At 60.0% G+C, this 56,015-nt stretch carries 58 protein-coding genes and 6 pseudogenes; 34 read left to right on the plus strand and 30 right to left on the minus strand.

Annotated elements, in window-relative coordinates; translation table 11 throughout:
• A partial coding sequence (locus tag RCH10_RS23090) for a hypothetical protein (protein ID WP_409054243.1) occupies positions 1-209 on the plus strand: 209 nt, incomplete at its 5' end.
• A 129-nt stretch (positions 210-338) separates the two neighbouring features.
• Here RCH10_RS23090 and RCH10_RS23095 read toward each other — a convergent pair.
• The 6 genes from RCH10_RS23095 to RCH10_RS23120 form a co-directional block, all read right to left on the minus strand.
• Complete coding sequence (locus RCH10_RS23095) at positions 339-803, minus strand: hypothetical protein (RefSeq protein ID WP_409054244.1); 465 nt, start codon at positions 801-803, stop codon at positions 339-341.
• 303 nt (positions 804-1,106) lie between these two features.
• Complete coding sequence (locus RCH10_RS23100; protein ID WP_409054245.1) at positions 1,107-1,328, minus strand: hypothetical protein; 222 nt, start codon at positions 1,326-1,328, stop codon at positions 1,107-1,109.
• 289 nt (positions 1,329-1,617) lie between these two features.
• Complete coding sequence (locus tag RCH10_RS23105) at positions 1,618-2,304, minus strand: hypothetical protein (protein WP_409054246.1); 687 nt, start codon at positions 2,302-2,304, stop codon at positions 1,618-1,620.
• On the minus strand, positions 2,301-2,570 hold the full coding sequence (locus RCH10_RS23110) for a hypothetical protein (RefSeq protein WP_409054247.1): 270 nt from the start codon (positions 2,568-2,570) through the stop codon (positions 2,301-2,303). The genes RCH10_RS23105 and RCH10_RS23110 overlap by 4 nt, the downstream gene beginning before the upstream one ends.
• A 227-nt stretch (positions 2,571-2,797) precedes the next feature.
• Entirely contained in the window at positions 2,798-3,106 is a 309-nt protein-coding gene (locus tag RCH10_RS23115; RefSeq protein ID WP_409054248.1) for a hypothetical protein, read from the minus strand.
• Between the two features lie 151 nt (positions 3,107-3,257).
• Complete coding sequence (locus RCH10_RS23120) at positions 3,258-3,878, minus strand: tyrosine-type recombinase/integrase (protein WP_409054249.1); 621 nt, start codon at positions 3,876-3,878, stop codon at positions 3,258-3,260.
• 388 nt (positions 3,879-4,266) lie between these two features.
• Here RCH10_RS23120 and RCH10_RS23125 point away from each other — a divergent pair, with 388 nt between their 5' ends.
• From RCH10_RS23125 to RCH10_RS23175, 11 genes and pseudogenes are all read left to right on the plus strand, one after another.
• The gene (locus RCH10_RS23125; RefSeq protein WP_409054250.1) at positions 4,267-4,698 is read left to right on the plus strand and encodes an Hsp20/alpha crystallin family protein; all 432 of its coding nucleotides are present in this window, start codon (positions 4,267-4,269) and stop codon (positions 4,696-4,698) included.
• A gap of 12 nt (positions 4,699-4,710) precedes the next feature.
• Complete coding sequence (locus RCH10_RS23130; protein ID WP_409054251.1) at positions 4,711-5,118, plus strand: Hsp20/alpha crystallin family protein; 408 nt, start codon at positions 4,711-4,713, stop codon at positions 5,116-5,118.
• A gap of 177 nt (positions 5,119-5,295) precedes the next feature.
• Positions 5,296-5,607 carry a hypothetical protein gene (locus RCH10_RS23135; protein WP_409054252.1) on the plus strand — a complete coding sequence of 104 codons (312 nt, stop codon included), beginning with the start codon at positions 5,296-5,298 and terminating at the stop codon, positions 5,605-5,607.
• A gap of 9 nt (positions 5,608-5,616) precedes the next feature.
• The gene (locus RCH10_RS23140) at positions 5,617-5,907 is read left to right on the plus strand and encodes a hypothetical protein (protein ID WP_409054253.1); all 291 of its coding nucleotides are present in this window, start codon (positions 5,617-5,619) and stop codon (positions 5,905-5,907) included.
• Positions 5,908-6,127: 220 nt separating this feature from the next.
• The gene (locus RCH10_RS23145) at positions 6,128-6,220 is read left to right on the plus strand and encodes a DUF3606 domain-containing protein (protein ID WP_409054293.1); all 93 of its coding nucleotides are present in this window, start codon (positions 6,128-6,130) and stop codon (positions 6,218-6,220) included.
• A gap of 349 nt (positions 6,221-6,569) precedes the next feature.
• Positions 6,570-7,532: a hypothetical protein gene (locus RCH10_RS23150; protein ID WP_409054254.1), complete on the plus strand. Its 963-nt coding sequence runs from the start codon at positions 6,570-6,572 to the stop codon at positions 7,530-7,532.
• A gap of 111 nt (positions 7,533-7,643) precedes the next feature.
• Entirely contained in the window at positions 7,644-8,228 is a 585-nt protein-coding gene (locus RCH10_RS23155) for a DUF1810 domain-containing protein (protein WP_409054255.1), read from the plus strand.
• Positions 8,229-8,335: 107 nt separating this feature from the next.
• Positions 8,336-9,036: pseudogene (locus RCH10_RS23160) on the plus strand (glycosyltransferase).
• 419 nt (positions 9,037-9,455) lie between these two features.
• A complete protein-coding gene (locus tag RCH10_RS23165) occupies positions 9,456-9,707 on the plus strand; it encodes a hypothetical protein (protein ID WP_409054256.1) in 252 nt (83 codons plus the stop codon).
• A gap of 220 nt (positions 9,708-9,927) precedes the next feature.
• Complete coding sequence (locus tag RCH10_RS23170; protein ID WP_409054257.1) at positions 9,928-10,989, plus strand: sensor histidine kinase; 1,062 nt, start codon at positions 9,928-9,930, stop codon at positions 10,987-10,989.
• A gap of 123 nt (positions 10,990-11,112) precedes the next feature.
• Positions 11,113-13,713 (plus strand): PAS domain-containing protein, encoded by a 2,601-nt coding sequence (locus tag RCH10_RS23175; RefSeq protein WP_409054258.1) that lies wholly within the window; start codon positions 11,113-11,115, stop codon positions 13,711-13,713.
• Positions 13,714-14,215: 502 nt separating this feature from the next.
• Here the strand turns inward: RCH10_RS23175 and RCH10_RS23180 are convergent.
• The gene (locus RCH10_RS23180) at positions 14,216-14,491 is read right to left on the minus strand and encodes a hypothetical protein (protein ID WP_409054259.1); all 276 of its coding nucleotides are present in this window, start codon (positions 14,489-14,491) and stop codon (positions 14,216-14,218) included.
• 184 nt (positions 14,492-14,675) lie between these two features.
• On the opposite strand from RCH10_RS23180, the pseudogene RCH10_RS23185 reads away from it, so the two are divergent.
• The 4 genes and pseudogenes from RCH10_RS23185 to RCH10_RS23200 form a co-directional block, all read left to right on the plus strand.
• Positions 14,676-15,366 (plus strand): annotated as a pseudogene (locus RCH10_RS23185) (ParB-like protein).
• A gap of 724 nt (positions 15,367-16,090) precedes the next feature.
• Entirely contained in the window at positions 16,091-16,630 is a 540-nt protein-coding gene (locus RCH10_RS23190) for a hypothetical protein (RefSeq protein WP_409054260.1), read from the plus strand.
• 81 nt (positions 16,631-16,711) lie between these two features.
• Positions 16,712-16,990, plus strand: a complete 279-nt coding sequence (locus RCH10_RS23195) for a hypothetical protein (RefSeq protein WP_409054261.1) — start codon at positions 16,712-16,714, stop codon at positions 16,988-16,990.
• Between the two features lie 112 nt (positions 16,991-17,102).
• A pseudogene (locus tag RCH10_RS23200) lies at positions 17,103-17,690 on the plus strand (FAD-dependent monooxygenase); the annotation flags it as partial.
• A 357-nt stretch (positions 17,691-18,047) separates the two neighbouring features.
• On the opposite strand, the gene RCH10_RS23205 reads toward RCH10_RS23200, so the two are convergent.
• Positions 18,048-18,353 carry an SWIB/MDM2 domain-containing protein gene (locus RCH10_RS23205; protein WP_409054262.1) on the minus strand — a complete coding sequence of 102 codons (306 nt, stop codon included), beginning with the start codon at positions 18,351-18,353 and terminating at the stop codon, positions 18,048-18,050.
• A 757-nt stretch (positions 18,354-19,110) separates the two neighbouring features.
• Positions 19,111-19,416: a hypothetical protein gene (locus tag RCH10_RS23210; RefSeq protein ID WP_409054263.1), complete on the minus strand. Its 306-nt coding sequence runs from the start codon at positions 19,414-19,416 to the stop codon at positions 19,111-19,113.
• Positions 19,417-20,185: 769 nt separating this feature from the next.
• Here RCH10_RS23210 and RCH10_RS23215 point away from each other — a divergent pair.
• Positions 20,186-21,820 (plus strand): alkaline phosphatase family protein, encoded by a 1,635-nt coding sequence (locus RCH10_RS23215; protein WP_409054264.1) that lies wholly within the window; start codon positions 20,186-20,188, stop codon positions 21,818-21,820.
• Positions 21,821-22,644: 824 nt separating this feature from the next.
• Here RCH10_RS23215 and RCH10_RS23220 read toward each other — a convergent pair.
• Both RCH10_RS23220 and RCH10_RS23225 read right to left on the minus strand, forming a co-directional pair.
• Positions 22,645-23,007 (minus strand): hypothetical protein, encoded by a 363-nt coding sequence (locus tag RCH10_RS23220; protein WP_409054265.1) that lies wholly within the window; start codon positions 23,005-23,007, stop codon positions 22,645-22,647.
• A 519-nt stretch (positions 23,008-23,526) separates the two neighbouring features.
• On the minus strand, positions 23,527-24,798 hold the full coding sequence (locus RCH10_RS23225) for an RNA-guided endonuclease InsQ/TnpB family protein (protein WP_409054266.1): 1,272 nt from the start codon (positions 24,796-24,798) through the stop codon (positions 23,527-23,529).
• Positions 24,799-24,820: 22 nt separating this feature from the next.
• Between RCH10_RS23225 and tnpA the strand changes: the two genes are divergently transcribed.
• A complete protein-coding gene (gene tnpA / locus RCH10_RS23230; RefSeq protein WP_323501920.1) occupies positions 24,821-25,237 on the plus strand; it encodes an IS200/IS605 family transposase in 417 nt (138 codons plus the stop codon).
• Between the two features lie 81 nt (positions 25,238-25,318).
• Here the strand turns inward: tnpA and RCH10_RS23235 are convergent, their stop codons facing one another.
• Positions 25,319-26,281 carry a GlxA family transcriptional regulator gene (locus RCH10_RS23235; protein ID WP_409054267.1) on the minus strand — a complete coding sequence of 321 codons (963 nt, stop codon included), beginning with the start codon at positions 26,279-26,281 and terminating at the stop codon, positions 25,319-25,321.
• Positions 26,282-26,390: 109 nt separating this feature from the next.
• Here RCH10_RS23235 and RCH10_RS23240 point away from each other — a divergent pair, with 109 nt between their 5' ends.
• Positions 26,391-26,693: an antibiotic biosynthesis monooxygenase gene (locus RCH10_RS23240; RefSeq protein ID WP_409054268.1), complete on the plus strand. Its 303-nt coding sequence runs from the start codon at positions 26,391-26,393 to the stop codon at positions 26,691-26,693.
• Positions 26,694-26,935: 242 nt separating this feature from the next.
• Here the strand turns inward: RCH10_RS23240 and RCH10_RS23245 are convergent, their stop codons facing one another.
• From RCH10_RS23245 to RCH10_RS23260, 4 genes are all read right to left on the minus strand, one after another.
• Positions 26,936-28,807, minus strand: coding sequence for a phage integrase family protein (locus RCH10_RS23245; protein WP_409054269.1), 1,872 nt, complete (start codon positions 28,805-28,807; stop codon positions 26,936-26,938).
• 50 nt (positions 28,808-28,857) lie between these two features.
• The gene (locus tag RCH10_RS23250; protein WP_409054270.1) at positions 28,858-29,112 is read right to left on the minus strand and encodes a hypothetical protein; all 255 of its coding nucleotides are present in this window, start codon (positions 29,110-29,112) and stop codon (positions 28,858-28,860) included.
• A gap of 388 nt (positions 29,113-29,500) precedes the next feature.
• A complete protein-coding gene (locus tag RCH10_RS23255; protein ID WP_409054271.1) occupies positions 29,501-30,577 on the minus strand; it encodes a ParB/RepB/Spo0J family partition protein in 1,077 nt (358 codons plus the stop codon).
• Positions 30,578-30,811: 234 nt separating this feature from the next.
• Positions 30,812-32,047 carry an AAA family ATPase gene (locus RCH10_RS23260; RefSeq protein ID WP_409054272.1) on the minus strand — a complete coding sequence of 412 codons (1,236 nt, stop codon included), beginning with the start codon at positions 32,045-32,047 and terminating at the stop codon, positions 30,812-30,814.
• Between the two features lie 592 nt (positions 32,048-32,639).
• Between RCH10_RS23260 and RCH10_RS23265 the strand changes: the two genes are divergently transcribed.
• Positions 32,640-33,938 (plus strand): replication initiation protein, encoded by a 1,299-nt coding sequence (locus RCH10_RS23265; protein ID WP_323498597.1) that lies wholly within the window; start codon positions 32,640-32,642, stop codon positions 33,936-33,938.
• 360 nt (positions 33,939-34,298) lie between these two features.
• On the opposite strand, the gene RCH10_RS23270 is transcribed toward RCH10_RS23265, so the two are convergent.
• Complete coding sequence (locus tag RCH10_RS23270; RefSeq protein ID WP_409054273.1) at positions 34,299-34,619, minus strand: S24 family peptidase; 321 nt, start codon at positions 34,617-34,619, stop codon at positions 34,299-34,301.
• Positions 34,620-34,836: 217 nt separating this feature from the next.
• On the opposite strand from RCH10_RS23270, the gene RCH10_RS23275 reads away from it, so the two are divergent.
• Complete coding sequence (locus RCH10_RS23275; RefSeq protein ID WP_409054274.1) at positions 34,837-35,112, plus strand: DUF2164 domain-containing protein; 276 nt, start codon at positions 34,837-34,839, stop codon at positions 35,110-35,112.
• Between the two features lie 97 nt (positions 35,113-35,209).
• Complete coding sequence (locus RCH10_RS23280; RefSeq protein ID WP_409054275.1) at positions 35,210-35,563, plus strand: hypothetical protein; 354 nt, start codon at positions 35,210-35,212, stop codon at positions 35,561-35,563.
• 240 nt (positions 35,564-35,803) lie between these two features.
• Here the strand turns inward: RCH10_RS23280 and RCH10_RS23285 are convergent, their stop codons facing one another.
• Entirely contained in the window at positions 35,804-36,325 is a 522-nt protein-coding gene (locus RCH10_RS23285; protein ID WP_409054294.1) for a phospholipase D family protein, read from the minus strand.
• 238 nt (positions 36,326-36,563) lie between these two features.
• On the opposite strand from RCH10_RS23285, the gene RCH10_RS23290 reads away from it, so the two are divergent.
• Positions 36,564-36,821, plus strand: coding sequence for an ATP-binding protein (locus RCH10_RS23290; protein WP_409054295.1), 258 nt, complete (start codon positions 36,564-36,566; stop codon positions 36,819-36,821).
• A gap of 270 nt (positions 36,822-37,091) precedes the next feature.
• On the opposite strand, the gene RCH10_RS23295 is transcribed toward RCH10_RS23290, so the two are convergent.
• The 3 genes from RCH10_RS23295 to RCH10_RS23305 all read right to left on the minus strand — a co-directional run bounded on the left by RCH10_RS23295 (position 37,092) and on the right by RCH10_RS23305 (position 42,586).
• Positions 37,092-38,249, minus strand: coding sequence for a sensor histidine kinase (locus tag RCH10_RS23295; RefSeq protein ID WP_409054276.1), 1,158 nt, complete (start codon positions 38,247-38,249; stop codon positions 37,092-37,094).
• 87 nt (positions 38,250-38,336) lie between these two features.
• Entirely contained in the window at positions 38,337-38,744 is a 408-nt protein-coding gene (locus tag RCH10_RS23300) for a BLUF domain-containing protein (protein ID WP_409054277.1), read from the minus strand.
• Positions 38,745-39,388: 644 nt separating this feature from the next.
• Complete coding sequence (locus RCH10_RS23305) at positions 39,389-42,586, minus strand: error-prone DNA polymerase (protein ID WP_409054278.1); 3,198 nt, start codon at positions 42,584-42,586, stop codon at positions 39,389-39,391.
• Positions 42,587-42,653: 67 nt separating this feature from the next.
• On the opposite strand from RCH10_RS23305, the gene RCH10_RS23310 reads away from it, so the two are divergent.
• The 3 genes from RCH10_RS23310 (at position 42,654) to RCH10_RS23320 (ending at position 43,965) form a co-directional block, all read left to right on the plus strand.
• Positions 42,654-42,878 carry a hypothetical protein gene (locus RCH10_RS23310; protein ID WP_409054279.1) on the plus strand — a complete coding sequence of 75 codons (225 nt, stop codon included), beginning with the start codon at positions 42,654-42,656 and terminating at the stop codon, positions 42,876-42,878.
• Between the two features lie 337 nt (positions 42,879-43,215).
• Positions 43,216-43,635 carry an SOS response-associated peptidase family protein gene (locus RCH10_RS23315; RefSeq protein ID WP_409054280.1) on the plus strand — a complete coding sequence of 140 codons (420 nt, stop codon included), beginning with the start codon at positions 43,216-43,218 and terminating at the stop codon, positions 43,633-43,635.
• A gap of 72 nt (positions 43,636-43,707) precedes the next feature.
• Positions 43,708-43,965, plus strand: coding sequence for a hypothetical protein (locus tag RCH10_RS23320; RefSeq protein WP_409054281.1), 258 nt, complete (start codon positions 43,708-43,710; stop codon positions 43,963-43,965).
• A 23-nt stretch (positions 43,966-43,988) separates the two neighbouring features.
• On the opposite strand, the pseudogene RCH10_RS23325 reads toward RCH10_RS23320, so the two are convergent.
• Positions 43,989-44,141 (minus strand): annotated as a pseudogene (locus RCH10_RS23325) (DUF3606 domain-containing protein); the annotation flags it as partial.
• Between the two features lie 968 nt (positions 44,142-45,109).
• Here RCH10_RS23325 and RCH10_RS23330 point away from each other — a divergent pair.
• A pseudogene (locus tag RCH10_RS23330) lies at positions 45,110-45,319 on the plus strand (endonuclease/exonuclease/phosphatase family protein); the annotation flags it as partial.
• A gap of 29 nt (positions 45,320-45,348) precedes the next feature.
• Here the strand turns inward: RCH10_RS23330 and RCH10_RS23335 are convergent.
• From RCH10_RS23335 to RCH10_RS23345, 3 genes are all read right to left on the minus strand, one after another.
• Positions 45,349-46,005, minus strand: coding sequence for a hypothetical protein (locus tag RCH10_RS23335; protein ID WP_409054298.1), 657 nt, complete (start codon positions 46,003-46,005; stop codon positions 45,349-45,351).
• 146 nt (positions 46,006-46,151) lie between these two features.
• Positions 46,152-46,526, minus strand: coding sequence for a helix-turn-helix domain-containing protein (locus tag RCH10_RS23340; RefSeq protein WP_409054282.1), 375 nt, complete (start codon positions 46,524-46,526; stop codon positions 46,152-46,154).
• Between the two features lie 724 nt (positions 46,527-47,250).
• Positions 47,251-47,400, minus strand: a complete 150-nt coding sequence (locus tag RCH10_RS23345) for a hypothetical protein (protein WP_409054283.1) — start codon at positions 47,398-47,400, stop codon at positions 47,251-47,253.
• Here RCH10_RS23345 and RCH10_RS23350 point away from each other — a divergent pair, their 5' ends adjacent.
• Together RCH10_RS23350 and RCH10_RS23355 are read left to right on the plus strand one after the other, a co-directional pair.
• Positions 47,401-47,652 (plus strand): hypothetical protein, encoded by a 252-nt coding sequence (locus RCH10_RS23350; protein ID WP_409054284.1) that lies wholly within the window; start codon positions 47,401-47,403, stop codon positions 47,650-47,652. It begins immediately after the preceding gene.
• Between the two features lie 51 nt (positions 47,653-47,703).
• Positions 47,704-48,033, plus strand: a complete 330-nt coding sequence (locus tag RCH10_RS23355) for a hypothetical protein (RefSeq protein ID WP_409054285.1) — start codon at positions 47,704-47,706, stop codon at positions 48,031-48,033.
• A 559-nt stretch (positions 48,034-48,592) separates the two neighbouring features.
• Here RCH10_RS23355 and RCH10_RS23360 read toward each other — a convergent pair.
• From RCH10_RS23360 to RCH10_RS23370, 3 genes are all read right to left on the minus strand, one after another.
• Positions 48,593-48,967 (minus strand): GIY-YIG nuclease family protein, encoded by a 375-nt coding sequence (locus RCH10_RS23360; protein ID WP_409054286.1) that lies wholly within the window; start codon positions 48,965-48,967, stop codon positions 48,593-48,595.
• A gap of 86 nt (positions 48,968-49,053) precedes the next feature.
• Positions 49,054-50,097, minus strand: coding sequence for an SIR2 family NAD-dependent protein deacylase (locus RCH10_RS23365; RefSeq protein ID WP_409054296.1), 1,044 nt, complete (start codon positions 50,095-50,097; stop codon positions 49,054-49,056).
• Positions 50,082-50,273: a hypothetical protein gene (locus tag RCH10_RS23370; protein WP_409054287.1), complete on the minus strand. Its 192-nt coding sequence runs from the start codon at positions 50,271-50,273 to the stop codon at positions 50,082-50,084. The genes RCH10_RS23365 and RCH10_RS23370 overlap by 16 nt, the downstream gene beginning before the upstream one ends.
• On the opposite strand from RCH10_RS23370, the gene RCH10_RS23375 reads away from it, so the two are divergent.
• From RCH10_RS23375 to RCH10_RS23390, 4 genes are read left to right on the plus strand one after another with little or no spacing between them, the layout of a single operon-like run.
• Positions 50,181-51,788 (plus strand): DNA methyltransferase, encoded by a 1,608-nt coding sequence (locus RCH10_RS23375; protein WP_409054297.1) that lies wholly within the window; start codon positions 50,181-50,183, stop codon positions 51,786-51,788. The genes RCH10_RS23370 and RCH10_RS23375 overlap by 93 nt on opposite strands.
• Before the next feature lie 54 nt (positions 51,789-51,842).
• Positions 51,843-52,088 (plus strand): hypothetical protein, encoded by a 246-nt coding sequence (locus tag RCH10_RS23380; RefSeq protein ID WP_409054288.1) that lies wholly within the window; start codon positions 51,843-51,845, stop codon positions 52,086-52,088.
• Between the two features lie 2 nt (positions 52,089-52,090).
• Positions 52,091-52,645, plus strand: a complete 555-nt coding sequence (locus RCH10_RS23385) for a hypothetical protein (RefSeq protein ID WP_409054289.1) — start codon at positions 52,091-52,093, stop codon at positions 52,643-52,645.
• Complete coding sequence (locus RCH10_RS23390; protein WP_409054290.1) at positions 52,642-53,628, plus strand: hypothetical protein; 987 nt, start codon at positions 52,642-52,644, stop codon at positions 53,626-53,628. The genes RCH10_RS23385 and RCH10_RS23390 overlap by 4 nt, the downstream gene beginning before the upstream one ends.
• Here the strand turns inward: RCH10_RS23390 and RCH10_RS23395 are convergent.
• Entirely contained in the window at positions 53,610-53,909 is a 300-nt protein-coding gene (locus tag RCH10_RS23395) for a hypothetical protein (protein WP_409054291.1), read from the minus strand. The two genes, RCH10_RS23390 and RCH10_RS23395, sit on opposite strands and share 19 nt — an antisense overlap.
• A 530-nt stretch (positions 53,910-54,439) precedes the next feature.
• Positions 54,440-54,922 (minus strand): tyrosine-type recombinase/integrase, encoded by a 483-nt coding sequence (locus RCH10_RS23400; RefSeq protein WP_409054292.1) that lies wholly within the window; start codon positions 54,920-54,922, stop codon positions 54,440-54,442.
• A gap of 95 nt (positions 54,923-55,017) precedes the next feature.
• Between RCH10_RS23400 and RCH10_RS23405 the strand changes: the two are divergent.
• A pseudogene (locus tag RCH10_RS23405) lies at positions 55,018-55,934 on the plus strand (IS3 family transposase); the annotation flags it as partial.
• Between the last annotated feature and the right edge of the window lie 81 nt (positions 55,935-56,015).

Raw genomic sequence — 56,015 nt, forward strand, 5'->3', positions numbered from 1 at the left:
GCAGGAGGTTGATCCATGAAGACATGGCTCAACCAAGGCGCCTCCGGCGGCCTGGCAGGGGCCTGAAAACAGATGAGAAATCAGGCGAGACAGAGCTCAATCAACCCGCCTCGAAACACAAAAATTCAGACGCTCCCCGGCTTCTCGCCGCGCACTTCGACAAGTGCACCACCGATCAGAAGATTCAACGCTTCAAGGCTGCGCGATAGGACCGCACCCGTAGCGCCTCTGACTGTCATGTTGCCCAGGTCAAGCGCCCGAAGCGCGAGGGCCGCTGTTCCCAGTGCATTGCGAAGCTCCTGAACCAAAAAGCCGAGCCGCCGTTTCTCGCCAGCAATTTAGCGCATAGAAATTTGCATCTCGCGCTGAAAGCTGAATTCGGTGACTGCATCTGCGATGGCGTTGTCCAGGCATCGATTCAGGGTACGAAACTGATCAACCGAGAAGGGCGCGTCCCGCTCGAACGCAAGGTCAGTGATTGCCTGACACACATCACCGTAGTGGTTGACTACCTGATTTACCGTGTAGCCGAGGTTCAAAAGCGCTCTGCCATGCGCCGTGGCACTAACGCCGATCTCCGACAAGGCAAGAGCATCCCCGCCGGGCGGCCCCGAGATTTTGACACTCGCATCACCATCGTTGTGTGTTTCGGCGGCAAGTGTTCGGATCAGTTGATCCAAGAACATCGGAACGCCTTTTGCAAAGTGCGCTTCGGACGCCACCCGATGATGCGGACGCTGCGCCAGTTTGAGTTTACAACGGGCAATTAACTCGTCACGGTTGTCAGCAAGAAAACGATGCATAGCCACTTTCATGCCAGAGGTGAATTATTCAACACGCTTTTAGTTGTTCTCATTTAAGAGTTTTAAGCACTTGCACTAATTCGAAATTTCGTCCTAACTGCAAAACTTTCATATTCTTTGATTTTCTGCAATCCTCAGTTCGTAGTGAATAACTTAGTAAAGTTTTTGAAGGAAAGCTTTCAGGCTGTCAACCCAATGCAAGGACGGTATTTGGCAATACCAAGCGAAGCGCACGGTAAAAGAAGCCAGTCAACATCAACGCCCACGCCTAGCTTTCGGACGGTGCAAACTAGCAGGGCGCAGTCAGGCTGAAGCAGGCGTCGATGGCCCGGGGTTAGGTGCTGAAGCCGAAGGTTCAGGTTGCACGATTGGGGCGTACAGCATCCTGATCTTGGTCAGCCTCAACCGGACCAATTCGGCATCGAGTGGCGCGCCTTGCGCTGCTGCTTTCATAATTTGATCGTGCTCATCGATCAAGGCTCTGAATGCAACATAGCCGATGTGTGCTGGGTCGAGGGTGTCCATTGCATTCTTTTCGCAGGAACCGGAAATCAGAGGAGCACTGTAGGACGGTTCTGACAAAAGTTCAGTACGTTACCGAACATATAGATGGCGAAATACCTTTTGGGCATGTTGCTCGCGATCGGGCCTTGGTGGCGTCTGGCGCAGATCTGTATGCCGGTGGTGAGAGCTTCTCCATCACTACTGGCTCAGCACGTCCCGCTGCTCCCGCATGGCCTGATTCAGCAATCTAATCGCAGATCGAAGCTTCATCGCCTCGCTCCCGGCGCAAGCGTTTCTCGCTGTTACCGCCTTACCCTCGGGGCTCTTGGGGCCGGTGGACTTTGACCACGGCCTCCATCGCTGGATTGCCTCCCGCTGCCGTTGCCGCCGGTCCTCTGTCCACCCAGCCGCCGGGTTGCCCATGGTCTGCCTCCAATAGTTTGTTTTGCACGGATTTGTTTTCCTCCCCGTGCGCATGCGCGCCCTCGCGCGCACTGTTCGGTACACCGCTGTTGTTCACCTGCTGATTGCCGGCGGCAATGTTGGCCTGCTTCACGAACGTGGCCTGCTGCCTCGGGAATTTCAGATCCACCAGCGCCGTGATGGTGGCCCGGCTTTGCGCCTGCGCCTTCAACGCCAGCCCCAGAAACGCCTCCAGGTTGCGCTGCGATTGCTGCAACTGCGCCCGCCTCGCCAGACTGACGAAGATCGTTTGCAGTGCCGTCGCCTGTCCGACCAGCATCGCCTCCACGGTAGACAGGTCGCCGCCCTTGGTGCGGTCCATGGAATCACGCAAGGCCTCGATCAGCCCCTCAATGCTTGTGTCCTTGCCCAATAGATTGCCGTCGAAGGCTTCGATCACCATCGCCGCGTTGATAGACGGGCGCACCATCGCGCGAGCCTTCGCGCGTGCGTCCGATTCGCCGGGAAAAGTCTCCAGCGGAAGCGGGTTGTTTAGAGCCGGGCCTACTGCGAGTTTGCGCTTTGCATTGCTCATGGTGTTGTCTTCTTGAATTGGTTGCAGCGTTGCAGGATCGGCAGCACATCGATTAGCCGACCACCGGGAACATCGGCGACGGTGCGCACGCCACACCGTCCTTCCGGTCGCAGGTGATCGCACTCCAGGCACAGCCGGTGGTCGTCGCCGTCACGATCCCGAATCACCAGCTTGTCCGCCAGCGCCGTCGCATCGATCAGGTTCAAGCCCCGCGCCACGAACCGTTCGACACGCGAGACCATGCGGTCGATCTCCGCGCCGGTCATCGCATCGGAATGCGGCCAGCACCAGCGGTCGGGATCACGGTCGGGGTCCAGGGCGGAATCGTTCGCGGCTTTGCTGTCGGGAGACTCTGCGACTGCGACAGTTGCGACTTCTGCGACAGTTGCCGCGTATCCCGTCTCATGTGTCGCAACTGTCGCAGGTGTCGCAGTCGCACATGCCGTTGTGGCAAGCGCCCGCAGACTCCCTTTGCGCATCAGGTCCGCCAGGCTCATGACGACACCCCCACCCGCGACACCAGCAACACGGGGTTGATCTGCACCAGCTTCTTGCGCCCGTCCTGCACCGTGCGCGCCCGGCCCAGTTCCTCCAGCTCTTTCACGGCGGCGGTGAATGCGGCTTTGTCGCGCAGCCCACCGGGTCCACAACGCTGCACTTCCCGCGTCGGCACTTGGTCCGTGCGCTCACGCCGGCAATAGTCCAGCATCCACGATATGCGCGGGGGCTTGGGCTGCGCCTTGTCGAGGTCGCGCAGTTCGCGTTCCTCCATGGTGCTGCCCTTGCCGCTCTTGGCCTGCACCTTGATCTTTTCTTTGACACCGGCGCGCTGCGATTCCCAGATCTCATGGTCTGACTTGTAGGTCGTCAGGACGGGTTTGGCAGCCTATTGCTGGGCCGCCTCATAGTCACGAATGCTTCGGGTAAAAAAGCCGTCACAGGTCGATTTGCGCTCACCCGAATCGCCCGGCAGCGTCCAGGTACGCATGCAGGTACTCGTCCAGGTTGTGATGACAAGGCATCTCATGCTCCTTGCCGCCCTTCTCATGCAGCCGCACCCAGGAGCGCCGACCCTGCACATAGACATCCTCCACCCGCATGTCGATCGCCGCACCCACACGGGCAAAGGTGTAGGCCATCAACCCGATCAGCGCCCGATCGCGCAAGCCGACTGGCGTCGTGATGTCGATCGCATCCAGCATCGCCCTCGCCTCGCCGGCTGCGAGTACGGGTGTTTTTCCCTTGCGCACCGAATGCCGTGGCCCCCGCACCGAGCTGGCTGGATTCGATGTCATCACCTGGCCCACCACCAGCCAGTCAAAGGGCACCCGCAGCGCGGCCAGATGCTGCTTCACCGAGGGGTCAGACAAGCGCGCCTGCAGCTGCTCGATGTAAGCCGCTTCATGCACCGGCCCGATCCCCGCCAGATCGTGCAACCCGTGCCGGCTGCAGCAAGCCGAAAAGTCCGGATATTTGGCCGTGAAGAACTCCAGCGTGCGCTGCCCCGCGGCCGGCGTGCGCCGAAACAGCGCCGGCAGCCCGGCAATCGAGGCCAGTGCGACCGAAAACCGCACTGAACTGACTCTGATCCTCAAGTGCGTCCATTCATGACTGATAACGTCCTTTATCAGTCTTTGAAAAACGCCACCTTCAAAACAGATCAGAAGTTGCCATCCTCGGTTTCATACGACGCACGCTGATAAAGCGCGCCGCAAGGTCAGGCGCTCCGAACGCATCAATTTCCCAATTCCCCATCCGGACCCACAGCGCCATGGTGGCATTGCTGGCCAGCCTGACTGTGTCTTGCAACGATAGATACCTCCTGCAAACGAAGAACGATTCAGCCGCTGGCTGTCCTTGAATTCGAGGGGCTTGAAAACTTTCTTGGCGTTCCTATGTCGTCGACTGGAAGCGCTGGAGACGCCTCCGGTGCTCTATTCAACCTGAATGGAGGTACTCGCTATGTATCGATCACTTTCCGCCCGTGATCTGTTCGCAGAGATAGATCGTCTGCAGCGCGACATGCAGCAGGCTTTCGATCCCTCGCCGAGCATCCGCGGCCTGGGCCGCGGCTTTCCCGCTTTGAATATCGGGGCCACACCAAAGTCCATCGAGATCTATGCGTTCGCGCCGGGCATAGACCCCAGCGCGCTGGACGTCTCCCTTGACCGAGGCGTGCTCACGATTGCCGGCAAGCGCAGTCCGCTTCCCAAGCAGGAGCAAAGCGCTGCGGTGCACATCAACGAACGCTTCGAAGGTCCTTTCCGCAGGGTGATGGCTCTGTCCGAGGACGCAGACCCCGACGCGCTCAGCGCCACTTACCGCGATGGCGTTCTGCGCATCACCATTCAACGACGCGTGTCGACTCAGCCGCGTCGCATCGCCATTCAGTAAAGGAGCCAAACCGTGAACGATATCGAAACTCAAAACAAGACCCGGGTCACCCAGAGTGATGACACGGCAAGGAACAACACTGCATACAGTGCGCCGGCGTTGACGCCAGCGGTGGATGTGGTGGAGGACGGCACCGGCATCACTCTGTATGCGGACTTGCCAGGCGTGTCGAAAGAAAAACTGCACCTGCAAGCCGAGGCCGATACCCTCACCATCGAGGCCGAGCTTGACCTGGCGATGCCTGAAGGCCTCCAGTCCACCCACACAGAAGTGGCATTGGGGCGCTTTCGCCGAACGTTCAAGTTGAGCAAGGAGCTGGAGGCTTCCAAGGTAACGGCCAAGCTCGTGCAAGGCGTGCTGATGCTGCGCATACCCAAAGCAGAGCACGCACAGCCAAGGCGGATTCACGTCGAAGGATGAGCGCAAAGCCCGGGTCTGCTGGCAGCACTCTTGTTGCTCGCTGAGTCGGGCTTTGTCTGTTTGCGACGGCCGGACATCACGCCCCAGCCGGTCTCTGACAACCACCTTGAAATGCTCTGTCCGTACCGTTAAATTCGCCTTGTTTTTGTTTTTGATCAAACAGAAAGGAGCTTTGAAATGGCCATGGATTTGCTCAGGCTGCTTGCAGCGTCCCCGCTGCCGGCCATTTGTCGCACCCCCGAAGAGATCGACGCGGTTCGTCTGCTTCGCGCAGCCGGCCTGGTGATCGCGCTGACGCCCCCGGTCGAGGCAAGCTCGTCGTCCCCTGAAACCGATCACGCCGTGGTCCTCGCGATCACCTCCAGGGGGCGCGAGGAACTCCAGGCTTTCACCTTTCCCGCCATGACGCCGACCCCACCAGCATCGCCAAGTGGACCGTCCGCGTCATGGCGGGTAACGCCCGGTCACAGCCCAAGGCTGCGGCGTTAGGAGATGAGCATGCAGCAACAACTGATCGAGACAATCGAATACCGGGGCATGCAGATCGCCATCAAAGTGGACGCGCATGCGGAGCGCGTATTCGGACAGGCCGACGTCTGCGCCGGCGACGAGTTCAAGGCCAGACTGGTGCTCGGCGCCATGCAGCAACGCCAGGATGCGGTTCTTAAAAGGGTGCGTTGCCTTGCCAAGGCCAAGGTCGACGCCTGGAGCGTCGCAAACACCGCCTTGAAGGCGGTACGGCAGTCTTCGCACGGAGCTGCTGCGCGGGATTCGCCGGACGGTGCGTAAGGCGCGGCTGTCAACAAAATGCGGTGAAGGGAATGTCACATCCGATGGCACCGCAGCAACGATCACCGGCGCTCGCCGCTCGCAAGCCGACCCTGGAATTGGCATCTCAAACTCATTTTCACTGGAGATCATGATGGCAAACGATCCTAAAGAGACAGCGCTCGACCGCAAGCTCATTTCCTTGAAAGAGCCGCACGAAGTCCGGTCCTAGACGCAGGCGCTGGGCTGCACCAAAGCCGAGCTTGAAGACGCGGTGAAAGCGGTTGGAAATTCGGCGGACAAGGTTCGTCAACACCTGGCCAAAACCAAGTGAACAAGCGCAAGAAACTTGTGAGACAGATCGGCACAGCTGTGGTTTTAGGAGCGGGCGTCTTTGTCGCCGTGATGTTCACCCGGGTCGCGCCTTGACGTATTGCCGAAGCTCGAAGACCAGCGAAAGCTTGTGACGACGTGCGGCAGCTCAACCATTGACGGACTCTGCTAGTCACGCCTGCAACCGAAGTGCGCCTACTTAAATAGATAGACTTTTCTCACCCTGCTGGTGCATCGAACAAAAGCATCTTGCTGCCTCACACAACTCGGAGGCAGTGATGGCACCAGTAGAGACAATCGCGATCGACAGAGGCTTGAACTATGGAGGGGAGCAGCAAGCGGATATAGCCGTGTCCTGGGGCGCCATCTTCGCCGGTGCGGCTGCGGCCGCAGCGCTGTCTTTGATTCTTCTGATGCTTGGCGCTGGCCTCGGCCTGTCGTCCGTTTCACCGTGGCGCAACGACGGTGCGAGCGCCTCTGCCATCGGGATCTCGACGGTGGTCTGGCTGGCGTTCACGCAACTTGCTGCGTCTGGCATGGGCGGCTATTTGGCCGGGCGTTTGCGAAGCAAGTGGACCGGCATCCACGCCCACGAGGCCTACTTCCGTGACACAGCGCATGGCTTTCTCGCGTGGGCTGTGGCCACCCTGGTGACCGCAGCCCTTTTGACCTCAGCGATCGGGGGCATCCTCGGCGCCGGGGCCAAGGCCGGTGTCGCGATGACCGGCATTTCAGGTGGTGCAGCTGCTATGGCGGCTGGCGGCGGATCGGTTCCAGGCGGTGCCAGCGCAATGGTTGGCGCAGGTACCAGCGGTTCCCCAGGCACCGGTTATTTCGTGGACTCGCTTTTCCGCAAGGACGCCGATGCGGCGCCGAATTCGGCGCCTGCTGCGCCCTCCACCGATTCGTCCAATGCGGCGGGCTCAACCGCTGCGGGTTCGGGCAACCCACCCTCTGGCAAGACGCCGCCCACCGCCGAGGTGACGCGCATCTTCATGAACAGCATCGGTTCCAACGCCGGTAGCGGCGCGCTGCCGCCGGACGATCAGCGCTATGTGGCCCAGCTCGTCGCGCAACGCACAGGTCTCAGCCGGCAAGACGCCGAGAAACGGGTGGCTGACACGTACACCAAGCTGCAAGCCAAGATGCGCGATGCCGAAACCGCGGCGCGTGATGCGGCGGACAAAGCGCGCAAAGCGTCCGCCTACGCCACGCTGTGGATGTTCATCACGCTGCTCATCGGTGCCTTTGTCGCAAGCCTCGCCGCAACGTTTGGCGGGCGCCGTCGTGACCTTCCCATCCACACACTCTGAAGGAGAAATTCCATGCGTTCACTGCTCTTGCTTTTCCTGGGTGTGCCGATTCCCATCATCATCCTGATCGCCCTGTTCATGCACTGAGCGAAACCGCGGATACGGCCCCGAATGACCAACATGGTCAACCTTGGCAGTAGCGGGTTGGCGCCACCGGCGGACGGCTGCGTCGACAACATCGGCGCCGGCGAAGAACGCCCTGGAGAGAAGCTGATGGCGGGTGAAAATTTCACGCAGGTCTTCGGTGCCGCCGGCGCTTCCCGGAGGCCCTGGGACCGGGCGTGCATCGGGCTCGAGCGGTTCCTCCTGGCACAAGCACCGGTGTATGCGGACGTGTGCGCCGAGCTGGCAAACGGGCGTAAGGAATCGCATTGGATGTGGTTCATCTTTCCGCAGCTGCAGGGTCTAGGCAAAAGCGCTGCAGCGCGCTTCTACGGCATCGTTGACCGAGACGAGGCGGATGCGTACTGGAGCCACCCCGTGCTGCGTCAGCGTCTCCTGCGATGCACCCGACTCGTGCTGTCGATCAGGGGCAGCACGGCACGTCAGATCTTCGGCTCACCTGACGATTTGAAGCTGCAGTCGTGCATGACGCTGTTCTTGGTTGTCGCGCAGTCAGAGCCTATGTTCGGAGATGTGCTTAGGCGCCATTACGCCGGCGCAAACGACCCGGTCACCTATTCGCTGGTGAACTGACAGCGGCATGGCGGCAGTGACTTACATCTTGCTTCGAACAAAACCGACCTGGCCGGCATGCTAGAAAACCCACCGTACAGACCCTGCAATTCACGGCGCGCTCCATCATGATCGGCATCGTCATTCCGGCCCATAACGAGGAGCTGGCCATCGGTCGATGTTTGCAAGCAGTCAACGCCTACAAGGTGCATGCGGCTTTGCATAGTGAGTTTGTCGAAGTTTTGGTGGTGCTGGACAGTTGCACGGATTCCCCAGCGACGAAAGCCGAGTGCGCACGGGTACCGACGGTGAGTGTCAATGCCCGCAGCGTCCGACTGGCGCGCGCCATCGGCGCAGACGCCTTGCTGAAGTGAGGGGCGCGATGGTTGGGGTTCACCGATGCCGATACATTGGTATCGCCGAGCTGGCTGGTCGATCAACTCTCACTCGATGCGGATGCGGTGTGCGGAACTGTCGGAGTGGACGATTGGTCACCCCATGGCGCGCATGCCAAACTTTTGCATTGGCATTTTTTGCAGACCTACATGGACCGGGATGGTCACAAACACGTTCACGGTGCCAACATGGGCGTGTCTGCCGAAGCTTATCGTCGCGCGGGTGGCTTCAAGAGCCTTGCATGCAGTGAGGACCATGCGCTGATTCACGCATTGGAAGCCGCAGGGCTCGAATCGCCTGGAGCGCAAAACCGCGCGTATCGACAAGCGTCCGCCGTGATGGCCGCGCTCAAGGGGGTTTTGCGGATGCGCTAATCAATGCAGTGGTACAGCGGTCGGCCCAGGGTTCAGTGCTGGCAAAAGGTGCTTCATGACGACTGACTATTCCTTCGCATACCGCGGCTGGAGCTTCATTTGCAGTGTGGAACGGCCTAGCGACGCTCTGTACCAACCCATGTTTTTGTATCGCTATGGCTTTTCGGGAATGGAGCAGCAGGCCCTGCATATGCACAGCCCGAGCCCTATAAGACCGCTGCCGATGCACTCAGGCACGCCCAACAACAGGCGGTGTGCTGAGTTCGTGATAAGACTGGACAAGGTCGGGGTCGGGTTAACGGGAAGACAGAATCCTTGTGCCATTTGAGACGCAGGGGCAGGGGCGCCAGCATATAAGCGAGCGCGTACCCATGACACCCTGAAGGTACCCATGTCAACCCTGAGAGCGTCCGCAACGAATTGATACTAAAGTGGTAGTCACAGCTCACCGTGCGCCTTCCCGACAGGACCCGACCTCATGGACTTCGAAGTTAACCCGCTGCATCACTTGCTGCGAGCGCTGGCCGCGCACGACGCACGCATCATGCGACTGCACGCCCAACTCTCGGCAGCTCAGGTTCTGCAGCACTGCGGGGTCGGCTCCGGTCCGGCAGCTGCCAATGTCCGGGCGTTAGCAGACGAGGAAGCCCGGCGCAGTGGAGCGCGGGCGCTCCTTCAGCAGCATCTTGGCGAACTCATCGAGCAGGTGCTCGAGCGGATGCGGGTTTGATGACAGAGCGTGCTGTGTTCTCGATAAGGCAGCAGGCCTCCCGAACTCCGGCGCAAACGCGATCGCTTACCTGACCAAAGCCTGATGGATTCCTGTTTGTTAACGAGAGACAAACCAATCTTCAGACGACTGGTAACAAAGAATGACGTCTGCACGAAAACGTTAGTCGAAGTGTCCGCAGTAGTTGGTAGGCTCGCGCGGTGCCACCGGCTAAAAAGCAATGACAGCCTCGAATACATCAGCTTTGCGCTTGGTCGCCCCGTTTCGAAACAAACCCTGGCGCGGGTACGCCTTCGCCGTGGGCTCTTTCACCGCTGCGTTAGGGGCCCGTTTTGGCCTCGACGACGTATTGGCCAACGGCTTCCCTTTTCTTACCTTCTTCCCGGCGATCGTTCTGTCCACGCTCCTAGGTGGCAGGGGTCCCGGCGCCGCATGTGCGTGTGTTTCGGTATTCGCAGCCTGGTATTGGTTTATCGAACCCCGCAACAGCCTAGACTTGAATGCGAACGGGGTGTTCGCGATGGGATTTTTTGCCGTTGTTGCGGCGGTGGATGTCTGGGTAATCGACCTGTTGACGAGATCCCTGCAAAGCCTCGATGCGCTGCAAAGGCGCACTGACGAACTCGTCGTCCAGCGGACCACTCTTTTCCACGAACTTCAGCACCGCGTAGCAAACAACCTCATGGTCGTCGCGACGTCGCTTGCCGTGCAGAAGCGACGTCTGAAACACAATCCGGAAGCAGTGGAGGCGTTGGAGACAGCACGACATAGCTTTGAAGTGCTCTCCAGAATTCATCGTCGCCTCTATGACCCAGCCAACGCTAACGTCGCGTTCGGCCCTTATCTGCAAGCGCTCTGCAATGACTTTTTAGGCGCTGCGGACGCGACCCACATTCGCTGCACTGTGGAATGCCCGCAACTTACGTTCGACGCGGATCGGGCCATCACGCTCTCCTTGTTTGTTTTGGAAGCGGTGACAAACGCAGTGAAACACGCGTTCGATGCCGGCCAAGCCGGCCAGATCGCAGTCCGGCTCAATCCAGAGACGATGCGCCCCGTGGAGTACGTGCTGACGGTCGAAGACAACGGCCGCGGCGTACCTCGCACTTTCGATGTGAATCAGAGCGAGCGATTGGGCATGGGAATAATGAAAGGCTTTGCGCGCGCACTCGGCGGCCAAATCGCCATAGCGGCCAGCGAGACTGGCGGCACCATCGTACGGGTGCGTTTTCCTGAGACACAGCTCGCCTCCCCCTACAGGTTTCGACCACAGAGCCAATGAAATTGTGAATTTGCTTTGGAGTAACGCGGACGATCCCTCTCGTCTTCTCTTGAATTCCTTCGTCACGCTGCTGCCCTGTGCTTCAGAACCACCGGAGTGGGCCACCCTCCTCTCGAATTCACAATGAAACCTAACGGCATCCGGACTCCGGTAGACCTGTCAAGCGATCAGGCAGTCCTGCTCGAACTCTCGCGCGGCCAACGGGAGACATCCGATCCTCACGTGATGCTTCATGTTGCCTGTGCGGCACTGGGCAAACAAATTAGTGTGGACAGCGTCGGATTCTTCGAGACGGACGTGCAGACCCTCAGCTTTATCACCGGCTGGTCTGACGGCGTTTTACTGCCGTTGACGGGGCAGTCAGCAGCGGCTCTCATCGGTACAGCGTACCTCGCGGAGGTGGTCGCAGGTCGGACGTTAAGCATCGCGGACACGCGACTGGATCCTCGCACCACCGGCTCCATTTTCGTCGTCCGAGGGGGCGCGTCGATGGTCAGCATGCCGATCATGCGGGCGGGCAGCTGGCGTGCGGGCCTCTACATCAATCATGGGGTTACCCGCAAATGGACAGTTGGCGAATTACGCCTAGTTCGTGCGGTGGCGGATCAAACGTGGGACGCTGTTGAACGCGCACGGGCGGTGGGCGCACTGGCTGAAAGTCAGGCGCGCCTGCTGGCCATTACAAATTCAATTGATCAGATGCTCTGGGCTGCTCTCCCGAGTGGCGATCACGATTTTTTCAATCAACGCTGGTATGACTTCACCGGGACACCTGTCGGGTCCACTGACGGAGAGGGCTGGAGCAACATGTTCCATGCCGACGACCAGCAGCGCGCCTGGACCACTTGGCGGGCTTCTCTTACAACCGGCGAGCCGTACCACATTGAATACAGGCTCCGGCATCACTCAGGGAACTACCACTGGGTATTGGGGAGGGCGCAACCTGCGCGTGACAGTTCGGGCCGCATCACTCGATGGTATGGATCCTGCACGGACATTGATGAAATCGTCCAAGCCAGGGAGGTGCTGGCACGGTCGCGAGACGAACTCGCGCGCATCGTTGAAGAGCGCACTCTTGAGCGAGACCGGGCGTGGAAATTTGCACAAGACCTTCAGGCGGTGGTGGATGCCAACGGGACTTTCAAGGCGGCCAACGATGCGTGGCACAACATTCTCGGCTGGCAGCCTGAGGAGCTGATCGGTCGTCACCACCTCGACTTCAACCACCCGGAGCACCGCGACGCCAGTCAGCAGGCCTTAGATGAGGCAGCTGCGCCTCGACCGCGTGTTTACGAGACGCGATGCCGGCACAAGGATGGAACTTATCGATGGATCGCCTGGGTTACGGCCGTGGAAGGGGGGTTGATCTATGCCAGCGGCCGAGACGTCACGGCCGAAAAGGCGACTGCGCAAGCGCTGGAGACGACACGTGAGGCTTTGCGCCAAAGCCAGAAGATGGAGACCATGGGGCAGATCACAGGCGGGATTGCCCACGACTTCAATAATCTGCTTCAGGCGGCCTCCGGCAGTCTGGAACTCATTCGACGCAAGCCCGACGATGCGAACAAGGTTCGTGCGTGGGCTGCCCAGGGTGCGGAGGCCATCGGACGCGGTGCCAAACTCACAGGGCAACTGCTGGCGTTCTCACGGCTGCAGGAACTCGAGTTCAAGCCGCTGAACCTTGCGGTACTCATCATGGACCTGAAAGATCTGCTGATGCGAAGCGCAGGGCCCACGGTGCGCGTGCATCTGGACCTGCAAGCGCAAGAGCTCAATGTCCTCGGGGACGAAACGCAGATAGAAATGGCTTTACTCAATTTGGCGGTCAACGCCCGCGATGCGATGCCCACTGGCGGGGAACTGACGATCTCGGCGTCGCGTCGCTTCACGGTCGCGTGCGACGAAATTCCTGCAGGCGACTTCGTTATATTGAACGTCATCGATACCGGTGTTGGCATGCCTCCCGAAACTGCTGCACGTGCCTTCGATCCTTTCTTCACCACCAAAGAAGTGGGGCGAGGCACTGGCCTAGGACTAAGTCAGGTGTACGGAATGATAAGGCAGACTGGCGGCACGGTTCGGCTGGAGAGCCGTGTCAACGTAGGAACCCTCGTGTCGATGCAGTTCCCATGTGTGGGTGCAGTGACCGCTGCTAACCGGGACATCATTGAGCAGACGCAAGACCCGCAGATTGGCTTGAAGGTCCTGATCGTGGACGACGATCCCGGCGTACGTCGCTTTTTGGCCGACGCGTTGGAGGCCTTGGGCTACACGAGCGTAGAAGCGGAAGATGGCTTTGCAGGCATCGCCGCGTTGGCCACGGTCAAACCGGATGTGATGATTGTTGATTTCGCCATGCCCAGCATGACAGGCGCCGACGTTGCGCGTGAAGTCCGTGCGCGTTGCCCCGCGCTGCCGATTATTTTTGCAAGTGGCTTTGCCGATACGCAAGCCATCCAAAGCGTCCCGGGCCTGGCTGCGCCGATGCTCCGGAAACCCTTCCGCATCGCAGAGCTCGAGGGCGTATTGGAAACCGTTCTACGGGAGACCATAGCCGACACACGCAAGGACGTAGAAAGTCCACCGAGGTTTCACCAAGACCAACTACCGCAGGTACGCCAGATCGCGGACATCGGAACGAATGGCATCGCGGCTTCCGCCATGAACGAAAAGACTGACGAAAAGCTCCAGACGGCGACGCAGCGCGTGCAGGATCTGGACTGATGCACTGACCGATGCTTCCATATCATCAAGTGCTGCAACGTCCGGGAAGCTCCAGAGCGCTGAATCAGGCTGACCAGGCCAGCGAGGCTGAGACAGGACCGTCGAACTGTCCAGCGTCACAACGAATGCCGAACGGGAAAGATCAGGCAGTGCAAGGTCGGCCCAACTGCGTAGCGGCTCGTTCGGCAGAGGAACGCCAGCGATGCGAAGTGCCTCCATAGCAGCTGGATGTATCGTTCGAGAAATCTGTCCCGGCTGACCGCATGAAAGCGATGCGAACTGGTTCCTGGCGATGTGAGATAGGCTCGCCTGCGCGAGTTTGCTACGCAATGAGTTGCGGCGGGAAACGAAAATGACAGTGGGGTAGGTACTCATCGTTCACGGCCTGTCCACGGACGAAGGCACATCATTGCTCGCGGCCATCCACAGGCTGTCATTCCAGTTGGGGGATTAATGTTGACGTTCTGTCCTGGTCCGTCGACAGGGGGTTCACCAATGATGGTCAACTTTCCATCTCTTTCCAAAACGGCGCGCTGAACATCCGCAATCGCCTTGTCACCGGGGATTGCCGGACGGCCTCCTGAAGATTTCTGTCGGTGACCAGCGCGTGGCGCATGGCCACCCGATCTATCTGTCCGTGATGGACCAAGTCGATTTCCCGCCCCGTCACCAAATCCTCAAACCATCGCCAGCGGATACTGAGCAACGCCACCGCACGATGTAAGAACACGATAACCGCGGCTGCCGCAACAGTCGAGACGAAGGGGAAGGCACCCACGACTGCTCGGCTCAACACGGCGCCCAGCAAGACGGTGACACACGCGTCGCTCGGGCTGTGCTGTCCGAGGGACCGCCGGCCTGAGGCGCGAATAAGCCCGAGGGCGATACCAACCGACTACGCCTCGCGTCGCCATCTGCCAACTTTGAAGGTCGGTGCCTTCGCCAAAGATCAGCTTCATCAAGTGAGTCACGTCCGTCACCTACGCTCTGGAACAAATAGGCAGTGCGAGCATGTTGCGCTTTCACCTCAAAGGAATTGCAGATGTGTTGAATCGGTTCCAAGCTTTTGGAAGTCGAGCTGGAAACAACTCCGACCTACTCAGATGACTGTTGGTTTCGAAGAAGTCCATAAGAAGCGTAAGAGTTGGTTGGCGATGACGTCCAAGGAGCAGCGTCAAGAGATGCGCGAGGAACTTTTCCCGTATTCAAAGGCCCCGCCGATGGTTTTTATATCCTTGACCACCATCACACGGCGGCTGTGCTAGTCAAGAAACAAAGTGACTTTGTGCAGGTTGGCATCGTCAAGGATCTTTCGGCGCTGGAGCCCGAAAGCTTTTGGATATTCCTGGATACTACACGTGGGCCCATCCCTACCACGAGACAGGGGTCAGATGCGATCTCAAAGACATCCCCGACAGCTTCGAAAAGCTCAGAGATGACCCATGCCGCAGTCTCGCCGCGGAAGTTCGGGATGCGGGAGGCTTTTCGAAATCCGACGCGCCGTTTCTGGAGTTTCTGTGGGCCAACTACTTTCGCGCGGCAGTAGATTCAAAGGTTCTTGCGGGGAACAAAAAGAAAGTCGTGAAGCTCGCGCTCAAATTGGCGAAGTCCGACACAAGCGCACAGTTGCCCGGTTGGGCGGGTCCGTCCTGAAGGAACCGATCATGCAGGTCCGGGACGCAACTCGCAACCCGCAACCCGCAACCCGCAAAGGTAACTGCCTTGACTGCCTCGTGGCCTACATAAGAATTAGTCTCTTTGACAGTCCCGGTCTGTCTGGGATTGCTAATCTGCGTTCGGGAAATTTCCCTTCACACCGGAGTTAATGATGAAAGCAACGAGAGTTGGAGTGGCGGTGGTTTTGGCCATGGCCTTTGCGAGCGGAGCGGCAAGTGCCAAGGGCTGCGTTGCAGGCGCGGCAGTTGGCGGCGTCGGAGGGCATTTGGCTGGACACCATGGTTTGCTCGGGGCCGCTGCAGGTTGCGCCGTCGGACGTCACGAGGCAAATAAGAAGGACCGAGCGGACGCGGCACAAAACGCCGCGCGTGCGCCAGCTGCGTCCAACATGAACCAGGTTCCGGCCCGTAAGGAATAAGGCGAATTTCGTTACGCGGGCGGCGAGGATAAAGGGAGTGTCACGAGTCTCCTTTTCTCTTCGCCCTCTGCGTTCTTCTTTTGTATTGAATCGCGTAGCGCGCTACAGACAGTCGGCGTCAGTACGAAAAATCCGACGCAAATCCTTGGATTTGCGCCTACTGAGAGACAAGGTGGGAATTTACGAAGTGCATCCATTCGTTTTTTAGACACTTTCCCTGCACTCGAAGAGTGCCTTTCGCAATCCGTCACTGTCGCCCAACTACTAAAAGAGGCTTTTCTTATGAACGCAAACCCAGTCACTGAAAACGGCAGGCTTGTCACGGGAATCTTCCCTGACCGTGCCAGCGCAGAAACCGCGTACACCGCCGCCGAGGCGCGCGGTTATACCAAGGATGACTTGAATCTCGTGATGTCAGATGAAACGCGCACCCGACATTTTTCTGGCGAAACCGGCGTAAAAACCGAACTAGGAAATAAGGCAGCCGAAGGCGCTGGTGTGGGCGGTGCCATTGGCGGCGCCGTCGGTGCGACGATCGCAGCCATTGCCGCGTTGGGAACCAACCTGGTTCTTCCAGGCCTCGGACTGGTCATTGCGGGCCCACTGGCTGCAGCAGTGGCGGGCGCCGGTGCCGGCGCTGCAAGCGGTGGCTTGGTGGGCGCTATCGTGGGTTGGAACATGCCTGAGGAGCGCATCAAGCACTACGAAGACGGTATCAAGAAGGGCGGCATTCTTATGGGTCTACGCGCGAAGAATGACGCTGATGCAGCGCATCTTCAAGACCAATGGAAGCAGTCGCGCGGCGAGCATATCTATCGTTAACGGTTCAGGGGCGAGCGGCAGCAACCCCCTGCCCGCCCCCACCGCTTACCAGCTTTGACGAAAATCGATAAGGACACTCTTATGAAACTGCTAACCACAACACTCATATGTAGCGCCATGGCAATCGCCAGCGCAGGCGTCTCAGCCCAAGATGCGGTGAAAAAAGACGGGATAGCCAAGGACAGCGGCTCAACGATGGTGATGACTGCTCAACAGTGCAAAGAGCACATGGCCATGGCCCAGAATTCGGTGAAAAAAGATAGCTCGGTGATGAAGAAGGACGCAATGTGCAACGAGTTGCTTAACAAGGATTCGACGGTGCGCAAAGACAACAAGACCGGTGAAGTCGTGAAACCCTGATGGGCAGCGATCCCATTGCCTTGGCGGGGTCTAAGTCAAAGACTGAACGTTTTTAACTGCATTCTGGCGTTTTCCGGTCTTGCATTAATTTGCGGATAGGGGCGCGAGTTGCCAGGGCATGAACGTCTCGATGCAGGACGCGTTCAACCTCGGCTGGAAGCTCGCCTCGGTTCTCGATAGCCGCGTCGCGCCTGAGCTGCTGCGCACCTACTCTGTCGAGCGCCAGGCAATCGCGCAGGGCCTTATCGACTTCGACAGGGAGTGGTCGAAGATCATGGGATCGGCACCGCAAGACCCAGACCATCCCGAACTTGGCGGTGTCGACCCGCAGGAACTCCAGGCTTACTTCGTGAAGTCGGGTCGGTACACCGTCGGCGTCCCGACGCACTACGCACCGACGACCGTACTGACAGCCGACGCGACCCACCAGGCTCTGGCCAAAGGCTTCACGATCGGTATGCGGTTTCACTCGGCACCCGTCGTGCGGCTTGCCGACGCCAAGCCGATGCAGCTTGGCCATGCAGCGCGTGCCGACGGCGCTTGGCGTATCTACGCGTTCGCCGATGAAAGCGGCGCGCGGCTGCGCGACCTTGCCGCTTTCCTGGCGGAATCTCCTGATTCGCCAGTCGGCCGCTTCACGCCAGCAGGATCGGACATCGACAGTGTCATTGACTTTCGCGCCATCTTCCAGCAGAGGCACCTCGACTGTTGGCGTAGGCACGTTTTTGAGCAAGAGGGGATGCGGATGAAATCTTCGACTGGCTATATGTCGGAATTCCTAGACTCTAGTTTTGCAGCCAGCGCCCTGCAAGAGGTATGGTGGGCATTGCACCGCGTCATTAAGCGGAACTCGCTGACGGCACGCCAGTCGCACAATCGCCAGCCCCGAGGCGGGGTCTCCGCGGCGGCGCGCAAAAGTTCCGTGGCGAAGTTGAGAAAATTTGATCCGGAAGTGGTGAGCCTGTGCCCGTCGCTTATCGGCAGAAAGCTCCTGAACAACTAGCGGACTCGCGTGCAGAGGCAGGCAGTGTTACGAGGCTACCGGCGCTTCGATTGCTTAAGAAACATGCTTGCCAATCAGGCCGGCCATTTCAAACATCGTGACTTGAGGCTTGCCGAAGACCTCGAGCAGCTTTGCGTCGGCGTTGATGTTGCGTTTGTTGGCCTTGTCCTGGAGGTCGTGCTCCTTGATGTAAACCCAGAGCAGCTTCACGATCTCAGTGCGCGGCACCGGCGTGGGCCCAATCACCGCAGCCAGCGCCGGACTCAGTGTGAGTGCTTTCATGAACGAAGGGCTAACCTTCTTTTTCGCTGGCGCCGCAGGCGCGATTAATTTTGCAGTAGCTTTTTTTTCAGTTGCCATTAGGTTTGATTTTGTGGTGCTGTTGACAGACGGTAATGGTACAAAAAAAAACGCTTTTCCCTGTGAAGCTTCGACTACGTGGTTATTCGTGAGCATCGAGGTTGAGAACGCGTGCCACTCGATTTGGCTGGAAGTCTCGCCGTGCAAGTAAACGTCGTGGCTTGTTTCGACGGTAGATGTGGGTTGCCGCATGCGTCCGCGCGATGCCGGCGAGTCTTGTACTATGCGCAGAAAATATCGAGTTTACACAGACCACGGTGCATCAACTAATTGAGACTATTGACTACCAAGCTTTTGTCCCGGGGTTTCAGTGCATCGGGGACTTACATGCGCGCCACACCAACGGAACCTGAAATCAAATCGGTCTGAATCGGGCATCGCTGCGGGTTACGCACACCGCCGCGGAGATTCGGGCCTTTCGAACGGCACGGTGCAGTCCCACAGGCCGAGACCTGTCCCTCCACGGCAACCAACTGCGGCGCCGGGTAATGCGACGCAGGCGCTGCACTATGGAACGCGCATGGATCGACACACCTGGGATGAACGCAAGCGAAGCGCTACGCGTCGCATCGGTAGGTCATCGCCGTACTAGAAGGAGGAGGAAAGCGTCGAGCTCTGGTGCGACTCTCCTTTATTTGGCGTGCAAATTGGTCGTTTGCGATGCAACTTCGAGTCGCACAAGATGTCCGAGTGGGACGGTGGTTCCGAAGAAGCCGGCGCCACGACAGCCCGACTGAAAATGCGCCGAAGACAATCTCTATTCGTAATGCCCACGCATGCGGTGGCCTTCGCCATCGCGGCGGGCCGGCATCCAACTCCGCGCGTGGCGACGCTGGTGCATGTCGCCATGTTCCATTTCACGACGGTCCATTTCGCTTCCGCCACGGTCCCGCTGGTCTATCGCGCGCTGCATCATGTCGCGGTGCTCCATTTCGCGCTGCTCCATGCTGCGCCGGTCGCCGAAATGGCGGTCCATCTCCCTGCCATCCCGCTGATCCATCGGTTGGCTGATCGCCGCGGCAGATATTGCACAGGCGGCAAAAGCAAGCAGTAATTTCTTCATCGATGTCTCCTTTGACGCACCGGGGTGGCGCGTGACCGCGACCGTAGCGTCACGGCAAGGAACGGAACGTAGGTGTGCGCCTATTTGAGTGAGAGAGTTGCGCGCGCGAATCAAACACTGTTGTGGCTGCCGCCCTCGTCTCGCACAAGAGCGTGAGCGCCACCGGCAGAGACATTGCACGAGTGCCTAAAGTTTATTCGCAAACCTAGTATTACCACGACCGATTGAATATGCCCTCACTGGCCTGGTTGGTGTGCAAGAACTTAGGCGTGCCGTGTTGCGCTATCGCCTCCTTCACACCATTTGTAAACATCTTGGTGTCTATCGAGATCGACACGCGCTAGACCGGCACCTGGCAGCAATACCAGTCGATCACCACATCCAAATAAACCACGCCCTGGGTCATCGGGATTGAGCTGATGTCCATCGCGCGGCCCTAGGAGCATGGAGTAACACCGGGTGACAGGCATCGCGCGCAGCAGATATCGATGATCGTGCGCCCGGGCATCTTCTTGCTAATGTTGGGCTTCCTGTATTGCCGTGCTGGCCATGCGAACTCACTACCTTATCCAACGGGTGAGCGTGCTGCACAAGGCCCGCAATCTCAGCGGTGCGGCATCCAATCCCTGCCAGGGCAGCCATATATGCATCGGCACGGAGCTAACTCCAATCCGCTTGCTAAAGCCGAATTCACTCCAGTCAACGTCACAAGCTTGTCATGTTCCCCAGATAGCTTTGGTATCTGGTCAATCCACTTATTTCCTATCTTATGAAGCGATACCTTCTGCCCCTGACCATCGTTGCTACCGGTGTGCTCTCTGCATGTGGCGGTGGCTCTGGCGACAGCAGTGTTCTGCTTTCTTCCGCTCCTGCGGTTGCGCATGTACTTCTGATCAGTGTGGATGGTCTGCATGAGCAGGACGTGGCCCACTGCATCGCGGCAAAAACCTGTCCGTCGATTGCCGCACTGGCGCAAACGGGTGTTAACTACACCAACGCGTCCACCCCTGGGCTGTCGGATTCGTTCCCGGGGCTGGCCGCGCTGGTTACCGGCGGTTCTCCGAAGACTACTGGGCTGTTCTACGACGTCTCCTATGACCGCACGCTTTACGCACCGAGTGACACCGCATGCGCTGGCGTGCAAGGCTGGAACGTCGTGTTCGACGAAACCGTTGGCATCGATAGCGTCAATGGCGGTGCCCGCATCCATCTCGATGGCGGCGGCACTTTCAACCCGCAAGCTATTCCGCACGTCAAAGTGAATGGCAACTGCATGCCCGTTTTTCCACACGACTACATTCAGACCAATACGGTCTTTGAGGTGGTGAAAGCAAACCTTGCTGGTGCGCGCACTGCTTGGGCCGACAAGCATGCTTGGGGTTACGACTGGTTGAATGGTCCGTCAGGCAAGGGCGTTGACGACTTGGCGCGCACCGAAATCAATTCAGTCGATGCCGCCACGGGAACCGAATACACAGACAAATTCGCTCACACCGAGAAATTCGATGACATGCACGTGCAGGCCATCCTCAATCAGATCGATGGAAAGAACTCGACAGGCACATCTGCCGCGGCGGTTCCTACGGTTTTCGGCACCAACTTTCAGACGCTGAGCGTGGCGCAAAAGGCAACCAATGCCAGCGGCGGCGGCTATACAGACGCGACGTTCACGCCAGGCGTTCAGGTCTCCGCCTCCATAGCCTACGTAGACACTGCAATCGGGAAAGTGATAGCAGAGCTGAGTGCAAAGAATCTGCTGACTTCGACATTGCTTGTCTTAACAGCCAAACATGGACAATCACCAGCCGACCACAGCACACTGGTGAAGAATGGCGACACGCTGACAGCGCTGGTGCAATCCAGCGGCTATTTGGACGCTGCCGGCAACTGGGGGCAAAACGCCACCGCCACTGGCAACCTGAACGACGGAACCGGGCTGTCGGGCACCGGCATCATTCAGACGGATGATTTAGGCCTCATTTGGCTGAAAGACCAGCGGCAGGTTGCAGCAGCGGTTGCCACACTCAATGCGAATTTAGGTTGCACCGTCCCGGGAATTTGCGCCAATGGAGCAGGCGCCAGCATTTTATCCGGGGCAGCGCTCACGGCAAAGTTCGGTGACCCAGCTTCAGGGCGCACACCCGACATCATCGTGCAGCCCAATCCGGGCGTGATTTACACGAGCAGCAAGAGTAAAGACGCCGAGCACGGCGGCAACGCACCTGACGATAGTCATGTCGCGCTCATCGTATCGAAGCCGTCAATCATTGCGCAGACCAACACTGCAATGGTTATGACTACGCAGGTGGCACCAACGATACTGACGTCACTCAAGCTGGATCCGAACCTGCTGAATTCAGTGAAACTGGAAGGCACTTCGGTACTCCCCGGTCTGAGCTTCTAAATGCCTTGGGTTGTTGGGGCCGCGGGTCCGGCTTGCGGTTGGCCGCCTGCGAGCTCCACGACCAGATATACCCTGTGCGCACGCGCGCTCCCCCGATACGTGCCCGGTGTCTGGATGCCCCGTGGACTTACGATCCGGCCAACCTTGCCAGCGCCCACGCAAATGTGAGAACCAAGGCAATGACCACTGCCGAGCAGAACCAGACTGTGCCGCCCTCCCGTACCGCCAGCTCGCGAGGGCCCGCACTTCTGCACGCCCGTATTGGGCGCTCCGGCTTGTCCGTCCACCATCCAAAATTTGTTTCGGTTCCGTTTTCCATGTAACTAATTTTAGTTACATCTGGCCCGGTGTGATGGATCAGCTTCGAAGCTCCGCAGCCAAATGCGCAAAACCTAACGAAAGCGCACTTAGTCATGGTGCGTCGCAGAAAGCAAGTCGCGTGTTCGCAATACCTGTTCTGGCAACGCCTCAATATCCGCGCAATTGTCCGCACAGGCGCATTGCTCCCTCTGAGGCGGACACTTGGCTGACCCTAACCGTCACGGCCCCGCCCAAGTGCCAGCACTGATTTCTACCACCTACTCATGGGTGAATGAGATTTCGGCATCTGGGTCCGTTCGCGAGCGGCGCAATACTCACGCATTCGGGATGCACTCCGGGCGTGCGCGATAGGCTCGGCTTGGCTCTATTTGATCGCGACACTCCCATGGGTCAGTTAAGTCCTGGTGTCGGGTTCAAGTCTCGACCTGCAGTACAACATAGGCGTCGAGCCCCTTATGCAACGATCGCTGCCACTGCCTTCGTATCCAGCAAACGCATCGAACTCAGTCGCGATCATCCCATTCGCGGTGATGGTGATGGTCGTGGTCCCCGTGCTCGTGTTCGTGTTCACGGCGCCAGTGGTCGCCACGCTCGTATTGATATTGCGCTGAGGGTCCGTAGTACACCGGCGGCGGGGAGTAGTACGCCTGAGGAGCTTGGCGGTAGTACACCGGCGGAGACGGTTGATAGTAGATCGGCGCCGGACGCGAGAAAACCGGTGCAGGCTCGTAGTAAACCGGGCCCGGTGCATTGATCCCAATGGACCAGTTGACCTGGGCGCTGGCCGACGCAGCGGCCAAGAGGGCTGATATACAGGCCGCACCGACTGCTAGGTGTCGGAACAAATTTGAGCGATTGAGGTTCATGGGAGGTCTCCTACCGGGAGCGAGCGCCGCTCCTATGTCACCATCCAACGCATGCCAGCCGTGCAACGTCGACCGACTGGCGTGTGAAGACTGTTTCTAAAGGTGTCCGTCACTCAGGAATACGTGATCGATAAAGAAGTAATTCAAGCTCTGCGCCAGACCGAGAACTGCGGTAGGTGCAGTCCTGAAAAGCAAGTTTGACGTAAAGCTCGACTGCTCAGATTCGATCTTCGTAGGAATACGTGAACTACTTCCAGGTAGTCCAAGGTTTTGTACGCGTCGCCGTTCTCGGCGAATAGTCTTCGAGTCGGGTTTGTGACGGCTGCGGCGCAAGCTGGAGCATCGACATGGTCTAACCAAAGGCAGACGGGGCATAGGTCGGAGAGCACGGTGCACCGCTATATCCAGGGCATCTCTCCTTTCAAGATGAACGCATCACGGACGGCGCTGCGATTCTGATCACGTTAACCACCGATCTTGACATCCTCCCCGCCCTGAAGGGCGGGGATTCCTACGGTGCTACGCATGAGTGAGCTCACGCGCAGTCGCTTCGGCGGGTTCCTGCTTCACAGAGGCTGGTTTCGCGGTGGTCTTGCGACCACGGCCAGAGCCGTCCTCTCCACAGGCTATGACGCGGTGTCCCCGCGCCAGTATGTTCATTGCGCCGACAACGTCGGCGTTGTTCTCGTAGCCGCAGTCCAGACAGGCGAACAGCGCCTGCGTCTTACGGTTGCCAGCGGCCACGTGTCCGCAGGCCGGACAGGTCTGGCTGGTGTAGTGCGCAGGCACTGCAACCAGCATGCCGCCGCTCCAGTTCAGCTTGTAGTCCAGCTGACGCCTGAATTCGAACCAGCCTTGATCGAGGATGGCTTTGTTCAGCCCTGCCTTCTGCCGCACTTGCTTGCCGGGCGTTTGGACATCGCCTTTGGCCGACCGGCTCATGTTGCGCACCTGCAGATCCTCGACAACGACCATCGCGTGGTTTTTGCTGATGGCAGTCGTGTTCTTGTGCAGGAAGTCTTTGCGGGCGTTGGCGATACGGCCGTGGATGTTCTGAACCTTGGTCCTGGCCTTCTTCCAGTTGTTGCTGAACTTCTTCTTGCGACTCATCGACCGTTGGTAACGGCGAAGACGCACTTCGTGTCTCTTGAAGCTGGACAGTGGGGCCACGAAGCTGCCGTCGCTGAAGGTCGCGAACCGCGCAATGCCGACATCGATGCCGATGGCCGTGATCGCCTCCACCGAGCGCAGCATCGGTGGCTCGACCTCGCGTTCTGTCTGGACAGAGAAGAACCACTTGCCGCCCGACGAGCTGACCGTGATGTTCTTGGGCCTCCCCAGCACGTCCCGGCTCGCGCGGTAGCGCATCCACCCCAGCTTGGGCAGCTTCACCCGACCATTGGCCTGGTCGACCTCGAACTGCTTGGCGTCGGGGTAGCGCAAGCGCGCCGCAGAGTCCTTGCGCTTGAAGCGAGGAAAGCCGGGTTGGCGCCCGGCTTTGACGTTGGAGAAGAAGTTCTTGTAGGCCCGCTCCAGGTCTTTGAGGGCGTGCTGCAAAGGATGCACTGGAGCGTCTTTGAGCCACGGCGTCTCAATGCTGTTTCGCCAGACGGTGAGCAACTTCGCCATGGCCACATAGCCGATGAACTTGCCGCCGGCCTCGTAGTTGGCCTTTTGCAAGGCCAGGGCCTTGTTGAAGACGAACCGGCACGAGCCCGCGAAGCGGCGCATATCGCGCTCCTGCTCGCCGTTGGGCATGAGTTCGAACTTGAAAGCCTGGAGCCGCAGCATGGCTTTAACTATACTTGGTCTGATGAACACCGACGAAGATATTCGCAAGGGAAGACACTGCGTTTTCCTGATGCATGTGCATTTGGTCTTCGTCACCAAATACCGACGTGGCGTTTTCACCAAAAAGATCCTCGACGACCTGCGAATTGTCTTTGCTGGCGTCTGTGCGGACTTCGAGGCGCAGCTGGTGGAGTTCGACGGGGAGGACGACCATGTGCATCTGCTGGTGAACTACCCGCCCAAAGTTGCGGTGTCGAATCTGGTGAACAGCCTGAAGGGCGTATCCAGTCGGATGATTCGGCTCAAACAGTACCCGACCATTCACAAAAAGCTCTGGGATGGCGCCCTCTGGTCGCCAAGCTACTTCGCCGGGAGCTGCGGGGGCGCCTCGATTGCCGCCATCCGGCAGTACATCGAACAGCAGCAGACACCTCACTGACCGCCGCCGGATACAGGGCCAGCTTCGCTGTTCGCGCTTTCCTTCCCCGCCCTGAAGGGCGAGGTTTGACGCGCACTCCGATCAGATACGCGCGCGCAACTCCCTCACACCGCGACCAAGCTTGCGTCGCAGAAGGACGCGCAAAGTGACTCCGTCGGAGTAGCCGATCTGCGTGGCGATTTGATCGATGCTTTCACTGCTGGTGCGCAGTAGCTGTACCGCACGCTCGACTCGCAGATCCTGAAAGTACGACAGCGGTGTCTTGCCCAACACGCTGTGCAGGCGCCGAGCCAGCGTGCGTTTGCTGGCGCCGACTGCGACAGCCGCTTCTTCGAGCGAGAAGCCTCGCGCGAGTTGCTGGCGGGCCCAGCCCTCGAAGCGCTCGACCACGGGGTCGGCGTGAGAGAGGTGATCGGGGATCACGAACTCGGCTTGCGAGCCGCGCGCTTCGACCAGCAGATAGCGCGCCGCCAGCGCCGCCAGCGCCGGGCTGCGGCTGCGGACGATGCTCAGCGCAAGGTCGATATGAGCGAGGGCCGCGCCAGCCGTGATGAAGCGCGCCGAGTTCACGAGCATGCGGGACTCGTCGAGCATCACCTTCGCATAGCGCTGCCGAAACATCGGAGCCAGCCACCACGACGTCGTGGCGCGCTGACCGTCGAGCAACCCGCTCTCGGCCAGCACGAATGTGCCGGTGCACGCGGCGCCAGCGACCGCACCAGCGTTTGACCACTGCTGCAATACGACGGCCGCGTCGGCCATGTCGGCGTGTGCAAGTCGAGCCGCGAGCGTGTCCGGCATCTTGGCGCCGAGCGCGGGCACGAGCACGACGTCGGGCTTCACCGCACCGTGCAGGGGTACCACCGGCACGGTCAGCCCCTGCGCGGTGCGCACCCGCCGTCGCACCCCTACCAACGCCACTTCGACTGGCGACGGCGGGTGTGCGAGCAACCCAGCCACTTGGTTCGCCGTGTCCAGCGTGTCGGTAAGGGCCGCAAGGCCCAAGTCGAACACGCCGTCGAGAACCAGAATGTGAATACGCATGGCAGTAATGGTATCAATGTTGGCTTTCTTGCCACTCGCTGATTGTCCGTGCGGCGCAGAGACTTACCACTCGCCAATCCATTTACCTGTTCAACGAGAGAAGCACTCCATGTCCAAATTCGCCCTGTTCGTCCGTCTGGAAGCCAAGCCCGGCCAGGAGGCTGCGGTTGCCGCCTTTTTGGCTGGCGCGTTGGCGCTCGCCAATGCCGAGTCGGGCACCACCACCTGGTTCGCGCTGCAATTCGGCCCGTCGACGTTCGGTGTCTTCGACACCTTTGCTGACGAGGAAGGCCGTGAGGCCCATCTGCATGGCCCGATCGCCGCGGCGTTGACGGCCAACGCCGCGGCGTTGCTCAGCACGCCGCCGAACATCGAGAAAATCGATCTGCTCGCGGCGAAGTTGCCTGGATGACCAAACCCTAGCGACGCAGTTCCTCGATAAGGTACTCGAGCAGAGCGCATGCCGAGGGCTTCGGTCGTCGGCCCGGCATGAACGTGCTGTGGGCCTCGACCTCGCCCCTCTTCCAATCGGGTAGCCCGTACATGTCGTGGTTACATGCTTTCGTGCCCACTCAATGAATATGTCCTACCGCCACAGTCATCGCCGATGATGGCCACACTGCATGCTCCTTCGCTGGCGCCAGCTTTTGCCAGCTAAATTTTGGTTTTCCAAAACGCTTGCATTGCCTTCGTCCGCTCATCACGCTCAGTGGTCAGGTACATCGAAGTCGTCCCGATCGACACGTGCCCGAGGTTGTTCTGCACCACCTGCAGCGGCACCGGCCTTTGCACTCCCCTACCCTGCAGCGCATGCGACGCGTGCGAATGCCTCAACCAGTGCGTGCTGAACTTCATCAGTTGCTCCGCATCGGATTCAGGCAGGCTTTTGCTTGCCTCCGCCATAAATGCTTTGAGTGCCTGATAAAGCGCGGAGGCCGACCATGAGGCCGGTTGCTTCACTCCGCTGTCAAAGCGCGCCAGCACGTGGGTGCCGCGGTTGCTCATCGCGCCCACCTGCCGCTCGAACCCGTGCCGTGCCAGTTCGTCGCCCAATTCCTCGACAAGCTCTCCTGGCACAGGCACCTGCCGGTTCCGCCCGCCTTTACCGGTTACCAACAGCAGCCAGCCGGTCGCCATCGCGCCATCATCGGTCCGGTAGTCGACCCGTTCCAGATCTTCACACCTTGCGGCCGTGATCTCGGCCAAGCGCAGGCCCGTCTCATAAAGCCAGTGCATGCTGCGCCGGAGTCGCCGGTCCATCTGTGAGTCGCAATGCCCCTGCAACAACGCGTCGATGTGATCCCACTGCGCAAACGTCAGCGTCCTGCTCGATCCCAGTGGCCGCTGTGGTCCGGGTGGCAGCGCCACCGCAGCGAACGGATTGCCGACGACATACCCTTGGCTCACCCAATAGCCAAACAGGCTTCTAAGGATGATCAGCGACTGCCTCAACGCCACCGTGCCCAGCGGACCTTCCAGAGGCCGCCACAACGGCGACCAGCGCTGTCGGTGCCGCGGGCCACACCAGGTCGCCGGCGGCGCCGACAGAAACGATCGGAACGCCGTCGTATCTTCTTCAGACAACGACGACAGTGCCTTCTTGCGCTCGAGGATGGCCCACAGCAGCAGGCGTTCGGCTTCCTTGCGATACGCCCGCTGCGTAGAAGACAGAGTGCCGTCTTCGACGCCTGCTTTCTTCGAAGCCAGCCACGCACCGACGGCCTCACGGTCGTCGGCCGCCATCAAGCGGCACTTCTCGCGCGGCGCACGATAGCGCCCTGCGTTGCCGTTGAGTTCGGCGGGCAAGACGAATTTCTCGTAGGGACGAATGGCTGTTGCGGCAGGAACGACTGCGGCAAGGTCGACCTGTGAAAGCTGCGCCCTCGGCGTCTCTGCGTGGACGCCGACTTGAAGCCCTAGCACCTCTTCGTTCGCGTGCAGCCAGTCCAAGATCCGCAAGGCCTTCAGTTCGCCAACACCGGGCACATCCACCCACCACCGTGCACCGATGGCATTGATGCGTTCGACCAGTGCAACGAGCGTCGGGATTCCAGCACGCTCCAGGCGTGCCGACAGTGAGGGGTTGAGCCAGGCGGCCACGCCATCGCCTGGTTTGGGGTCCTGCGCCACCAGCCCCTGCAGCCAGCGCAAGGCCTCGAGCTGTCGTTCGATGACACGACCACGACGGGAAGTGGCTGCGGGAGCGCCCTGCCCTCCCGTGCCCGCGCTCGGGTACGCCTCTTCATAGGCTTCGAGCTGCTCGGCTTCCGAGAAGTCTTCCATCCCTCTCGCCTCGGCGAACTCTGCGAGGCTCGGGATGGCTGGGGCGGAGACGAACCGATCCGGATCTAGCAAGATCAGCCGGGCCGTGCCCGGCCTGTGCTCGCGCCGGGCGGCCGCGGCAAACTGGTCCCGGATCCATGCACTGGTCCGGCGCACCTGGCGCAAATCCGCGTGCTCGCCTTCCAGGCCTAGATAGCGGTCCCAACTAGCCCGCTCGTCCAAACCCTGTGCCAGCGCCCGCATGAAGGCGAAATGTCCACTGTGCAGCTTGCGCGGCGGAGTTTTGCGCCGAGTCACGTGGATGTCATCGGTCGGTGGTCATCACCGGCTTGCCAGAACTTCCACCAGGCGCGAACCGGTGTCGCCTCCGGCGGCAGGCTCCGCATCTGGCTCGCCCGGGTCCTGCGCCGCCGCTCGACCTCGAAAGCCTGCGCGATGCCGAAGGCCTCGCGGTCGCCGTGCAGCGCCCTTGCGCGCCCGGAGTCGCACAGGCGCTCGAGCTCCTCATTCTCGACTTGGGCGAGCTGGTAAGGCTGGCGGACTGTCATCGACTTGAAGTGAGCGTGGGTGAAGCGCGGTCCCTGGGAGGTGTTCAGACGACTCAGACCTGTTCCGGCTTGCAGAAAAGAATGCTGTGACTGAAATAGCGGCCGAAGCTGTAGGTCATGATTGTTCCAATGATAAGTAATATTATCATCAACGCGATATTTTGCTTTCAAAGTTGATAACCAGTTAGGACATCAATCTAAGTTGTTGATTTGATTGGGGGTTTTAACCCGCCGTCCTGTTCGGGTCTGGGGGTTGTTGGCATTCTTTACCAGCTGATCCGGCATGTTGCACCTAGTGCGAGCGTCTTTGCGAAACGGATCTTGAGTCCAATCTCCGGCGCCGCTCGTCTAGATCGAGTATCCCAACGGATCTCACATTGTCGTCAACTCATCGCGTGCGGATCCTGCGCAAGGCTTCGCCGATTGCCGCTTCCAAACCCTCGAGCGTTGCATCAGTCGCGGCCTCTGCGGAAATGGAGAGCGTCAGTTCGCCGCCCTTGGATCGCACCAGCGAACCGGCCCTCTTCCCGGCGATCTGCAGCTCGATCTTTTCCGGTTTGTCGAAACCGACTTTGGCGTCCAGCAACCTGGCCACCAAAGTGGCCGGCGCCAACCCCTGGCCGCGCAATTTCTCCACACGCCGCAGTACGCCACGCTGGTCCTTTTCCATGACCACGTTGATCTGCTCCGCGTGGCGGAAACTGATCTCGAGTGGACTCCGGAAGCACTCGACAACGGCCAGTGGCAGCTGCGCCACCATCAGCGCCTTGCGTACCCAGGTGTGGCTCACGCCCACCGCCTCCGCCAGCTGGCGTTGGGTCGGAAATAGTTGTTCTTCCAGGGCGCGCTGGTACATCAGGCCCTGCTCGTAGCTGGACAAATCGGCTCGTTGGCGGTTTTCTCGGTCCATGGCCGCGAAGAGAGCTGCGTCGCCCAGCTCGTCCGTCCAGATCGACGCCAGCACTGGAATGCCCAGCTCGAGGCAGGCTCTGTGGCGACGGTGGCCAAATACAATTTCAAACTGGCCCGGTTCCTTTTCCAAGGGCTTGACCAAGATTGGTTGGACGTTGCCGCCTGCGTGCTCGATGTCGGCCTTGAGGCCAGCAAAGGCGCTCATCTTGAAAGAGGCGTCGTGGCGGTTGGCCCAGCGGCTGGGTCGAATGTTTATGGGGTCGAGCTTGCGCGTCGGCACGGAACCCTCGTACTGGCTCAGCCTCTCGCGAAGGCTAGCCATCTCCCCCTCCACCTGCTGGATCTGGCCGCGGAAGGCGATCATCTGTCCTGGCCCAGTGCGCGGGCCGGCCACGCGCCCGGCGACTGGTGGAAACCTGGTTTCCACGTCGGCATTGACGGACGGCGGCCCCTCGGACTCACTGCGAACCGGAAGACGCTCTACGGGCGGCGCGGCCACGGGCATCGTCAGCCCTGCCGTCAGGGCTTCAAGACGTTTGCGTGTGCTGGCCATGGTGGCGCCTCCGTTGATTTGGTTCGATGGTGCTGTGCTTGCTCGAGTTGGCGAGCCTGCGGGTACTTAGTGCGCCTCTTACCGGCGCGCGCTGGAGCATGACAAGAAGCTGGGACTGCAGCGTGGAAACCTGGTTTCCACCATCGCACTCCCCCGCCCTACGGAGCCTAATTTGCATGCCAAAGCGTGTAAACCTGGTTTCCACGCTGTCTTTCGTCGATGCGGTTTGACCTGTCATTTCGCTGCCCGTTCAGGCGACGCCCACGCCCCGACTATGGATTGCTCGACCAGTTCAACAAAAGAGTCATAGGCGTCCACTGCACGCTTGTATGTCTTCGCCGCACCTTCGTATTTCTGCACGTCGTACACCGTAGCGAATTCGGCGGCCTTATTGCTGGTCACGCTGGTCTTGGGAATCTCGACCGGCAAGGTGTATTCGCCATATGTAGCCTGGATCCATTGCCTTACGGCCGGCATTGCAGGGTCTGCCGCGTCTACCCGGCTGAGCAGAACGTGCAGAAAGTCAAAAGCCTTACCTTCACGGTCGGCGCTTTGCGCGTCCAGATTGCCTCCCATGTCCGCCAGCAGGGCCCAAAACTGGGCCGACGAGGCGAAGTCCAGGCCCGAAGGGGGTACCGGCACCACGATCCCGTCAGCAGCCCACAGGGCATTGATCGTCACGTACGACAAAGAGGGCGGCGTGTCGATCACGATCACATCGTAAAGGTCGCGCACCGAATCCAGGCCGGCGTTCAGAACATCCCAAAATTTGAAGTCTGGCACTCGCATCTGGCGGGCGGGTAGCGCGAACTCTGCGGAGAACAAGAATGGCGCCGCAGCGACCAGATCGATACCATCCCAGTAGGTAGAGCGGATCGCGTAGCGGATGTCGGTTTCGGAGCCATCGCACAGCGGTCCGATCGTCATCTCTTCGTTGACCTCGGCTTCGGGAAGCAGGCCGTGCAGTGTGGTGAGCGATCCCTGCGGGTCGGTGTCGATGGCCAGGACGCGGTGCCCGCGAAGGCTCAAGCCCTGCGCCAAAACCATGGCGGTCGTGGTCTTCGCGACACCCCCCTTGAAGTTACCAACGGCGATCGTGATGGCCTTGCGCCCCGTCGGTCGCATCTGGTCGCCACGATAGGTGCGGGTCCAGCGGCGCAGCTGCTCAAGCGTGAACGTTCGCTTCCCGCCGGAGGGCGTCAACTGGCCAACGGGCAAGTCGTCCTTGGTGATGCGATAGGCCACGTGGGCCTTATCAACCCGGCATAGCGAAGCCAGTTGTGCAGTAGAAAAGGTGGGCGGCAGCTTGCGCGCGTCAGGCGCCAGCAGCATGCCCCTAATCTGCTCGACCATGGAGCCAGCTCGCAGTGCCAACGCTGCGATCTTCTCCATATTGATGCTTTGGCGCCGCGGCACTTGGGACTCGGTGGAAACCAGGTTTCCAGCGGCCGGGGGAAGAATTGCTGACATGAGACTCGCCTTGTTCGACAGAATCCGGTGATTCTACGAGAATCCATAGAATGAACAAGATATGCGGAAACCGTGCGCATTGGACGCGCGACTATTGTGAGCTGCGTTGGGGACCGCTTCCATCGCCCACGTCAACCGACCTCTCGAATGGGCGAAATCTGCTGACGAAGACGTGCTTTCAAGGCTTTGAGCGCTGCAGGCTCGGCGTCCCAGAGCTATTTGAGCGGAGAAGGGGTGCGGTATCCCATATCCACACACATTGAAGCCCATCCCTTCTCACGCTGCACGGCCCGAAATCCCAAGAACCATCACATGCAATCCCATCGGTTCTCACATTGAAGCCCAACAATCCTCACGCAAACGAAGATAAGTCACTGTCGTGCTTCAGGAATCTGGCATGCCAACTCTTCAAATCCCCAAGTGTTTAACTCAACTGAACCAAGACACAACCGCCCGCCATCTGTGAATTGACCTGATCACAATACAGCCCCATGATGTGCGCTCTCCAATATCCACCACGTCCGTGACTGACGAAGCCGAACTCCCATCCCGAGCGCCACAGCGCGCGCAGCCGACCGCAGAAGAGCAAAGCGTGGCAAAGGCAAACGAAGCGATCGCGATCCGTCCCAAGCGCGGTCGCCTAACCTTGCTGTCCAGACGAATCTACAACGCGCTGCTGTACCACTCCCAGAGGCAGGGCGTCGACGAGCCTGAATACCGGCTCGCGTTGAGCGAACTGATCGGCGACGCCCGCTTCAACTCAAACAACACCGAACTGCTGAAGTCACATCTGCGGGATATGCAGGCCACCACCATCGAGTGGTCGACTAGCAGCAGTACGCTCAAGCGGTGGGTTTCGTCGCAGTTGCTGGGAACGGTGACGATCGAAGAGCAGGGCAGGGGCCGCCCCTGCATGGTGACCTGGCGCTATCCGGAAGAAATCAAGGAACGGCTGGTCAAGCCACACCAGTACACGCGCGTGCTGCTGGAGATGAGCAGCCAGATGCGCAGCTACTCCGCTGCCGTTCTCTACGAAATCGGCGCCCGCTATCTCACTTCTCCCGGTCGCCTGTCGATGCGCGAGGACGTGATGTGGTGGGCAGCCGTTCTAACCGGGCGCAGCGACATCAAGGAAGTCGACTACCGCTTTCTCAAGCGCGACGTCATCAATAAAGCGCTCGCGGAGATCGATGCCTTGTGCGAAGACTTCGGGCTCGAATTGATCGAGCACAAGCGGGGTCGCAAGATCGAAGAAATCCAGTTCAGGGTGGTGCCCAAGCTGCAGCAACGCTTGGGCGACATCGACGCGCCGAATCGCAACATCTTCGATTTGGAACTGGTGGGGCGTCTGATCACCCTGGGCATCAAGCAGGATGAGGCGCAGGACCTCTACGCCACCACGGACGAAGGCCAGATCCGCGCCACGCTAGACCACCTAGACCAACGCTTGCGCAACAATGCCATGCCTCCGTTGAAGTCGCCGGCGGCGTACTTCAAGGATGCGTTGAAAAAGGGCTACGCGGGCGTCACAGCTACCGCGGCGTCAGCGCCGGGGCCAGCGCCCGCCGCGTCGTCGCTCCCGGTGCTGACGGAGGCCGACCGGCTGCGTCGTATCCGCGAATTGTGGGAGAACGACCGCGTCGGTCAGGCGAGGGCTGTATTTGCTGAAATGCTGGGTTCGATGCAGGCTGAAACCTGTAGCCGATTTGAGTCGCTGCAGTTGGGAAAGATCGCAGCGCCGATCGCGCGGGCGTGGCGGAGGGACGGTCCGGCCAGCCGGATCGCCGGCACCACTTTCTTTAAGTGGCTGGCTCAGGAGACTTGGCCCGAAGAGCCGACCGATCGCGTGTTGCTTGACTTTGCCCTGCAACGTGGCGTAGTGGGCGTCTAAGAAGTGGGTAGTTACTTAGGCAAACACTCAGTCAAACAGGTCGCTGTCGGGATACAAATCGGTTGACCTCGCCGCATGGCTTGCCAGCCTGACTAAGGTCTTATCGACCCGCCGCCGATGCCGCTCGGGATCCCGGTCCGTTGCAGGAGGCGCTCGCGTACGGCCTGCGAGCCGCGCGTGAGGTCACGTATGCCGGCGACACCGATGAATTGTTCCCGTCAATGACGGCATGTAGGCGCCGCACCTTACGCAAACAGGGAAGGGCAGGGCGCTCGGCCGCCCTGCATTGCAGCCGAGACGGCTCGATCAAGGCGCAAGGCGCTTGAGGGCGGTGGTGACCAGGCCGCAGATGATGAACTGCTAGCCCTCGCGGAACGAAATCTCGGGGAAGGTTGGATTCGGCGGCACAAGTTTCACGCAGTGCGCTCGCTTGTGCAATGTCTTGACGGTGAGGTCATTGTCGACCTGCGCCACCACGATACAGCAGCGCCGTGGTTTCAACGCCCGGTCGGCCACCAGGATCACTCCGTCGTCCATGCCCACTTCGGGCATCAACTGGCCACTGGTCTGCCAAAAGAAGGGGGCCCGCGGATGCTTGATCAGCAGCTCGTTGCGATCGTGGCGCTTGGTCAGGAAATCGTCAACCGGCGACGGAGTGCCCGCGGTCAGTTTGCCCTGCACGAAGGGAAGAGAGCCACGCCCGGCGTCAACGCCGCCAGCAGGGCAGCCGCCGGGGTGCCGTCGATTCATCCAACATCAAGTTGGAGGGCCGAGTCCGAAAGAGAATATTGTGCGAGGGTTTTCCAACGTGACGATGCAAAGTTGTCGATGCGCTGTCTACCGAACGGCAAGTCCCTTTATGACTTGCACCGTGCTATTGAAATATTGAAAGATTGCCATGACCATCGAGCTGGACAAGGATGCGCGCCAAGAGGCGATCGCCTCCGTCGAGCGCTACTTCCGGGAGAACATGGAGGAGCGGATCGGTAACGTGGCCGCGGGTGGGCTGCTGAAATTCTTTTTGGAGGAAGTGGGCCCGCTCATACACAACAGGGCGGTCGCCGACGTGCAGAAGCGAATGCAGGCCCGCGTCTCGGAACTGGACATCGAAGTTCACGAAGACGAGTTCCCGTACTGGCGAAAGCTTGACCGCAAACAGCACGATCGCAAGTGATGGTGCGATGGTCGTGTGCAGTTCCTGGCTTTAAGCCCGGCCACCGTCGTCTTCAGGGGATGTAGGCTGAAGCTCTTGACCCACATGCTTTGAACCTATGAACAAACGACGCGTCCACGAACTCATGCGAGCCCGCTTCCCGGCCTCTGCTCCCGCACAGCAGGCATGGACAAATATTGCGGATGTGCGGGGTCGTCTGCTGGCCGAGCAGGCATATGCAAGCGTTGCGCAGCCCTTTGTCGATCGAGGCATCGAGGAAGTGCTGGTACAGGTACATCGCAAGGTCGGAGGCCGCATGCCAACCACGCAACTGATGGCGTACGTCGCAGAGCACATCGCGGAAGGGCACATCAGGATTGCAGACCGTGCGTTCTCCGTGTTTTGTGTTGTCGCCGCGAATGGTGTTGCAACCAGCTGGCAAGACGAAGCGGTAGGAGTCGACGCCCAGTAGTCAAGCCAGGCGTTTACTCTTGCGCCCTCAGCGCCGGTAACCCCAAATGTTGCTCGTCGCTCTGTCGCTAAGGCACGGCCTTCGCTCTACTTGCGATCGCTTGATGGGAGCAGCTTTCGGTGCGCTGCAGTTTCTGCCTGATATCGACCATTCGACAAAAAGATGTGGATCGTCGTCATCACTGCATTGTTGCCCAAGGCGCGTTGCCGGTGAAGCAAGCCGCCCGGAATGGATTCGCGGTCAGTAGCTCATCTCGATCGCAACTCCCTGAGCCCATCGGCTGTCCCAATGCGCCGTGAATTGCGCGGCCAGCTTCGGGTTGTTCCAGACGACCAGAGTGTTTTCCGAGTTGGAGCGGGCCGCTGCCTGGCTGTAATTGAACGAGCCGGTCTCGGTGTGGAGACTGTCGACCACGATGTACTTGTCATGGTGAATGGCGTAGGTTGAAATGACCTTGATCGGGATGTCCGCGCCCGCGATGAGGTTCATTGCCGCGATGCTGGCCTTGCCGCGATTGCCCCGGTCGTCCACCAGCACCTTCACGTCGACACCGCGCTTGTGGGCTTCGATGAGCGCACGCACTATGTTCGGCGAAGTGAACGAGTAGCCGGCGAGTCGTGCCGACTGGCGCGCGCTGCCGATGACCTTGAGTACGAGTGCCTCGGCTCCGGCTTCTGGCGAGAAGCCAACCTCGATCTGCTGACCGTCAGGCACAGAAAGTGTTGCCGATGCCTGGTGGTGCACGGAGCAGCCGACCGGCATCAGTAACGCCAGGCATAGCACGCAGCGATTCAGATCAGGAAAGGTTAAAAGTTTCATCAAGGAAAGTGCAACAGTGTGGTGGGAATCCTAACCAGGAGCACGGAATTGCTTTCCTTGGACACGCTGAAACTGAATTGCCTGCAGATGGTTCCGGCGCTGTCCAATGAAGTTGCCCAGAACCATGGGTGACAACGATTGATAGTTTTACAACCATCTCTGCACGAGTGCCGTTGGGGCGCTGCTGTTCAACCTGCGTGCAAAGCCGTACGAGCACACCAGCGTGGTGGTGATGACCAACCTGGACTTCGCAGAATGGTTCAGTGTGTTCGGGAATCCGAAGATGACTACCGCGTTGCTCGACTGGCTCACGCACCATTGCTACATCATCGACACGGGCAATGACAGTTGCCAGATCACGCACGCCACGACGAACTCAGAGAAGCACATAAAGTCTCGTGAGCAGGCGCGAAAGACGCCGGCTGGAAACGCCGGCTAAGCAATTACACAAGCGGGGACAAGGTTCTCTGGGCTTCACCCTTCGCGCCTTCTTCGCGCAAGCGATCTGCCATTCAAAAGGAGCCGAGAAAGGACGAAGACGGTGGAGTCATGCACAGCCGGCATCCCCGATGCCAGCTTTTATCCCCGTCTCCCATTGGATGCCGCTGTCGTTCGCGCCGAAACCCAGTGCAACAAACTGAGTCTTGGCCGACGCAAGCGCCATGACTCGAATGCACTCCGACTTTTGGGCCCCTGAGGGGGCCTCGCTTCAGACTCCGGGCGAGCTTGCCATTCGGGGCAGCCGCATGGTAAATCGCGTCTTGCCGTCAGCTGACATTCCAACGACCTCGCCGCCATGACCCCTCGCGATTTCGCGAACGATAAAAAGTCCCAGACCCAGGTTGGCCCGTTCGTCCAGGGGCTCGGCCGGCGCGCCGCGGCGAAGCGGCTCGAACAGTTGCGGGATAGCTGCGAGTGGGATGGGCTCGCCAAGGTTTTCAACGGACAACTGGACGGCTTCGGCGTCACCGCTCAGGTGAATAACCACCGTACTGCCTGGCGTGCCGTACTTCGCCGCGTTGTTGACAAGATTTCCCAGCACCTCGCGTACGCGCGACACGTCGAATTCACCTGAGGTGTCGCCCTCCGCCTCAAAAGTAATCGGCGTGTCCGGCAGAGCGGCGCGCAGCACATCGATCTCTTCCCTGCAGGGGCCCGCAAGATCAGCGGCTGTCCGTCTGACGCCGATGCCAAGACCAAGTGAGGCACGGCTGAAATCGAGCAAGTCGTCGAGCAATGTCTTCATCCGCTTGCCGCTCTGGACAAGCCGGACAGTGTGACGGGTCAACGGTTCGAGAGTGGTCATGCGCGACAACACTTCAGCAGTCAACAGAATGGCGTTGAGCGGCCCTCGCAGATCGTGCCCAAGCACGCCAAGAAATACGTGCCGCCAGCGGTCCACTTCGGCTGTGTAGAACGCCACCGACTCGGCCACAGCTTGATCAATGGCTTCGTTGAAGCGCACTACGTCGTCGGACGCGTCGTCGTCGAAGTGCGATGCCTCACCCAGCCAGAGCCGCAGCACCGAAGCGCGCAGCGCCCGGTATTCCGCCACGAGCTGCTCGATGTCGAAACCCGCCTTGGCCCGCAACTGCGCGTGCGTCTGCGCTGCGCTCTCAGGGGCGCCCTGCGGGCGCTGTTGCTGGCCGAGTGATTTGAGCTGCTGCGCGGGTCGTGTCTGGGGTGCTCGCAGGTCCACTGCCACAGCCTGCAGAATCATCGGCATGTGATCCCGTAAAGCCTCCGCATCGAGATGCCGGGCGGCGGGATCCAGGGTGCGCGCAAATTCTTCCGCGCTGAACACGATGGTCTCGATATTCTGGTCAATGAAATCCGCAAGCCGCATAGAAACCTCGGTGGCTGACATGCGCAACCTGCGCATCGGCCGATCGTACCCAATCGCATCCGCGTTGCGGACGTGGACGAAGTGCTTACCGGCCCTCGTGGCCAACCCTTAATGATGCTCGGCTGACTGCGACAGAGCAAGAAACAACGTCCCGGCGGTTGTCCCGTCGATCGCTGCAGGATTCGATCCCCGCGGAACAACTGCCTGCGTCAAAAGATCGGTCTGCACCGTACGGGGAAGCCACGCCATTGGCCATGACTTAAATATGGGCTGCGAGATGAGCCGGCTGTCCAGCACGGCGCAGTTGGCGTGGCGCTTGTCCTTGCGAATACGGTTAACCAATGTGGCCAGTTGCACTTCTTCTCCTTCAAGGTACTGGAAAAAGAGGTTGTCCGCAAGATAGAGCGCGCCGGTTATTTGGCGGGCGGCGTTGGCTTGCCGGGCCTCGATGCAAATGCGCAATCCCTCAGCAGCGTCGCAGAGCGCCGTGCTTGAATAAATCAATCGACCGAGCATGAGATCTTGTGTCTCTCAAGTACTCGAGGTTGTTTGTGCGCAGGCTATGAACTTCGGCGTAGGACGACTCCATGAGGAGTCCGATTGAAGTTGCCCTCATCGATGCTTCTAGCCGACGGCAGCGCACGCCCTATTTCGCACTGGCCGCAGTTTCTTGCATGGCGTGGACGCATTTGCTGTTTGCGCGGTGCTCAGACGCACGCTCCTGGTTCTGTACAAAGGCAGAAGGTACAGTGCCAAGGCAATTTATTCCAAGGCGTGGGTCGATTAGCCGACCTACTTGTTTGTGCTGTGCGATGGCATCACGATCGGCGCAGTGCGCGGCGGCAATGCCACGCGGCATCTCAATCATTCCTGGGCGCCGAACCGCGAAGCAACGGAGCCCTACGACGACACTGGCCGCCTCGTTCACTAGTTCTGGGCTTTGCGCAAACTCAAGGCCGATGAAGAGCTTTTCGTCCACTACCGATTGCAAGCCGAGGCCGCCTCCGTCCCGGCCAACTACCTTTGACCCTGCCAAGCCGCAATCTGCCGCGGAACCATGATCGGCAAGGCGCATCCGCCCCTCGATCTTTTGCAGTTGGTGCGGACTGTGTGGTCACCTTGTGGTTTAACCGGCGAACGGTTTTGTCAAGTGCGCTATTTCACCGAAAATCCCGGCTCGAGGCACGCAATCGCCCGAGCAGCTTGTCGTGATTGCGCAGCTTCAACGCGACCAGCGAGTGCACACCTTTCTCGGACTGCCAGGTGCCTTGCACTGTGAGCAGCATCGACCCCCCCAACGCCGCCCGCTGTGCCTCGGCAACGCTGGGCCACACGATGATGTTCACCGTGCCGGTCTCGTCTTCCAGCGTCGCAAAGATCACGCCGCTGGCCGTGCCCGGCTGCTGCCGGTGCGTCACGATGCCGCTCGCTCGGACAGTGCTTTTGTCTTTGGCATTGCGTCGCAGATCCTCCGCGGTTCGGATGCCCCATTTCGCCAGCCGGGGCCGCAGCAGCGCCAGCGGATGCCGACGCAACGTCAGGCCCATCGAGGCGTAGTCGTCCGCGATGTCGGCGCCTTCGGTAGGTGCGGCAAACTCGATGGTCTCTTCGATCGTCGGCGCGTTGCGCAGCAGCTCGGTGGCCCGCGTCTCGACACCGATCGCTTCCCACACAGCGTTCGGCCGGTGGCCCGCCAGCGAGTGCAGGGCATCGGCGCCGGACAGGCAACGCAGGTCGTGCGCATCGAGCCCTGCGCGCCGCCCGAGATCTTCGACCGTGGCAAAAGGCGCAGTCGCGCGCTCGGCCACGATCCGCTGTGCCACGGCCTCCCGCATGCCCGAGATCTGCGACAGGCCCAGCCGCACTGCGCGCAAGGGGTCCACGAAAGCGGTGTCCCAGCGCGGACTGCACCCGCTGGCCTGCGTGGCTTCTTCGAGCGTGGTCTTCCACTCGCTGACTGTCACATCTACCGGCCTGACCACGACCCCATGCTCGCGCGCATCGCGCACCAATTGCGCCGGTGCGTAGAAGCCCATCGGCTGGCTGTTAAGCAGGCCGGCGAGGAGGGCGTCGGGATGGTGGCGCTTGAGCCAGCAGCTCACGTAGACCAAGAGGCCGAAGCTGGCCGCATGGCTCTCCGGAAACCCATAGCTGCCGAAGCCTTCGATCTGCTTGGCGATTCGATCGGCAAACTCGGGTGTGTAGCCCTTTGCCAGCATGCGATGGACGAGCTTGTCCTGGTGCGGCTCGAGCCCGCCCTTGCGACGCCAGGCGCCCATGGCCCGGCGTAACTGATCGGCTTCGCCAGCGGTGAAATCGGCTGCCAGCATGGCGATCTGCATCACCTGCTCCTGGAACAGCGGCACGCCCAGCGTGCGCTCGGTCGCCACCTTGATCTCGTCGCTTGGGTAGTCGATCGCTTCTTCGCCCGCTCGGCGGCGCAGGTACGGATGCACCATGCCACCCTGGATCGGTCCGGGCCGCACGATGGCCACCTGCACCACCAGGTCGTAGAAGCGCTCGGGCTTCAGCCGCGGCAGCATGCTCATCTGTGCACGGCTCTCGATCTGGAATACGCCCACGGTGTCGGCCTTTTGGATCATGGCGTAGGTCACCGCGCACTCGGCCGGCACGTCTTGCATGCCGAAGGGGGCGCCACGTTTGCCCGCAACGAAGTCGAAGGCGCGGTGGATGGCGGTGAGCATGCCGAGCGCCAGCACATCTATCTTCAAGAGGCCGAGTGCATCAAGATCGTCCTTGTCCCACTGCACCACGGTGCGATCGTCCATTGCGGCGTTCTCCACCGGCACCAGGCGGCTTAACTTGTCGCGCGCGATGACGAAGCCGCCGGTGTGCTGGCTCAAATGACGGGGGAAGCCCCGGACTTCGTTGGCAAGTTGCAGCCACTGCTTCACCTTGCGTGTCGACGGATCGAGGCCGCATTCGAACAGACAGGCTTCGGCAATCCATTGACCTTCTATGCCGTAGGCCTCGTTGGCCAGCCGCTCGACCGTCTCGAGCGGAAAGCCCAGCGCCTTGCCGACATCGCGCAGCGACGACTTGGTTCGGTACGAGGTGATGACCCCAGTGATGGCCGCACGATCCCGCCCGTACTTCTTGTAGATGTACTGCATGACTTCTTCGCGTCGCTGGTGCTCAAAGTCAATGTCGATGTCCGGCGGCTCCTTGCGCTCGACGCTGATGAAGCGCTCGAAGAGAACGTTCATGCGGGCCGGATCGACCTCGGTAACGCCCAGGCAGTAGCAGACCGCCGAGTTGGCCGCTGACCCGCGGCCCTGGCACAGGATGCCCTGCGCGCGCGCCCAGTGCACGATATCGGCCACAGTCAGGAAGTAGGGCTCGTAGGCCAGTTGCGCAATGATGGCCAGCTCGTGCTCGATCTGGCCGCGCACTTTGTCGGAGAGGCCCGCGGGGAAGCGCGTGAGGGTGCCGGCGTAGGTGAGCGCGCGCAGGTGCGAAGCGGGCGTTTCGCCGGGCGGCACGATCTCGTCGGGATACTCGTAGCGCAGCTCTTCCAGGCTGAAGGTACACAGGCCCGCGATCTTCACGCTCTCGTGCAGCCATTCAAGCGGAAACAATTCAGGTAACAGCACACGGCCGCGCAGGTACTGTTCTCCGTTGCTCAACAGCTCGAAGCCGCACTCCGCCACGGTCCTGCCCAGCCGCACCGCCGTCAGCACGTCCTGCACGGGCTTGCGACCGCGGCTGTGCATCAGCACGCCTCCGGTGGCCACGATCGGCACGCCGGCCTGTCCCGCGGCTTCCTCGAGGGTCCATAGGACCAGGTCGTCGTCCATCTGCATCGGCCGGCTGCCAGCGATCCAGCCACGGCCGTCGAACCAGGTGCGCAGCCACATGGCCTGAGCGAAGAGGCTTTCGACGGTGGCGCCTGCCTCCGGCAGGAGGAGCGCGATGCAACCGGCCATGCCGGCCAGATGAGGGGCCTTGGCGGTCTTGCCCTCGATGTCAGTGACCAGCGCCTTGTACAAGCCCTTGGGTGCGCGCCGGCGCGCCAGTGTGATGAGTTCGCACAGATTGCCGTAGCCGCGCCGGTCCTGCGCCAGCAGCACCAGTCGAGCGAAGGGGGTGTCGTTGGTGGTCATGAACTGGATCTCGCTGCCGACGATGAAGTGCAGGCCGCATTCGCGTGCTTCGAGGTGGGCCCGCACGACGCCGGAGACCGAACATTCGTCGGTCAGGGCGAGTGCGGTGTAGTGCTTCTCGGCGGCCCGGCGCACCAGCTCCTCCGGCATGGAGGCGCCCACGAGGAAGGTGAAATTAGAGCGGCAGTGCAGCTCGGCGTAGGCGGGCGGAGAGGACGGAACGGGCAGGATCACAAAGCACAGACGTCGGCATCAAGACTGATAACTGTACATTCATCCAGTAGTTTTGTACGATGCGTTCATGGACAAATTGCACGATTCAAACGGCCGCCAAGCCCTGTGGATCGGTGCGTGTGCGCACCAGCTGCAGCGGCGCTGGCGAACGATCGACCCCGACGAATTAGAAGCGCAGGCCCTGGCTCTGTGGCGCAATGAGCACCTGCGCAGCCTCACTCCGGTTGAGGCCGCGGCCGAGTGGCTCAGGCCGGTGACCACCAAGGAGTTTTGGAATGAGCGGACGCAATGAATATGACGAGTTGGCGCATCGCGATCGGCTCTGGCTCAAGACGGCATTGCTCGGGGAGCTTTAGGGGGTACTGAACCATGGCGGGTTGGATGCGATGGTGAGCATGCCCGGCGTTGTGAGCGGCATCGGCCACATTGAAGGTGCCTCGCCGTTTTGTAATTCTCTGGCCACCCGCGATTGGGCTGCAGCCGCGACCGGGGACTTCAAGACGCTGGGAACTTCGCGAGCTGGCCTGCGCATTCGGTGGCCGCGAATACGCCGTGGTGGCTTTTGAACTGAAGCCTGACGAGGACAAGCCGGTTAGGGGTCGCCAAAGCAATGCCAACGACCCGCGTCGTTGCAGAATGACCGCATGTGTACTCGCTACATCAGTCCCGAGGTCCGCGAAATCGAGGCCCTCTGGCATGTCGGACCGCGCAACCAGGGTGATTGGGCACGTGATCTTCATCCGCTGCGGCCCGGGCCCTTCATCCGCCGTGCCCGCGACGGCTCCCCCGATCTGGTGGTCGGTCAGTGGGGAATGATCCCGCCCGACAGCACGACGCGAATTCCCTTGAGCAAGCCCAAAAAAGAAGGGGAGAAACCAAAGCGCATCAGCACTGTGAATGCTCGCCGCGAGTCGGTTGCGAGCCGGCCGACGTTCAGCCAGGCGTGGAAGCGTGGACAGCGATGCATTGTTCCGGCTTCGTCGTTCGACGAGCCCAACTGGGAAACCGGAAAAAACGTGTGGTGGCGCTTCTGCAGAGCAGACGGATAGCCTTGGGGCGTAGCTGGTCTTTGGAGCACATGGACCGATCCGCTCACCGGCGAGATCGTCCCCAACTACACGATGCTCACGATAAACGCCGACGCGCATCCTTTGATGAACCGGATGCACAAGCCTGTGCTTAACCCGGACACCAAGTTGCCCCTTCCACCCGATCAGCAGGACAAGCGATCGCTGGTGTTGCTCGAACCGGATGGTTTTGATCGATGGCTTTCTGGTTCGGTGGAAGAAGCCGAGACGCTTTTGAGGCTCACGCCCGCGGACGTCTTTAGTGCCGGCCCGTCAGGTCCACACGAGCGGGAGGAAATATTACTTTTATGATGTGTACTTCGCGCCCCGCGCACCTATGAAGTCGGACGCTTCAGGTGCGCCCTCACGCGATTGACAGACCTGCCGACTGCGGCAACAGCCGCGGTCAGTTCGGGTTCTTTCACTCCCAGCAATTCACACCAGAATTGAATTTCTTCCGCACTTTTCAGTGCGATGACTTTCGTGTGTGGCTTGGTGCGGTCGGGTCTTCCGGCAGGAACAGTCGCTCGACCTCGTCGGGACGCAGCTGTTCAGCACGTTCGCGGGCTGCGAGCGCCTCAAGACGCTGGACGCCTAACTTTTTGTGCATGGGATGCATCTTCCCTGCACTTATCCCTTAAGCGGCTTGCCGCACGCATAAAAAGCTGCCCGCACGCCCGCTCCATACCCGCCGCGATGTACGGCAGGGGCAGTCGCCAGCCCCGCTGGCTCGTCTATTCTCCAGCCATGAAATACGTCCCAGATTCCTTGCGCGCCGCGATCTGTCGCATGGTGTCCGGCATGTCGTAGCTCGTATTCGCAGCCACTCCTGCGTCCGCGGCGCCATGCGCCGTTCGCTCGCCTGACCTGATCGGCGCATGAGGAAGCCAGCAACGGTATTTCGAGGAGATGGAGTTCACCGCGCAGAAGGTCGACAGGAATTCAATTCCTGGCTGCACAGGCGCCCGGAGATATCAGGCGGCCAACTGGACGCTCTCCGACTGCGCGCTGCAGATCAGGTCAGGGCGCGCTGATTCAGACTCTTGGCAATTTCAAGTGCTGTCGCTGAGTGCGACGCGATTGACGCTGCGTGGGTGTGCTGAGCGCAAGGCGATCGTTTATCTGCGTATCCCATGAGCGAGGTCACCCCAGTGCTCTTGACCTAACGTCTTCGTGTCAGTCGTCGCTCAGCGAGGGCGGGGACGAGCGGCGGCGGACTACGTGTTTTGTTGTTGACGTGACGATCATCCAGGCATGAGAAAACTGCGCCAGTCGAGCCTTGATCTTGCATTGCCGATCCCGCAGGATGCGGCCGGGTCACGACGAAAGCAACGTGCAGCATCCAGCACACGTCAGCGCCTGATTCTCATCGACTACCAGAGTTGGGTTGCATGGACGGCCGATGTCGAGAACAGCCCGCAACCACGATCGCCGCGCACCTGAAGCCGCGCTCAAGATGCGCGTCGCCACCTACAACATCAACAATGTCCGCAAGCGCCTGGGCCCGTTGCGGGCATGGCTGGACGTGACATCGCCGGACGTGGTGTGCCTGCAGGAACTCAAGTGCACTACCGCGGCGTTCCCGTACGAAGAGGTCCGTGCGATGGGCTACGAAGCACTGGTGCACGGGCAGACCAGCTGGAACGGGGTTGCGATACTGGCCAGGAGCATGCCGATCGAAGTGAGGCGGGGCGATCACCACCGCCAGGAACAGCCATCCCTCGCGCTTTGGCTCATGAAGGCGCTGTCGTTATCGGAGTCCACCCCGAGCATGGCGAACGGCAACTCGCCCGCGACCTGCTCAAAGGCGCCCACGATCAGCATTTGCTCGCGCATTCTCATCGCCACGCACTCGGTCCATCCCGTGGCAATGTCCGTCATGGTCAGCGTGTGAACGTAGTCGCCATCCGTCTTCGGACCCCCACAGTGCTCGACAATGTCGATCTCGAAGAAGCCCGGCGGCGGATCGCGCCAGTCGGAGAAGGTGCGCACCGGGATACTGCGTCGGATGGCCGAGCCCACACCCTTGCGGCGTGAACGCTGCCCGTCAATGTGCAGGCGTGCGGCAGCGAGCATGCGGTCGATGGTCGCTGCGCTGACCTGAAGCACCTTGGTCCTGATGATTGGATCAAGGTCAAGATGGCCGTGACGCTCCATCGCATCGACCAGCAGCGGGACCAGCGCCTTCAGCCGTTTGCCACAGACCCGATCTGCCGCCTCCCAAAGCACCGTCAGCACTTGGCGTACCGCCTCGTCGTACAGGCGATCGCGTGCTGGCGCAGCACTCGTCTTCGTAACTTCCCCGCGTAGTACCCGAATCGAATGCTTGCGGTGGTAACCGGTCAGCGCCACGAATTCATCGAGGATATCTTGATCCGGTCGCCTAACGCTGCGCTGCGGTACCGCTCCCGCAGCGCCTCCACCAACTCCTTGCGTGTTGTCATGCTGATTTGCCTTGTCACGTTGTGCTCCCGCTGGACAATCAAACGGGTAGCAAATTAGGTGAGGCAACAGGTCAGCGTGGGTAGCATTTTTGATGCGGCAATGCGCCGGCCAAGGTAATTGTCGCCAACCAGCTGGGACGACCAACTCCATTCAAGCATCGTCAGCACCAGGCCCCAGCGAAGGCCGTTCACGTGAAGCTTGGCCTCAGGTCGTGCCGCATGCTGGCGCGCTTGGCAGGTGAGCTGGGCCAAATGCGAACCGTAGTTCAATGCGCCGCAAGAGTTGCGCCGCAATTCACGACTGATCGTCGAGAGCGAACGCTGCAGGGTGCGGCGCATGGCGCGCACACTGCAGTCTTGCTGGCGCATGCTTGCAATGGTGATGCGGTCTTCGGGCTGGAGTTGCTGGTACGTGATCAGATTTGACATGGGACACCCTATTGGAAGGGGTGTTGCACTTCAAATTTGAGGCCGCCTAACCTTTGGCCTTTTTAGGCGACTTAGCTTTTTCGTAGTATTCCAAAAGCTGAAGCATGGTGTGCTTCCCCGCTGGCGCCAGCGTGATGCTCCCCGATCGGATCTCGGTTTCAGTCTGCTGTGCCCAACGCATTGCCGACATCTTCGTCGGAAAGCTCGAGCATTAAGGCGGACAGCCCTCTACGCGCACTTGCGCTTGGAAAGTCGAAACTCCCGTGCTGTCTACGCGTTCTCTGATGTTTGCCAAGGTCATTTCCTCCAGCAAAGTGGAGCCGTGACGATGCATAAGTGCAGAGTTCTGATCCTGAACGCTGAGGAGTTTTGCCGTCTGCTGTGACATGCCGCCGTTGTGCTATGAGTTTTATAGCACCACGGCGGCTATTTGATTGGTGCCGGAGAGATGAATCGAACACCCGACCTTCTCATTGCGAAAGAATGGGTGTGCGTTGCCGCGCGTCGGCGATTGCGCCGGGGCAGACGCTGCTTGGCGCGTCCAACGGCGTCTGTACCCGTGCGCAGGAGGCCATCTTCGGATCGTGACATGGATCCTGACACGATCAGCAAGCTCTGGCTCAAAAACAAAAAGCCTGCGATCAGTTTGATGGCAAGCTTCCGAGTGGTGGCACGCCCGTGTTGGGTGGTGGGCCCTGAGTGACTCGAACACTCGACCTACGGATCAGGCGTCCTTGGGCGGCGGCGTCTCCAGCATGCTGGCCACCTTGCTGCGACGGATCGCTGCCGACTGGTAGTAGCCCTGGAAGGTGGCGACCGTGCGGGGGATTGACCCCCTCGGTGCAACGGCAAACCGGTCCTCTGGCACGCTCACATGCCCCCGGAGTCTGACTCGCAAGCTACCGCGAAGTGGACCCTGGCATGGCGCCGTCGCACCCGCAAAACGAGCGATGCAGCGCTTATCTATGCGTACGACCAATGGCACGGGTATCTGCTGCTGTATTTCGCGGTAGAGCCGACGGCCCATGCGCTCATTGAGATGCGCGACGCCGATTCCCGCGATCTGATGAACTTGCTGGCGGACATTGCCGAGACATTCATCCACGACGGCTCCGTCATCGTGTGATCGAGGCCCGCGATGCTGGCGCCCCCGCGTCGCGCTTGGCATGATCTACCCATGATCCTCACCCTCGACATCACCAAGATCGAAGCAGGTCTGTACGAAGCCCGGTTGTCGGAGGGCGGGACCGAAGTCACCGCGCCATCGGCATGCGACACCATCACCGCGGCTCTGCGGGCGGTGGCACAGGACATCCCCGACGACTTCGCCCACTTCGTCGAGGTGGACTACAGCGGCGTCTCGTCCGGCACCATCGGAACGACGCGGCTCGCGGCGGAAGCGGAGGCGGTCGCCGCCCGGCTTGTGGAACTGGTGGCCGCGGTGCATCGCTCCGAAGAAGATCTGGCGCACCAGCGGCAAGCGCAGGCGTCGGCGGCTTCGGGCTGACCTAAATGCGCACCGGGTGCGCATTTGGCGGCTCGCATCGAATCGTCGATAACTCCGTACCCGGTGCGGACTTAACGCCCCGGCGCGCGCCGCATCGGAGGGTCCACACTGAATGTGGAGGCTCTCGGCCAACGGTCGACCTTTACTCAAGGGGCCGAGTGTCTGCTACGTGGTCGTTGTAGTACTCGATGATCTCCGAGAGATCGGTCCCGGCCACGCCCCGAATGCCTTTGGCGTCCTTATGCCGTAGGTTCGCCAGGATCTTGTGCAGCGACATGATCTCGACGTTGCATTTCCCCGACGCATTCCACTTCGAACGGATCTTTGACTACCCCATGGATGAGCACGCAACGCCACTTGAGGCCAGGCCAGGCTGAGGACCGAAGCGCTTCCTTTTTCGGGGCGTGGAACTTCTTCGCTGCCCAGGTGTGCGCGCACGAGCGAATCATTTCCCTTGGCCGTACCTTCGCCGCGGTCTTGATCGTCGCGAAACCGCCTTCGATTTCTTTCGTGGTCAGCGGTGCGATGTAGCCGATTGGGCGGACGCTTACTTGAACTTCTACATGCCAGGCTTCAGGGCAAGGGATACAAGGCGTGATTCGAGGTAGCGAACGTGCCCCTTTGTGAGGTTGTCGTCCTTGCTCGTGAACGCGACCAGCTCGGACCAAAATTCTTTGCCTGAGATGTGTTGATAAAGCCGATCCAGAACGACTTCGGCTTCGCCGATGTAGACCGCCTCCTGCCCGGTTTCTTCATCGGAACCAAACACGAAGTAGACACCGGGACGCTTTGCTTCCGGCCACTCCCGAAGTTCTTGAAAACGTGTTCGTGGACAAGCGATGGCCTGACCAGTCCAGTTCACGATCTCGCCATGTCGGACGCCTGAGACGGTGCCATCTGCAAGATAGATGCGGATCGACTTTCCGAGTGCCACAGTGGCTCCTGCTTCATCAAGTTTTTGAAGCCGTGAGCGAGGAAGGCACACTCACCATAAACAGAGGGTGCCCGCCGGTTGGGCTCTCACTTTGCGAGAAGTTGAACGGCCATCACATCAGCAGGAACTTCGTAGGGCTCCCCGTCGCGCACCTTCATCAACAGAGCAACGGCAGTGTCTGAGTACTTCCGTGTTTTGCTTCCACTCGTCTCTCCCGTCTTGATGTGAACGTGGTAGATGTTATCGAAGGATTTCATGTCGAAATCTGTGTCTGCCTTAACGCGAGCAATCAACTTATTCGTAGCAGTCCAATGCGGCAACCCCAGCTGCTTTGCCAACATCCCCGACGTGTACGGATGGTTGGCGTTTGCAGCGGAAGGGTCCCCGAGATTCGTTACCCCAAAAAGCTTCGCAAATGCCTCTTTGTTCGAGATGGCGTGTTCGAGCGCCTCGTAGTTGACCTGAACGTTCTTCGTCGGAATGTCCGTGCGGATCAGGTTGAGCATCCGATGCGCCAGTGCCCGAAGTGCTTTCAGGTTGACCTTTTCCATCGTCCCACCGATGCCGAAAGCTTTGTAAACCCAATCGAACGAATCAGCAGTGATGCTCTTGATGCGGACCGTGATGCCGTCGCCTACCTCCAAGACGTGCTCACGCGCTGGATTGCTGTCAGCATTCTGAGTGCCGTCCCACTGAAGGATGTAGATGTTTGGAATCAGAGACGTGGTCGGGGTAAACATTCGACTCATGTCGTACAGCACACTTCTGATGTTGGGATCGCTCGCGCTGTGACCGATGAAAAGCAGAGGGTGTTCGGCGAAGTACGTCAGCAACTTGGCACTAAGGTATTTTTTGTCGCGTTCAAAGGCGTCGTAGTCCTCCTTCGTCAACACCACGGAATGCGGGTCGCTGATCGACCCATGTATCTTGAAGAGTTCCCCCACAACAAGGGCTGACTGCCGGAAGACGTTCTGACCAACTACGACCTCGTACTCCGGAAAGATCGGTTCTAAAAGGTTGTCATAGTTCGTGGTGATTACAGCGTGTGGTCCGAGTTCACGGAGCGCCTTCAGTTCGGCAGCTAAGTTCTTGCTGGCGCCCTTAGTGCTGAGATTCAGGAGGCGTTGAATCGCCCCGGCCCGGGGCGATTCAGAACGAGTTCGCCGCTGAACTTGCGCGCGTCACGGTCTGGATTGGCGAACTTCATTGGCGGCTGCAACACGGCTATGCGTTCAAAACTAATCCGGTACTTGAGCCGCTTGATCACATCGAGTGCAGGGACGCGCTTGTGTCCTTCATCGAGCATGAGGAGACGATTGAATGCAAAGAGGCCGCGTGGCCTAGCGCAACAGTCGTCATAGGCAACCCGCCGTTCCTCGGCAATAAGCGCATGCGTAAGGAACTAGGGGAAACCTACACGGCGGCATTGCGCAATGCTTACCGTGGGCGCGTCCCCGGCGGCGCCGATCTTGTGTGCTACTGGTTCGCAAAGGCAAAGGATCAAATTGAAACCAGCGGCTTGGGCGCGGCGGGGCTGGTCGCAACGAATTCGATTCGCAGTGGCGCTAACCGTGAGGTGCTCGACACGATAGTGCAAACAACAAGAATTTTCGAGGCTTGGAGCGATGAGCCGTGGGTCAATGAAGGCGCTGCGGTGCGGGTTTCGCTGGTCGCTTTCGGTGGCGCCCACACGACCACAAAACTGAATGGGATAGCCGTCGACGGAATCAGCAGCGACCTGTTGGTCATGCAGACATCAGAACACATCGACGGCAGCGAGCGCCCTGTCAAACTGGACGCCAATGTCGGCGTTTCTTTTCAGGGGGCCGTCCTTGTCGGCGACTTTGAAATCACTCAACAGACTGCTGTCGAATGGCTGCGATTGCCTAATTCACATGGGCAGCCGAACAGTGAGGTTCTTAAGCCGCTTTGCAACGGCCGGGACATCAATAGCCGGGGCCGCGATATGTGGGTGGTCGACTTCAACCGCCGCACAAAAGAGCAGGCAATGATGTTCGAGAAGCCCTTCGAATACGTCGAGAAGACAGTCAAGCCACAGAGGGCCGATAACACGCGACGTGTCCGGCGCGAGCAGTGGTGGATTCACGGGGAACACGGGGGCGGCTTTCGCGCCGCGATAGCCGGACATGCGCGCTACATCGCCACCTCACAAGTCTCGAAACATCGCATATTCGTATGGCTGCCCGTCGCGGTGTGCCCGCACCAAACCGTGATCGTGTTTGCACGTTCCGACGACACGACGTTGGGAGTCCTGCAATCGCGCATTCATGAACTATGGTCGTTGCACATGGGTAGTTGGATGGGGAAAGGAAACGACCCACGCTATACCCCGACGACATGCTTCAGCACCTTTCCTTTCCCCGATGGTTTGGCGCCTAACAACGGCGTTGCCGGCATTGAAGCGACTGACGACGGCGTCGCCATACCGCGCGATCTGACAAAGCCCGGAACGCGCGCGCATGCAATTGCGATCGGGCAGGCCGCAAAGACGCTGGTCGACCGCAGGGACCAATACCTAAATCCGCCAGAGTGGACCGAGCGGGTTCCGGGTGCTGTCCCCGTAGGTCGAACCGTGTCGCCTTACCCAGATCGAATAATTCCCAAGACGGGGCATGACTCGGATTTGCAAGAACGCGCGTTGACCAAGCTCTACAACAACAAGCCGGCATGGTTGCGGGGCCTACACGAGGCCCTCGACGGTGCAGTCGCCTCAGCTTATGAATGGGCCGACTACACGCCGGCCATGCCGGACGAAGAAATAACGGAGCGCCTGCTAGCCCTCAACCTCGGTGTCCAGTGATACGTCCGAGACGTCTTATGAGATTGAGCCCGGCACAACGTCGACAATAGCAAGATGACACATTTGCGCCATGTCTCCGTCTTTGTCGATGAGCCCGAGCCGGGCTGCTTTCATTGGGTGCTTCACGAAAGCACTGACGACGCGACGGTGTGGGTCGACATCGAGGCGAGTGATATGCCGTTCTCGACATGGTCGGCGGCGTTGGAGGTCGGCATCGTGCGGCTGTACAAGCTGGCCGCCGACGAACGCACCGGGCCGCGCGCGCCGGGTGAGGATGATGACGCGGCGCCAATCGGCTGACGATGGCACAACTCACAACACTCGCGCACGCATTTCTAGCCGCACGGGCGGCACGGTTCGCGTGGCTAGATAAGCTGTGCGCGGTGGCGCCGGCGCACGACGGCGACTACGAGCCGTTACGCTTGATCCGCGAGGCCCTCGCCTGTTATCTCGATGGCTATATCATGGCGGCGAACTTGACGACCGCCGCACACGTTGAACACACGCTGGTCGAGGAACTGCGGCGTCGGGGCTTCGTGCCCGTAAAAGCGTCGCCTATTCTCCATGGCGCCATTGCATCTGCAAGCGCGAACAAACTCTTTGCCGACCCAGAAGTCCTTGAAAAGATCGACCACCTTCGGCAGGTACGAAATCCGCTGACGCATCGCAAGGTGGACGGCCACAAGCATTCGGTCATGAGGCGCTCGCGCGCACCAAAGCGCGCCCCTGAATTGATTTTGGAGGACGACGCACCGCTCGGCCTTGAGGTTACGCATGGGCTGTTTTTCGCATCGCTGCGCCCGTTTAAGGCACCGACGGTGCCTGACGTTGCGGCCTCTTCGGAAGGCCAATCGTGATTTCAAAAAGAGGCTGGGTACCGCTGCTTATAACGGTCGTAGCGCTCGTTGGGGCTGTCGCCTATCGAATGGAACTCTGGGGTTTATTAAAGAGCATTCCAGCTGTCGGTTGGGCAGCAGCCTTCGGAGCCGTCATCGCGGCTGTTATCAGTGTGGCCGGCGTAGTCGCTTCGAACCACAGTTCAATGACACGCCTGCGCGAACAACACGCATTCGACCGCGACGAAAACATAGCGCAGCGCCAGCATGATGCTCACGAAGCTGTGCGTGCCCGTGATCACGACGCCGCTTTGAACGCGGCGAATCACAAGGCTGAGATTCGGCGAGCGGTTTATATCGAGGCGATAGAAGGAACGCTGACGACCCTTGCCTATATCGGTGGTCTGTTTATGCGAACTCCGACGTTCGACGGCCTAGACGAAAAGGTCAACCTCGATTTTCTGAAGGCGAGCGCAAAGGTCTGGTTGGTCGCGGAAACCGATGCTGCCTTGCACGCCAGAGAAATGACGGGACTGATGACTGAGGCGTTGGTAAGTGCAATGATTCGAGCGGCTCCGCTGCGGCAGAGCCTTGCGGCAATCCGCAACATCGAGGAGCGTACTGCCCACGCGCTGACCGAGGTGCGCCGCATCGAAACAAAGATCGCGGACACGTCAGTGCCTGCGGCCTCAACGGGCGAGATTGAGGCGTTGCATCAATCGTTGAGGGTCGCGGCTGATTGGTTGCTTTCGCTGAGGCAGACGCTTGCGCGCATGGAGGCAGAACGCGGCCCCAAAATCCCGACTTACATGCGAATAACGATGAACGAATTGAAGCCCGTGCAAGAGGGTCTGGTAAAGATGGTGAGCCTGCTTCGTTCCGAAATACATCTCGCCGGAAATCATGCGGAATTTGCTGCTCAGTTGGTCAGGATTGAACTGCAAGCACGTGCCATGCTGAACCGGGTCTTCGGCTTCGGCCCCGATCATTTAGAGCGATTGTGAGCGGTATATAGCTCTGCCCACGTGACGGTGTGCCCCGCGTGCCAGTCACCGGCCGCGCTTTCGATGACGGTGACCGCGACACGCTTGCGCGTGGGATCGTCGGCGGCAGCATCCTGCAGATATTCGGCCCATGCACGCGTCCGGCCGTTGCTTGATACGGTGCCGCGTTCGAATATCCACAGGAATCCTCTGAGTGCGGGATGGGTGTCGAGGTAGTCGGTCAGCGCGGTCGCGGCAGGACCGGCGTCGCGGAACTTGGTTTCAATGTCATGGGCGTACATAAACGGCAGTCTTTGACGCGCGCGGCATGCGACCCGGTCAGCCCACCAACCGGCCGACGGTAAGACGGTGCCCCGACGCGTCAGGCGGGCGTGTGGGGCGTTATTCGGGCGGCGTCGGGCAAGTGCGGCGGCAGGGCAGGGGGCGGGCTTAGATGGCGCGGTCCCGTAGCTGGCGGCGCAAACGCGCCGGGCGCTGCGGGGACTGGGGGCCGGGGGTACACCGCCGATTGGTCGCCGTTGCCAACCCCGTTGCCAACTTTTTATTTCGCGTGGTCACCTGAATACGATGCGGCGCCGCACGGTTCCGTCAGCGGCAGGATGGCGGCGAAGTCGTACCCGCAGCCGTCAAAGTACGATTTAGTAAGCCCGCGAAGGCCTGCGTTCCCCTTGGTAACGGGGAAATAATGGCAATAAACTTGGCAACGGGCAAAAGTAAAAAGGGCCTTGCTATCAATTAAGTAGCAAGACTCTTAGTGCCCATTGGGCTTGTAGTGGCTCCTCGACTTGGGCTCGAACCAGGGACCTACGGATTAAGAGTCCTTCGGCGGCGGCGCATCCAGCATACTGGCCACCTTGCTGCGACGGATCGCTGCCGACTGGTAGTAGCCCTGGAAGGTGGCCACGGTGCGGTGCCCCGTCATGGCCATGGCCTCGCCGATCGGCATGTCGCGCAGACCCGCCTCCGTCACGAAGCCCGAGCGCAAGGAGTGCGCCGAGAAGCGGCCGTCCAGACCTGCCGCCGCGCTGCGTGACTTCACGATGAACCGCACACCCTCTGCGCCCAGCGGCGTGCCCATGCGGTCGCCCGCCAGCACGCGCCGGAAGATCGGCCCGGTGGTGATCTTGGCCGCGCGCAGGGCGCCGATCCAGTCGCGCATCGCCTCAGCAGCCGAGCCCACCAGCGGCTTGTAGTTCTCCGGCAGGTCCTGGCCCAGCTGGTTCGCCTTGGAGTGGCCCAGCTGGTTCGCCTTGGAGTGGCCCAGGCGAACCAGCTGGGCCAGGTTGCTGCGCATGAACTCCAATCTTCACAGGCGAGCTCCTCACTTTCAGGAGCAGTTTCCACACTTACCGGGTTGTACAGATTTCCGGGGCCAGCTCTGTTGAGCGACTGCGTGCGGAGGTTGCGTACCTAAAAAAATTGCAGGCCTTGGTTCGGGAACGGCAAGCTGCGCAGAAAGAGCGCAAGCCGTCCTCGAACTGAGGCCAAACCACCCGTTGCTGACGCTGCTGAAAGCCGCCGGCTTGTCGCGCAGCACGTTCTACTACCAAGCCAAGGTCTTGGAGACTGGGGACAAGTACGCCAGATTGAAATCAAGCATCAAGGCCGTCTACTAGCGCCACAAGGGCCGCTACGGCTATCGGCGCATCACCGCGCAGCTTCGCCAGGCAGGCCAAGCCGTGAACCACAAGACGGTGCAACGGCTGATGAACAACCTTGGCCTGAAATCGCTGGTTCGGCCAAAGAAATACCGGTCTTACCGAGGCGAGTGCGCCTCATCGCCCAATGTGCTCAATCGCCAATTCAATGCAGCGCGGCCGAACGAGAAGTGGGTGACTGATGTGACCGAGTTCAACGTCCGAGGCGACAAGCTCTACCTGTCGCCGATCACGGACCTTTACAACGGGGAAATCGTGGCCTACGAAATGCAAGCACGTCCTCTGTACTCTCTCGTCGGGAACATGCTCAGCAAGGCGCTATGCAAGCTAAAGGGACGAGCCGCTGTGCCACTTCTGCACTCCGATCAGGGATGGCACTATCAGATACCTGCCTATCGCAAGCAACTCAGCGACCGCGGTCTGACGCAGAGCATGTCTCGCAAAGGCAATTGCCTGGACAACGCCGCGATGGAGAGCTTCTTCGGAACGCTCAAGTCCGAGTTCTTCTATCTCAACAAGTTCGCTAACATTGATGAGCTGCGGGCGGGCCTACGCAGCTACATCCACTACTACAACCATCAACGTCTGAAGCTCAAACTGAATGGCCTGAGCCCGGTCCGGTACCGCATTCAGGCGTTGAGTTGCTAGCTTCTAATTGTCCAACTTCTGGGGGTCAGTTCAAGCCGGGGCGATTCATAACACAGGTCTGGGTCTGGCCAATCTGTACGG

This window comes from Variovorax sp. GrIS 2.14, from assembly GCF_046115955.1.
GTDB lineage: Bacteria > Pseudomonadota > Gammaproteobacteria > Burkholderiales > Burkholderiaceae_C > Variovorax.

Coding starts and splice junctions, on each gene's coding strand:
- RCH10_RS23095 (WP_409054244.1), bottom strand. CDS start 803: ATGCATCGTTTTCTTGCTGACAACCGTGACGAGTTAATTGCCCGTTGT.
- RCH10_RS23100 (WP_409054245.1), bottom strand. CDS start 1,328: ATGGACACCCTCGACCCAGCACACATCGGCTATGTTGCATTCAGAGCC.
- RCH10_RS23105 (WP_409054246.1), bottom strand. CDS start 2,304: ATGAGCAATGCAAAGCGCAAACTCGCAGTAGGCCCGGCTCTAAACAAC.
- RCH10_RS23110 (WP_409054247.1), bottom strand. CDS start 2,570: ATGACCGGCGCGGAGATCGACCGCATGGTCTCGCGTGTCGAACGGTTC.
- RCH10_RS23125 (WP_409054250.1), top strand. CDS start 4,267: ATGTATCGATCACTTTCCGCCCGTGATCTGTTCGCAGAGATAGATCGT.
- RCH10_RS23135 (WP_409054252.1), top strand. CDS start 5,296: ATGGCCATGGATTTGCTCAGGCTGCTTGCAGCGTCCCCGCTGCCGGCC.
- RCH10_RS23140 (WP_409054253.1), top strand. CDS start 5,617: ATGCAGCAACAACTGATCGAGACAATCGAATACCGGGGCATGCAGATC.
- RCH10_RS23155 (WP_409054255.1), top strand. CDS start 7,644: ATGACCAACATGGTCAACCTTGGCAGTAGCGGGTTGGCGCCACCGGCG.
- RCH10_RS23165 (WP_409054256.1), top strand. CDS start 9,456: ATGGACTTCGAAGTTAACCCGCTGCATCACTTGCTGCGAGCGCTGGCC.
- RCH10_RS23170 (WP_409054257.1), top strand. CDS start 9,928: ATGACAGCCTCGAATACATCAGCTTTGCGCTTGGTCGCCCCGTTTCGA.
- RCH10_RS23175 (WP_409054258.1), top strand. CDS start 11,113: ATGAAACCTAACGGCATCCGGACTCCGGTAGACCTGTCAAGCGATCAG.
- RCH10_RS23190 (WP_409054260.1), top strand. CDS start 16,091: ATGAACGCAAACCCAGTCACTGAAAACGGCAGGCTTGTCACGGGAATC.
- RCH10_RS23195 (WP_409054261.1), top strand. CDS start 16,712: ATGAAACTGCTAACCACAACACTCATATGTAGCGCCATGGCAATCGCC.
- RCH10_RS23205 (WP_409054262.1), bottom strand. CDS start 18,353: ATGGCAACTGAAAAAAAAGCTACTGCAAAATTAATCGCGCCTGCGGCG.
- RCH10_RS23210 (WP_409054263.1), bottom strand. CDS start 19,416: ATGAAGAAATTACTGCTTGCTTTTGCCGCCTGTGCAATATCTGCCGCG.
- RCH10_RS23215 (WP_409054264.1), top strand. CDS start 20,186: ATGAAGCGATACCTTCTGCCCCTGACCATCGTTGCTACCGGTGTGCTC.
- RCH10_RS23220 (WP_409054265.1), bottom strand. CDS start 23,007: ATGAACCTCAATCGCTCAAATTTGTTCCGACACCTAGCAGTCGGTGCG.
- RCH10_RS23225 (WP_409054266.1), bottom strand. CDS start 24,798: ATGCTGCGGCTCCAGGCTTTCAAGTTCGAACTCATGCCCAACGGCGAG.
- tnpA (WP_323501920.1), top strand. CDS start 24,821: ATGAACACCGACGAAGATATTCGCAAGGGAAGACACTGCGTTTTCCTG.
- RCH10_RS23235 (WP_409054267.1), bottom strand. CDS start 26,281: ATGCGTATTCACATTCTGGTTCTCGACGGCGTGTTCGACTTGGGCCTT.
- RCH10_RS23240 (WP_409054268.1), top strand. CDS start 26,391: ATGTCCAAATTCGCCCTGTTCGTCCGTCTGGAAGCCAAGCCCGGCCAG.
- RCH10_RS23245 (WP_409054269.1), bottom strand. CDS start 28,807: ATGCGGGCGCTGGCACAGGGTTTGGACGAGCGGGCTAGTTGGGACCGC.
- RCH10_RS23250 (WP_409054270.1), bottom strand. CDS start 29,112: ATGACAGTCCGCCAGCCTTACCAGCTCGCCCAAGTCGAGAATGAGGAG.
- RCH10_RS23255 (WP_409054271.1), bottom strand. CDS start 30,577: ATGGCCAGCACACGCAAACGTCTTGAAGCCCTGACGGCAGGGCTGACG.
- RCH10_RS23260 (WP_409054272.1), bottom strand. CDS start 32,047: ATGTCAGCAATTCTTCCCCCGGCCGCTGGAAACCTGGTTTCCACCGAG.
- RCH10_RS23275 (WP_409054274.1), top strand. CDS start 34,837: ATGACCATCGAGCTGGACAAGGATGCGCGCCAAGAGGCGATCGCCTCC.
- RCH10_RS23280 (WP_409054275.1), top strand. CDS start 35,210: ATGAACAAACGACGCGTCCACGAACTCATGCGAGCCCGCTTCCCGGCC.
- RCH10_RS23285 (WP_409054294.1), bottom strand. CDS start 36,325: ATGCCGGTCGGCTGCTCCGTGCACCACCAGGCATCGGCAACACTTTCT.
- RCH10_RS23295 (WP_409054276.1), bottom strand. CDS start 38,249: ATGTCAGCCACCGAGGTTTCTATGCGGCTTGCGGATTTCATTGACCAG.
- RCH10_RS23300 (WP_409054277.1), bottom strand. CDS start 38,744: ATGCTCGGTCGATTGATTTATTCAAGCACGGCGCTCTGCGACGCTGCT.
- RCH10_RS23310 (WP_409054279.1), top strand. CDS start 42,654: ATGGACAAATTGCACGATTCAAACGGCCGCCAAGCCCTGTGGATCGGT.
- RCH10_RS23320 (WP_409054281.1), top strand. CDS start 43,708: ATGCTCACGATAAACGCCGACGCGCATCCTTTGATGAACCGGATGCAC.
- RCH10_RS23340 (WP_409054282.1), bottom strand. CDS start 46,526: ATGTCAAATCTGATCACGTACCAGCAACTCCAGCCCGAAGACCGCATC.
- RCH10_RS23350 (WP_409054284.1), top strand. CDS start 47,401: ATGCCCCCGGAGTCTGACTCGCAAGCTACCGCGAAGTGGACCCTGGCA.
- RCH10_RS23355 (WP_409054285.1), top strand. CDS start 47,704: ATGATCCTCACCCTCGACATCACCAAGATCGAAGCAGGTCTGTACGAA.
- RCH10_RS23370 (WP_409054287.1), bottom strand. CDS start 50,273: ATGCTCGATGAAGGACACAAGCGCGTCCCTGCACTCGATGTGATCAAG.
- RCH10_RS23380 (WP_409054288.1), top strand. CDS start 51,843: ATGACACATTTGCGCCATGTCTCCGTCTTTGTCGATGAGCCCGAGCCG.
- RCH10_RS23385 (WP_409054289.1), top strand. CDS start 52,091: ATGGCACAACTCACAACACTCGCGCACGCATTTCTAGCCGCACGGGCG.
- RCH10_RS23395 (WP_409054291.1), bottom strand. CDS start 53,909: ATGTACGCCCATGACATTGAAACCAAGTTCCGCGACGCCGGTCCTGCC.
- RCH10_RS23400 (WP_409054292.1), bottom strand. CDS start 54,922: ATGCGCAGCAACCTGGCCCAGCTGGTTCGCCTGGGCCACTCCAAGGCG.